Here is a 57,671-nt window from a genome sequence, read left to right on the forward strand (position 1 = left end):
CGCCGCCGAGGTTCCCGTCGAGGCCGCGCCGGTCGCCGCGCCCGCCGCCGCTCCGGTCGAGGAGGCCGCCGAGGCCGCCGCGCGCACCCGCCGCCGCGCCACCCGCAGGGTCACCTCGCCCGAGGCCACCCCCGAGACGGCCGCCGAGCCCGCCGCCACCGGCGAGTCGCTGCCGCAGGCCGCCGTCGCGCAGATCGCCGCCGACGAGGCCGAGGTCGCCGCCGCCGAGACCGCCGCCACCCGCGGCCGCGGCCGCCGCCGCGCCACCTCGCCGCAGTTCACCTCCGAGCCGGTCACGAAGCCGGAGACGTCCCGCGCCCGCCGCGCCGAGCGTCCCGCCGTCGCCGTCTTCCAGGCCCCGGTCTTCTCCGAGCCGATGTTCCAGACCCCCGAGACGGCCGCCATGGCCGCCGCCGAGGTCGTGGAGCCGGAGGAGCTGGAGGAGGAGGAGCTCGACGAGACCGTCGAGGCCGTCGAGGCCGAGGTCGTCGAGACGGCCGGGCCCATCGAGATCCCGGAGGCCACGGAGCGGGCCGAGGCCGGCTCCCGCCGTCGCCGTCGCCGCCGCGGCGAGCCCGTCGCCGTCGCCGTCGAGCCCGTCCCCGCCACCGTCGCCGACGAGCCCGAGGTCGAGGCCGCCGCCGACGAGCTCGACGAGGCCGAGGAGACCGAGGAGACGGACGAGTACGGGGACCGCCCGTCCCGCCGTCGCCGCCGTGGCGGCCGTCGCCGTCGCCGCGGTGAGCTCACCGAGGTCGACGAGGCCGAGGAGACCGACGAGCTTCAGGCCGAGGAGGACACCGAGGAGGGCGAGGACGAGCAGGACGAGTCCGAGGCGTACGCCGGCGGCTCCAGCAGCTCCCGTCGCCGTCGCCGTCGCCGCCGTCGCAGCGGGGACGCCTCCGCCGACGTCGAGGGCGCCGACGAGGAAGGCGTCCGTACGGTCGTCAAGGTCCGCGAGCCCCGCCCGGCCCGCGAGAAGGCCGAGCCCGGCACGGGCGCCGACGAGGTCCAGTCCATCAAGGGCTCGACCCGTCTGGAGGCCAAGAAGCAGCGCCGCCGCGAGGGCCGCGAGCAGGGCCGCCGCCGCGTCCCGATCATCACCGAGGCCGAGTTCCTGGCCCGCCGCGAGGCCGTCGAGCGCGTCATGGTCGTCCGCCAGAGCGGCGAGCGCACCCAGATCGGCGTCCTCGAAGACAACGTGCTCGTCGAGCACTACGTCAACAAGGAGCAGGCCACCTCGTACGTCGGCAACGTCTACCTGGGCAAGGTCCAGAACGTCCTGCCGTCGATGGAGGCCGCCTTCGTCGACATCGGCAAGGGCCGCAACGCCGTCCTCTACGCCGGTGAGGTCAACTTCGAGGCGCTCGGCATGGGCCACGGCCCGCGCCGCATCGAGACCGCCCTCAAGTCGGGCCAGTCGGTCCTCGTCCAGGTGACGAAGGACCCGATCGGCCACAAGGGTGCCCGTCTGACCAGCCAGGTCTCGCTGCCCGGCCGCTACCTCGTGTACGTGCCCGAGGGCTCGATGACCGGCATCAGCCGCAAGCTCCCGGACACCGAGCGCGCCCGCCTGAAGACCATCCTCAAGAAGATCGTCCCCGAGGACGCGGGCGTCATCGTGCGCACCGCCGCCGAGGGCGCGAGCGAGGACGAGCTGCGCCGCGACGTCGAGCGACTGCAGGCGCAGTGGGAGGACATCCAGAAGAAGGCGAAGCAGATCTCGACGAGCGCGCCGAGCCTGCTGTACGGCGAGCCGGACATGACCGTCCGGGTCGTCCGCGACATCTTCAACGAGGACTTCTCCAAGGTCATCGTCAGCGGCGACGAGGCGTGGGAGACCATCCACGGATACGTCTCGCACGTCGCCCCGGACCTGGCCGACCGCCTGTCCAAGTGGACGAGCGAGGTCGACGTCTTCGCGACGTACCGGATCGACGAGCAGCTCATGAAGGCGCTGGACCGCAAGGTCTGGCTGCCGTCCGGCGGCTCGCTGGTGATCGACAAGACCGAGGCGATGATCGTCGTCGACGTCAACACCGGCAAGTTCACCGGCCAGGGCGGCAACCTCGAAGAGACCGTGACGAGGAACAACCTCGAAGCGGCCGAGGAGATCGTGCGCCAGCTGCGCCTGCGCGACCTCGGCGGCATCGTCGTCATCGACTTCATCGACATGGTCCTGGAGTCCAACCGCGACCTGGTGCTGCGCCGCCTCCTGGAGTGCCTGGGCCGGGACCGGACCAAGCACCAGGTGGCCGAGGTCACCTCGCTCGGCCTGGTCCAGATGACCCGCAAGCGGGTCGGCCAGGGCCTCCTGGAGTCCTTCTCCGAGACCTGCGTCCACTGCAACGGCCGCGGTGTCATCGTCCACATGGAGCAGCCGACCGCTGTCGGCGGCGGTGGCGGCAAGCGGGCGAAGAAGCGCGGCCGCGGCGGCGCCGAGCACGTCCACGAGCACGAGCACGACACCGTCGAGTCCGGCGACGGCACCGAGGCCGAGACCGAGGCCGAGGTCGCGGCGGAGCTGGCCGCGCCGGTGGCCCTGCCCGAGCCCATCGCCCCGGACGAGGAGCTGTACGGCAGCATCGCCGAGGCCGAGGCCGCCGCCACGCGCGGTCGTGGCCGTCGCCGCGCCACCCGCAGGGTGTCCGCGCCGGCCGCCCCGGCCCGCGTCGTGGAGACCGAGACCTACGAGGTGGAGCCGGAGCCCGTCGCGGCGCCCGCCCCCGCCGTCGAGGTCGAAGCGGTCGTCGAGCCGGTGGCGGAGCCCGTCGCCGAGCCGGTGGTCGAGGAGACCGCCGCCCCGGCACCGCGCGGCCGCCGTCGCGCCACGCGCCGCGTGACGTCCCCGGTCGTGTCGACGACGGAGGCCGCCGCGCCGGTCGCCGAGGTGGTCGTCGAGGCCGCCCCGGAGCCGGAGCCCGTCGTGGAGACCGCGCCCGAGCCCGTCGTCGAGGAGGCCCCCGTGGCCGCCCCGCCGCGCGCCCGCCGCCGGGTCGTCCGCAAGGCCACCGCTCCCGCCGGAGCGCCCGCGGGCGCCGAGGAAGCGGCCGTCCTCGTGGTCGCCACGGCCCCCGCCGAGGCCGAGCCGGCCGCGGCGGAGCCCGAGACCGAGGCCGCGCCGGCCAAGAAGACGGCCGCGCGCAAGACCGCGAAGAAGGCCACCACCACCGCCAAGAAGGCCGCCACCAAGAAGACGGCGGCGACCAAGAAGACGGCGGCGAAGAAGACCACCGCCAAGAAGGCCCCGGCCAAGAAGGCGGCGGAGAAGACCGCGGCTCCGGCCCAGGACTGATCCACCGGGCGCGGGCCGTCCCCTTCAGGACGGCCCGCACCCGCTCGGGCGAATTTGACCCTCTGTGGCAAGCGCCCGTAACCTAGACCGTCGGCGTGTCTGACTGGACGCGTCGCGCCTCTGAGCAACTCCCTCCCGCTCGTCGGGAGAGGCCGCTCGTCCGATTCCGGAACGCCGCGGGCCCCTGGGCCCGTGTGAGCGGCTGGCTTCAGAGGTTTTCGATCCCGAGTGAGAGAGAGATCCGCGTGTACGCCATCGTGCGCAGCGGTGGTCGCCAGCACAAGGTTGCTGTCGGCGACATCGTTGAGGTTGACAAGATTTCCACTGCCAAGGTTGGCGACACGGTCGAGCTCTCGACCCTGCTCGTTGTCGACGGCGACGCCGTGACCAGCGACCCGTGGGTCCTGGCCGGCATCAAGGTCACGGCCGAGGTCGTGGACCACCACAAGGGCGCCAAGATCGACATCCTGCGCTACAAGAACAAGACCGGCTACCGCCGTCGCCAGGGTCACCGCCAGCAGTACACGGCGATCAAGGTCACCGGTATCCCCGCGGCTGCGAAGTAAGAGGGACTGAGACATGGCACACAAGAAGGGCGCATCGTCCACCCGGAACGGGCGCGATTCCAACGCTCAGCGGCTCGGCGTGAAGCGCTTCGGCGGTCAGGTCGTTTCCGCTGGTGAGATCCTCGTCCGCCAGCGCGGCACCCACTTCCACCCGGGCTCCGGCGTCGGCCGTGGCGGCGACGACACGCTGTTCGCCCTGCTGCCCGGTTCGGTGCAGTTCGGCACCCACCGTGGCCGCAAGGTCGTGAACATCGTTCCGGTCGCCTGATCGGATCTTTGCGGAGGCGGACCTCACTTCCCGTACGGGAAGCGGGTCCGCCTTTCGCGTGTTACTAGATAGACATTCCGTACTCCCCCGCCCTTCGGCCGGGGGTACCCCCAAACTGGAGGCACAACCATGACCACCTTCGTGGACCGCGTCGAGCTGCATGTCGCCGCGGGTAACGGAGGCCACGGCTGCGCCTCCGTTCACCGGGAGAAGTTCAAGCCGCTCGGCGGACCCGACGGCGGCAACGGTGGCCGCGGCGGCGACGTGACCCTGGTCGTCGACCAGTCGGTCACCACGCTCCTCGAGTACCACCACTCGCCGCACCGCAAGGCCACCAACGGTCAGCCCGGCGCCGGCGACAACCGCTCCGGCAAGGAGGGCCAGGACCTCGTCCTGACCGTCCCCGACGGCACCGTCGTCCTCGACAAGCAGGGCAACGTGCTCGCCGACCTCGTCGGCGAGGGCACCACCTTCGTCGCGGGCCAGGGCGGCCGCGGCGGCCTCGGCAACGCCGCGCTGGCCTCCGCCCGCCGCAAGGCCCCCGGCTTCGCCCTCCTCGGCGAGCCCGGCGAGTCGCGGGACATCGTCCTGGAGCTCAAGACCGTCGCCGACGTGGCCCTCGTCGGCTACCCGAGCGCGGGCAAGTCCTCGCTCATCTCCGTCCTGTCGGCCGCCAAGCCGAAGATCGCGGACTACCCCTTCACGACGCTCGTCCCGAACCTGGGCGTGGTCACGGCCGGCTCGACCGTCTACACGATCGCCGACGTGCCGGGCCTGATCCCGGGCGCGAGCCAGGGCCGCGGCCTGGGCCTGGAGTTCCTGCGGCACGTGGAGCGCTGCTCCGTCCTCGTGCACGTCCTGGACACGGCGACGCTGGAGTCCGACCGCGACCCGGTCTCCGACCTCGACATCATCGAGGAGGAGCTGCGGCAGTACGGCGGCCTGGAGGACCGGCCCCGGATCGTCGTCCTCAACAAGATCGACATCCCGGACGGCCAGGACCTCGCGGACATGATCCGCCCGGACCTGGAGGCCCGCGGCTACCAGGTGTACGAGGCCTCCGCCGTGGCCCGTACGGGTCTGAAGGAGCTCTCCTTCGCCCTCGCCGGCATCGTCGCGGAATCGCGCGCGGCCAAGCCGAAGGAGGAGGCGACCCGGATCGTCATCACCCCGAAGGCCGTCGACGACGCGGGCTTCACCGTCGTGTACGACGAGGCCGAGGACGTGTACCGGGTGCGCGGCGACAAGCCGGAGCGCTGGGTCCGCCAGACCGACTTCAACAACGACGAGGCCGTCGGCTACCTCGCCGACCGCCTCAACCGCCTCGGCGTCGAGGACCGTCTGATGAAGGCGGGCGCCCGCGCGGGCGACGGTGTCGCGATCGGCGCCGACGACAACTCGGTCGTCTTCGACTGGGAGCCGTCGATGATGGCGGGCGCCGAGATGCTCGGCCGCCGTGGCGAGGACCACCGCCTGGAGGCCCCGCGCCCGGCGGCGCAGCGCCGCCGCGACCGCGACGCCCAGCGGGACGACGCACAGCGCGAGTACGACGACTTCGACCCCTTCTAGCGGGGCCGAGCCTGTTCCGGATCGGGTCTGACCCCTTCGGGAACGGGTCTGTCGAGGAGAGGGTCGCCGATGCGTTCGGCGGCCCTCTCTTTTCCGCTTCCCGTCTTACGCTCCGTGTGCGTCCCGCTACGATGCGCGGATGATTCAGCCCACCGAGTCACAGGACGCGGCACGGGTCAGTGTCGTCGTCATCGCGTACAACGACGCCGAGCGCGTCGGCGACGCGATCCGTTCCGCGCTCGCGCAGGGCGAGGGCGTCGGGGAGGTCCTCGTCGTCGACGACGCCTCCGAGGACGCGACGCCCGACGTGCTCGCCGGATTCGCCGACGAGCCGCGCGTACGGCCGCTGCGCCGCGAGGTCAACAGCGGCGGCTGCGGCACCCCCCGCAACGACGGCATCGCCGCCGCCGTCCACCCGTACGTCGTGTTCCTCGACAGCGACGACGTGCTGATCCCCGGCGCCGTCGACGCGCTCCTCGCCGTCGCGGTCCGGGAGCGCGCGGACGTCGTCACCGGCCTCTGCCTGCGGCGCGAGCTCCCCGGGGGCCGCGAGACCGTCTGGGCGGCCCGGCTGTACGACGTCTCCCGGGGCGCCACCCTCCCCGGCACCGTCCTCGACGGCGTCGAAGGACACCCCGAGCTGGTCCTCGACACCCTCTCCGTCAACAAGCTGTACCGCCGCGCCTTCCTGAACGGGCATGCGATCCGCTTCCCCGAAGGCGCCTTCCACTACGAGGACTTCGTCTTCGGCGCCCGCGTCCAGGCCGCCGCCCCCCGGCTCGCCGTCACCGACGTGCCCCTGTACGTCTGGCACGTGCGGCGCCAGGCCGCGAACCTGTCGATCTCGCTGCGCCAGGCCTCCCTCGCGAACTGGGAGCACCGGGTCGCCGCGCACCGCGCCGTCGTCGAGGTGTTCCGCAAGGCCGGGAGCCCCGTGCTCGCCGCCGCCGCGCAGACGAAGTTCCTCGACTACGACCTCCCCATGTACCTCCGCGAGCTGCCGCGACGGACCGCCGCCTACCGCGCCGACTGGTGGACCGTCACCCGCGACCACCTCGCCGGCTTCGACGCCGACGCGGTCGCCGCCGCCCCGGCGCCGAACCGCTGGCTGTACGCCGGGCTCATGGCCCTCGCCGCCGTACCCGAGGGGCGCGGGCTCACCCGGTTCGTCGAGCTCGCCGCCGGCCGGCCGCGGCTCGCCCCTCCGTACCCCCGGGCCGAGGACGGCGCCCCGGTGCTGGCCGCCGCCCCCTGCGACGTACCGCTGGACGGTCTCGCCGAGCTGGCCCCGGCCGGGCTGCCGGTCGCCGTGGACGGCGCCGTCTCCGTCGGCGGGACCACCCGGGTGACCCTCACCGTGCACGAGCTGTACGGGCGGGTCGGCGCGCTGCACCCCGTCTCCGTCCGGGTCGGGTTCGCCGAACGCGCGTCGGCCGCGGACCTCTCCGCCGAGGCCCCGCTGCTCCCCGCCGACGCCGGCTGGACCGCCACCGTGCGGGTCCCCACCGCGCAGCTGCTCCGCTCCGGCCGGCTCGCCTCCTGGTCGTTCCGCGCCGAGCTGCGGTACGCGGACGGCTCGACCGGATGCGCCGAGGTCAGGGCACCGGACGGGTTCGGCGGCCGGCGCGGCGTGGTCCTCGGCCGGCTCGGCCGCGTCCTCCTCGTCCAGGTCATGGCCACGGCGCGCCGCGGCCTGGTCCTCCGGCTCACGGGGGGTGGGGCGGGCGCCCGCCAGGTGGTGTCCGGACGGATGAGGAGGCTGCTGGCGAGGCGGTGAACACCACCCGATGCGCGGGGGAGGAGTTTCGGAACAATTTCCCGCCGGGTCGTGACTTGGCGGTCGCCGGGGGCGTTCATCAATCAACTGTGAGCGCGCCCGTACCACCGCATGCCTGTGTGAGAGGACTTGGATGCCGACTAGCGACGTCCCCGATGTGAGCGTCGTCGTCATCGTCTACAACGATGAGGAACGGCTCCCACGAGCGGTTCGGTCCGTACTCGACCAGACCCTGAACAACCTCGAAGTGATCATCGCCGACGACTGTTCGACCGATGGCACCGAGCGCGTCGCGCGGGCCCTGGAGGCCTCCGACCCGCGCGTGCGCTACGCGCGCCTGGAGCAGAACAGCGGCGGCTGCAGCGCCCCCCGCAACCGCGGCATCGCGGTCGCGCGCGCCCCGTACGTCATGTTCCTCGACAGCGACGACGAACTGCCCCGGCACGCCTGCAAGAGCATGCTGCTGGTCGCCGAGGAGACCGGCGTCGACTTCGTGACCGGTGAGGTGACCCGGCTCTACGAGGCGTCCGATTCCACGGGCCTGTGGTACCCGCACCTCTTCACCGAACAGCGGGTCGTGGAGGGCATCGCCGAGCGGCCCGAGTACTTCTTCGACCACCTGTCGACGAACAAGCTCTACCGCACCGCCTTCATCCGGGACAACGGGCTCGCCTTCCCCGAGGGCATCCACTACGAGGACCAGCTGTTCTCCGCGCAGGCGTACACGCTCGCGGAGACCTTCGCCGTCGTCCCGTGGTCGGTCTACACCTGGCGTCTCGCGCCGGAGAGCGTCTCCATCTCGTCGAGCCGCCACAAGATCCAGAACGTCCGCGACCGCATCGGCGTGGCGCGGCTGATCGACGCCTGGCTGGAGGAGCGCGGCGACACCGGGCTCCGCGCGGAGAAGGACCACAAGTTCCTCCGCCACGACTTCCGCCTGTACCTGGGCGACCTGCCGTTCCGCGACGCCGACTGGATCGCGGAGTTCGCCGCCGAGGTCACCCCGTACCTCGACGAGATCGCCGACGAGACCTACGAGCGGCTCTCGCGCGAGGAGCGCGTCTGCGTCCATCTGCTGCGCACCGGCAGACTGGAGGAGGCCGCCGTGGCCGCCCGCCAGTTCGGCCGGCCGCAGCTCGCGCCCCGCGCCGTGACCGAGGTGGACGGGATCCCCTACTGGGGCGACGTCGCCCCCGCCGACGACGCGAGCCGCGGCGAGCTGGACCTCGGCGAGTGGCACCTGCGCGACCAGGTCCTCGGCAGCGGGCGCCTGCGGCACGAGCTGACCTCCGTGTCGATGCTCGGCCCGGTCCTGCGCCTGGAGATCCGTACGTACGATCCGGTCGGCCTGATCACCGAGGACACGAAGGCCTCGGCCAAGCTCGCCGCCCACAAGACGCCGCTGACGGTGCCGCTCACGCTCGTCCCGGACGGCGCGGGGCAGTACGTCTCCCGGGCCGAGCTGGACCTGCGGAAGGTCCCGGTCGGCAAGGTCGGCGTGGCGACCCGCCGCCACCCGGTGATCGCCCTGGAGCAGGACGGCGCGCGGCGTACGGACATCCTGCTGGCCCAGCACGACCAGCCCGACTTCCGCGCCACCCTCAGGTACCACACGTTCGGCATCCACCATGTGCGCGTCCAGGCCGAGCAGAAGGGCGCGGGGCGGCTCGAGGTGACCTGGCAGCGCTCCGGCGTCCTGAAGTCCCTCGAACCCCTCGGCCCCTACGCCCGCAAGACCAAGGCCAAGGTCGGCAAGGTCAAGAAGATCCTCGTCGGCAACGAGGGCAAGGCGACGGCCTACGACGCCGTCGCCAAGTTCCCCCGAAAGCGCGGCCTGGCCGTCTTCGAGGCGGTGGAGGGCCGCGGCTACGCGGACAACCCCCGCTACGTCTACGAGGAGCTCAAGCGCCGCAACCTCCCGATCGACGTGGTCTGGGCGTACTCCGGCAGCCGGGACTCCTTCCCCGACGACGTCACGCTCGTGAAGCGCGGCAGCTTCGCCTACGGCCGCGCGCTGGCCCGGGCCACGTACTGGGTCGACTCGCACAACCTGCCGTACCTCTACGCGAAGCCCAAGGGCACCCGGTACCTGCAGACCTGGCACGGCCAGACCTTCAAGGCGATGGGCTTCGACGTCCCGTCGCTGCGCGGCGCCTCGGAGATCGAGAAGGGACGGTTCCGCGCCGCCGTGGGCCGCTGGGACGCGCTCGTCTGCCCGAGCGCCGAGTTCGAGCGGACCTTCGTCCCGGCCTTCGAGGTCCAGGCCGATCTCATCCGCTCCGGCTACCCGCGCAACGACGTGCTCGTGCGCTGGGCCGAGCCGGAGCAGCGGGCCAGGGCGGCCGCCACCCGCGAGGCCCTGGACATCCCGGCCGACCGCAAGGTGCTGCTCTACGCCCCGACCTTCCGCGACGCGGCCCGCCGCACCGGACAGTCGATCCGGGTGGACTTCGGGGAGCTGGCCCCGTACCTCTCCGACGAGTGGATCGTCGTCGTGCGGGCCCACCCGTACGACCGGTTCACGATCGATCCCGAACTCGGTCACTTCCTCCGCGACGGCTCCGCGTTCGCCGACGTCAACGACCTGATGCTGGCCTCGGACGCGGTCCTCACGGACTACTCGTCCCTGATGTTCGACTACGCCAACACCGGCCGCCCGATACTGCTGTACACGGACGACTACGAGGACTACAAGGGCGGCGACCGGGGCACGTACTACGACCTCGAGGACATCGCCCCGGGGCCGATGCTGACGACCACCGAGGACCTCGCCGCCGCCGTGCGGGACCTGGAGGGCGTGCGGGAGCGGCACGCCCGGCGCTACGCGCGCTTCCAGGAGATGTTCTGCTCGTACGAGACCGGCCACGCGAGCAAGCTGGTGGTCGACGCTTTTTTCGAAGGCGGCACCCATGACTGAGGCCTCCCGCGCCCGCAACGTGTTCTTCGTCGGTGTCGACGTCGACTCGATGGGCGGATCCCAGCGGGTGTTGCACACCCTCGCCCAGGGCATGGGCGAGCGGGGTCACCGCGTCGAGCTGATCGGCATCCGGCCGAGCCCCGAGCCCTTCCCGTACAACGCCACGCGCGCGTACCGCCACGCGACGCTCTACCCGCCGGCCGCGGATCCCAAGCCGCCGGTGCGGACGGTCGGCGACCGGCTCAGCCTGGTGCGGCGCGCCGACGCCCGGCGGGCGCGGGCCGCCCGCGAGCACGCGCGGGCGGAGATGCAGCGGAGGCTGTCGGCGGTCGAGGACGGCTACATCGTCTTCGGTTCGCCGTGGGCGGTGGACTGGGTCATGCCGCTGGACTGGCATCATCTCAAGGGCGTCGGGCAGTACCACGAGTCCTTCGCGCAGGCCAGGCGCAGCGCCAACCTGGGGCTGATCCGGCGTCACTACCCGGCTCTGGAGCAGACCCTGGTCCTCTCCGAGGGGGACGCGGTCGAGTTCGTCAACCAGCGCGTGCCCAACGTACGGGTGATGCCGAACCCGCTGCCGTTCTACCCGGACGAGCGGGCCCCGCTCGACACCCACAGGATCGGCGCGGTCGGCCGGCTGGACCCGATCAAGCGGTACGACCGCATGATCGAGGCCTTCGCGCGGGCGCGCGCGGGCGAGGGGCATGAGGGCGCGGGGCACGGACGCACGGGTCGCGAGGGCGCGGGTCGCGGAGGCGCGGGTCGCGAGGGCTGGGAACTGCATCTCTTCGGCGACGGACCGCTGGAGAACGAGCTGCGGATGAAGGCCGAGGACCTCGGCGTCGCCGACCAGGTCGTCTTCCGCGGCACGGTCGAGGACATGGCAGCCGCCTACCGCGAGCTGTCCGTCGTCGCGATCAGCAGCGAGCGCGAGGGCCGCCCGATGGCGCTGGCGGAGGCCGCGGCGTGCGGGGTGCCGTGCGTGAGCTTCGACGTCTCGGGCGGTGTCCGGGAGCTCGTCGAGGACGGCGTCACGGGCACCCTCGTCCCGCCGGCCGACGTGCCCGGGCTCGCCGCCGCGTTCGGCGAGCTCATGGACGACGCCGCGCTGCGGAAGCGGTACGGCGCGGCGGGACGGGAGCACGTCGCGCGCCTGGCGCTGCCGAGCGTCCTCGACCGGTGGGACGCCGCGTTCGCGGAGATCGAGCGCTAGGGGTGTCTTGGGAGGGGCTCGCGGGGCCGCCTTCGGACCCCTGTGCGAGTCCGCCGGGCGGCCCCGGGCCTGTGGCTAAACTGTCGGAATGACCTGGCTCATCACCGGCGGCGCCGGATACATCGGTTCCCATGTCGTCAAAGCAATGACCGAGGCCGGCGAGCGTGTCGTCGTGGTCGACGACCTCAGCACGGGCAACCCGGCGCGCGTCCCCGAGGGCGTCGTGATCGAGAAGGGCTCGGTCCTGGACCGCGACTTCCTCGACGGGGTGCTGCGCGAGCACGCGGTCAAGGGCATCGTCCACCTGGCCGCCAAGAAGCAGGTCGGCGAGTCGGTCGAGCAGCCGCTGTTCTACTACCGCGAGAACGTGACGGGTCTGCAGACCGTCCTGGAGGCCGCCGCCGGCGCCGGGGTGAAGAGCTTCCTCTTCTCCTCCTCCGCCTCCGTCTACGGCATGCCCGACGTGGACCTCGTCACCGAGGACACCGAGTGCCTGCCGCTCAGCCCGTACGGCGAGACCAAGCTCGTCGGCGAGTGGATGGCGCGTGCGGTCGGCCAGGCCCACGGCATCTCCACCGCCTGCCTGCGGTACTTCAACGTGGCGGGCGCCGCGGCCCCCGAGCTCGCCGACACCGGTGTGTTCAACCTGGTGCCGATGGTCTTCGAGCGGCTCGACGCCGGTGAGTCCCCGCGCATCTTCGGTGACGACTACCCGACCCCGGACGGCACCTGCATCCGCGACTACATCCACGTCGCCGACATCGCGGACGCCCACCTCGCGGCGGCCCGCGCGCTCGCCGCGGCGGGCGAGGCCGGCGAGACGGCCGCGCTGACCCTGAACATCGGGCGCGGCGAGGGCGTGTCGGTGCGCGAGATGGTCGACCTGATCAACGAGATCACCGGTCACAGCGTCGAACCCCTGGTCACCCCGCGCCGCCCGGGCGACCCGGCCCGCGTCGTCGCCTCCGCGGAGCGCATCGAGTCGGAGCTCGGCTGGAAGGCGCGTCACGACGTCCGCGCCATGATCAGCTCCGCCTGGGAGGGCTGGGGCGCGAACCGCGCGTCCCGCACGACCGGCTGACGTCCGAGGACGTGAGGGAGTGGGGTGCCCCGGCTTCGGCCAGGGGCGCCCCACTCCGTCGTTTCGCGGGGAGTACGGGAGTACGGGAGTACGGGGAGTACGGAGAGTACGGAGAGGGCGTGCTTCAGGGGCGGTGGATGCGGTCCACGCCGTAGTACGTGGCCGTGCACTGCGCCGCCCAGTCCCGCTCGTACGTGCGGGCGAACAGCGGCTCGGTCAGCCCGCCGATGAGGAGCGGTCGGTACGCGACCTCCCGGGCGCCCGCCGCGACCTCCGCCTTGATCCGCGCGTTCTGCCGGTCCCAGGCGGTCGCGCGTACCACGGTGCTCGTGGTCAGCTCGTACACCGGCCGCACCAGGGCGGCCGTGCTCCCGACGGCGATCGCCCCCACCGCGACCAGCGCCGCGGCGCGGGCGGCGGGCCGGCCGGCCCGCCGGAGCAGCAGCCCCAGCCGGTACCCGCCCCACGTCCCGTACGCGCAGAGGGCGAGCAGCAGCGGGAAGAGGAAGCTCGTCCAGGTGCGCCCGTACGTCCAGCCCACGGCTCCGTAGCCGGTGCGCAGCCCGTAGGTCACGGCCAGGCTCGCGAGGGCGATCAGCGGCAGCGGCAGGAGCACCGCGATCCGGAACAGCCGGCGCGGGGGGAGCCCGGCGGTGGAGGTCCGGCCGCCGGTCGAGGGTGCCTGGCCGGGCGTGCTGCCCGGGGTGTGGGCGGTGCTGCCGGGGGTGTGGGCGGTGCTGCCGGCCGGGGCGAGGGTCAGGCCCAGGGCGAGGCCCAGGAGCGCGCCGACGGCGGCGGCGCCCGCGTACGCCCCCTGGCCCGCGATCGTCTCCCACACGCGCCACCAGTCACGGAACGTTTCTCCCACCAGCGCGGCCGACAGCGGCTCCTGCGGGTGCTGGGCGCGCCGCCACCGGGCACCGGGTGACGTGGTGAGCAGGACGAGGCCCGCGACGAGCCCGAGGCACAGGGACGCGCACCAGGTCGGCACGTACCGGTCCTTCGTCCAGCCGAGCCGGGGCAGGCAGAGGAGCGCGGCGGTGCCCGCGAGCAGCCCGGCCACCATGGCGAAGGGTTCGCTGAGCATGCCGAGGGCCATCCCCGTCGGGAACGCCGAGACCACCGCCACCGTCCGGGCCCACCGGTGGCCGCCGCGCGCGGCCCGGACGGCGCCGAGCACCGCCCAGAGGCCGATCACGCTCGGCAGGGTGTGGGAGACGGTCGCCGGTGCCCAGAGCAGCACCTGGTACGAGCGGGTGCCGGCGAAGAACAGCAGCGCCGACAGGAGCGCCGCGGCCGCGGCCAGCAGGACGGGGGGAGGCGCGGGCAGGCGCAGGGCACGCAGCGCCGCGCGGGCGAGGAGGAAGAGCCCGGCGCCGAGCGTGACGACGAGGAGGGCGGGCAGCAGTTTCGGCCCCCGCATGTCGTCGGAGTAGATGATCCCGGTGAGGAAGGCGTTCGTGACGCGCCCGTTCTGGGTGCGGTAGAAGTCCGCGGTGATGCCCAGGACGCCCATGTCGCGGGCCTTCCACAGGGCGCACCAGTCGTCCGACGTGGGGCGTACGTAGAGCCCGAGGAAGGCGCCGACCGAGAGGAGCGCCCCGGCTCCGGCGGAGACGACCAGCGCGATCCAGGACAGCGCCCGCCGGAGGCCGGCCGTGTCCTTGTCCCCGTCGCTGTCCTTCTCCTTGCCGCTCTCCCTGTGCTGACGGCTGTCCCCGTCGGCTTCTCCGGCCGCGAGCCCCGCATCACCGTGCTCCGGGGTGGTCGTCCTACTCACCGGTCATCGCTCCAGGTGGTCAAGGTCCGTGGCACGGCATCCCTACGGGTGATAAATGGGCAGGAATGCCCTGTATATGAATATCTTCCCCGCATGCTTTGCTGCATGGACGACATGCCGACCGGGAGAGGTCACCCGGGCGATGCCCGGCGGTCACCGCCCCTCAGTACCGTGGCCGCGCTGCTCGAAGGAGAGTTCGGTGGCGGTCCCTCAGAACGTACTCTCGCTCATCCCTCTGGAGTGACCGTTCCATGACCAGGCTTTCCGTCGTCGTCCCCTGCTTCAACGAAGAGGACGTCGTCGAACGGTTCGACGCGCGCATGCGCCAGGTGCTCGACGGACTCCCGGTCGGCTACGAGATCGTTTACGTGGACGACGGCAGCTCCGACGGCACCCTCGGCAAACTGCGCGCCATCGCCGCCCGGCACCCGCACCGTACCCAGTACGCCTCCTTCAGCCGCAACTTCGGCAAGGAGGCCGCCATGCTCGCCGGCCTGCGCAAGTCCACCGGCGACGCCGTGGTGATCATGGACGCCGACCTCCAGCACCCGCCCGAGCTCCTCGCGCGCATGCTGGACCTCTTCCACCAGGGCCACGACCAGGTCATGGCGCGGCGGACCCGCGAGGGGGACAAGAAGCTCCGCTCGGCGCTCAGCCGCTTCTACTACCGGGCCGTCAACCGCTGGGTCGACGTGGAACTCACCGACGGCGTCGGGGACTTCCGCCTGCTGTCCCGCCCCGCCGTCGACGCCCTGCTCTCGCTGCCCGAGTACAACCGCTTCTCCAAGGGGCTGTTCTCCTGGATCGGCTTCGACACCGTCACCTTCGACTACCAGAACGCCGCGCGCGAAGGCGGTGAGACGAAGTGGAAGTTCAGCTCCCTGCTCAACTACGGCATGGACGGGCTGATCTCCTTCAACAACCGCCCGCTGCGCATCGCGCTGTGGCTGGGAATGATGCTCAGCGGCCTCGCCGTCCTGTACGCGGTCTGGGTGGCCGTCGCGGCGATCACCCAGGGCGTCACCGCACCCGGATACGTCACCCTCGTCGCGATCATCGTGGGGCTCGGGGGAGTGCAGATGGTGATGCTGGGGCTGATCGGCGAGTACATCGGCCGGATCTACTACGAGACGAAACGGCGGCCGCACTTCCTCGTGAAGGAGACCCACCGTTCCTTCGGGCGCGGGGCGGCCGAGCGTGCCGCCGCCGAGCGCATCCGTGTCGTGGCCACCGACCGGGAGAGCTGATGACGACCGGCGAGGGCAGCACGCAGGGCACACAGGGCACACAGGGCACACGGAGTACACAGAGCACGCGGAGCACACAGAGCGCACGGCGGGCGCGATTGGCCGAGATCTTTCGGTTCGCGCTGGTCGGCGGCGTCAACACCGGCACGTTCTTCGGGTGTTACCTGCTCCTCCACCCCTGGATGCCGTACTTCGCCGCGTACTCCCTCGCCTTCCTCCTCAGCATGGTCGGCTCCTTCTTCCTCAACACCTACTTCACCTACCGCACCCGGCCGACCTGGAAGAAGTTCGCCCTCTTCCCCCTCACCAACGTCACCAACTACCTCGTGCAGAGCGTCGGCCTGTACGCGCTCGTCACCTGGGCCGGCATGGACGACAGGATCGCGCCCCTCGTCGCGGCCGTCGTGGCGATCCCGTTCACCTATCTGCTCTCCCAGCGGATCCTGGTTCCCCGGAAGACTCCAGACGGTCCGGGGGGCCCGGAGGGGTCCGGTCCAGAGAACGGAATGGGCGAGCGGCAGCCGTCCCGGCTCGCGTAGATTGCCTCGCAGCCGCGGCGGGGCACGCGCGGCGCGTGGGACATCCGAGTGAGGACGACGCAGGTGACGACGCAGGTGACGGGACAGACGGACGTGGCAAGGCAGTACGTGACGGAGGCCCGCAGGATCGTCGTCAAGGTCGGCTCCTCCTCGCTCACCACCGCTTCCGGGGGCCTCGACGCCGACCGCGTCGACGCCCTCGTGGACGTCCTCGCCAAGGTCCGCAGCGGCGGCGAGAAGGAGATCGTCCTCGTCTCCTCCGGCGCCATCGCGGCAGGCCTCGCCCCGCTCGGCCTCACCCGCCGCCCCAAGGACCTCGCCCGCCAGCAGGCCGCCGCCAGCGTCGGCCAGGGCCTCCTCGTCGCCCGCTACACCGCCTCCTTCGCCCGCTACGGCGTGCGCGTCGGCCAGGTCCTCCTCACCACGGACGACACCAGCCGTCGCGCCCACTACCGCAACGCCTACCGGACGCTCGACCAGCTCCTCGCCATGGGCGCGCTGCCCGTCGTCAACGAGAACGACACCGTCGCCACGGACGAGATCCGCTTCGGCGACAACGACCGGCTCGCCGCCCTCGTCGCCCACCTCGTCCGGGCGGACCTGCTCGTCCTGCTCTCCGACGTCGACGGGCTCTACGACGGCGACCCGGCCAAGCCCGGCACGTCGAGGATCGCGCAGGTCACCGGCCCCCAGGACATCGCCCACGTCGAGATCGGCGCGGCCGGCAAGGCGGGCGTCGGCACCGGCGGCATGGTCACCAAGGTCGAGGCGGCCCGGATCGCCGCCGCCGCCGGCACCCCCGTGGTCCTCACCTCCGCGAGCCGCGCCGCCGACGCCCTCGCGGGCCGGGACACCGGCACGTACTTCCACCCCACCGGCCGCCGCTCCGCCGACCGGCTCCTCTGGCTCGCCCACGCCTCCACCCCGCAGGGCTCCCTGACCCTCGACGCCGGAGCCGTACGCGCGGTCGTCGAGGGCAAGAAGTCCCTGCTCGCGGCCGGTATCGCGGGCGTCGAAGGCGACTTCGTGGCCGGTGACCCCGTCGAGCTCCGCGACACGGAGGGACGAGCCGTCGCCCGCGGCCTCGTCAACTTCGACGCCAAGGAGATCCCCCAGCTGCTCGGCCGGTCCACGCCCGAGCTCGCGCGGGAACTCGGCCCTGAGTACGAGCGCGAGGTCGTCCACCGTGACGACCTGGTCGTCATCCGCTGAAACGGCTGAAAGTACGGCCATCCGGAAGGGACCTTTACCAAAACCGCCCCATCTGCCGCCTCGGGCTGGTCAACTTTGTCTCGGGGGTAAGAGCAAGGCGGGGTACAGCACCACACGCATCACACAGGAGGCCGCCGGTGAGACGAGCGCGCCCTGGGGCACCGCCCCGCGGGACTGCCGAACGCGCCCTGACCAGTGTCGAGGCCGGAGCCGACTTCGACGAGGCACGGGACAGGTCCACGGACACGAAGACCGAGACCACCACCGAGACACGGGAATCACGCGCCGAGGAGCGGCCCGTGTCCAAACTCTGGCACATCACCCTCAGCGTCTCCGGAGCGGAGTCGCCGCTGAAGGAGGTGCGGCGCGGGCTCGAACAGCTGGCCCACGACCACCCCTTCCTGCTGACCAGCCGCTACGCCAACGACCACGCCGAGATCCGGTACTGGGAGGAGGCCCGCGACCTCCACGACGCCGCGGCCGTCGCCCTGCGCCTGTGGGGCGAGCACCGGCAGACGGCCAAGCTGCCGCCCTGGGAGATCGTCGGTCTCGAGGTCATCGACCGCGAGACCTACCACCTGCGGATCGCGGAGGGCTACGGCCCGCCACCGGCCGCGCCGGTCGGCGTCCACCCCTACTGAGGGGTGTCTCGGAGTGCGGGATACGTGAGGGATGTCCGCAGGGGTGCCAGTACCCTGCGGGCATGACCTCGCTCACGCCCCTCGACAACCTCTCCCCGGTCACCCGGGCCGCCTACCGGGCCCGTGGCGCCGCCGCCGAAATCGCGCCACTCCCGCGCGCGGCCAAGGACGACGCCCTGCTGGCGATCGCGGACGCCCTCGAAGTCCGCACCGCCGAGATCGTCGAGGCCAACGCCGAGGACATCGCCAAGGCCCGTGCGGCCGGCACCGACGAGGGCATCATCGACCGGCTCACCCTCACCCCGGAGCGCGTCCGGGCCATCGCCGCCGACGTCCGTCACGTCGCCGCGCTGCCCGACCCCGTCGGCGAGGTCGTCCGCGGCTCGACCCTCCCCAACGGCATCGACCTCCGTCAGGTCCGCGTCCCCCTCGGCGTCGTCGGCATCATCTACGAGGCCCGCCCCAACGTCACCGTCGACGCCGCCGCCCTCTGCCTCAAGTCCGGCAACGCCGTCCTCCTCCGCGGCTCGTCCTCCGCGTACGCCTCCAACACCGCCCTGGTGAAGGTCCTGCGCGACGCCGTCGGCGGCGCCGGACTGCCCGCCGACGCCGTCCAGCTCGTCCCCGGCGAGTCCCGCGAGTCGGTCCGCGAGCTGATGCGCGCCCGCGGCCTCGTCGACGTCCTCATCCCGCGCGGCGGCGCCTCCCTCATCCGCACCGTCGTCGAGGAGTCCACCGTCCCGGTCATCGAGACCGGCACCGGCAACTGCCACGTCTACGTCGATGCCCACGCCGACCTCGACATGGCCGTCGACATCCTGATCAACTCCAAGGCCCAGCGGCCCAGCGTCTGCAACTCCGCCGAGACCCTCCTCGTCCACCAGGACATCGCCGAGGCCTTCCTGCCCCGGGCCCTCGACGCCCTCGCCGAGGCCGGCGTCACCGTCCACGCCGACGAGCGGGTCCTCGCCCACGCCCCGGCGTCCAAGGCCACCGTCGTACCGGCCACGCCCGAGGACTGGGAGACCGAGTACCTCTCGTACGACATCGCCGCCGCCGTCGTCGACTCCCTCGACAAGGCCGTGGAGCACATCCGCATGTGGTCCTCCGGCCACACCGAGGCGATCGTCACCACCTCGCAGGCCGCCGCGCGCCGTTTCACCCAGCTGGTCGACTCCACCACGGTGGCCGTGAACGCCTCCACCCGGTTCACGGACGGCGGGCAGTTCGGTTTCGGCGCCGAGATCGGCATCTCCACGCAGAAGCTCCACGCCCGGGGCCCCATGGGGCTTCCCGAACTGACCTCGACCAAGTACATCGTCACCGGCGACGGCCACGTTCGATAACCGCCTCCTTCCGGGACGGGCGGGGAGGGTTCGCGCTCTCCCTGCCCAAAACCGGCTCCCGGGTCTACTCTGAATCCGTGCCGGACGACGTGGGGGGCACGCCGTTCCCGGACGGCGGCGACCCTGAGGACTCTGTCGACCGCGGAGGCGCCGACGAGGACTACGCCACCGTGGTCTTCGACGAGGCCTTCGTGCGGGCCGCCACGGTGCACGAGCCCACCGCGGTCGAGCGACTCCTCGCCGCCGCCCAGGCCCGAGCCGAGGCCGAATCCGCCCGGGCCCGCGCCGGCGGCGGATCCATCGACGACGACCCGTACCCGGACGGCTACGACCCCACGGGCCTCACCTACGAGCCCGACGACATCGGGGACGACGCCAGCCCCTACGGCCGCCACGGCGGCGCCCTGCGCCCCTACCGGGGGCGCGCCCGCTGGCACCGGCCCGTCGCCTGGCTCCTGGCCCTCCTCATGGGCATCGGCATGGTCGCCCTCGCCTTCAGCGCCGTCTACCGCGGCGCCGTCGCCAACCGCCAGGACCGGATCCCGGCGCCGGCCACCACCGGCGTGGACACCCCGAACCCGGCCCCGGCCCCGCCCGCGGCCCACGGTTCCCCGGTCCCCGCGGCCCCTCGTACACCCTGACGGCGGAACTCTTCAGAAGTTGTCGCACACCTGGGCGTTTACCGGAGCCTCCGCGGACCTACCCTGAAGGTATGGCAGGGCGTGGCGACCCGCCTGAGGGGACACCCGAGGGTCTCCCCGGCGGTGGTGAGGACGAATACCGATCCGTCGTCTTCGACGAGGCGTTCGTCCGTGCTGCCCGCCTCCAGGAGTTCTCCGCCCAGGAGCGGATGGGGGAGTACGCCCAGGCCGTCAGGTCCCGGGCCTCCAGAGAGGGCCGAACCGGCTCCCGCCAGGCCGTCCTGCTGGTCCTGCTGATCCTCCTCGCCTTCGGCACCGCCATCTACCTGGGCGTCCGCAACCCGTACCAGCCCCCCGTCGACCAGCGGGCCGAACCGCTGCGGACCACCGTGGTCCCGCTCGCCCCGCAGGGCACCGTCCCGGGCGGCCGGCCGGATCAGCTCTTCTCCCACAGCCCGGCCGCCGAGTACCGCACGGGAGCCGCCGGCATCAATCTGCCCGTCGTCGGACGCACCTCCCACTTCGCCGAGAGCCAGGTCGTCGCCGCCCTCAGCATCGCCAAGGACTACCTCGTCGCCTCCTCCCTGGCGCCCGACACCCTCTCCGGGACGACCGTGCGGCCCGTCCGGCTGCTGCTCGACCCGGATCAGCTGGAGCAGTTCGACCGGAGCGTCGAGTCGCCGGCCGACGACGGACAGCACGCCCTCGCCGGCTGGCTCGTCCGCTTCGACCCGCGACAGGTCGCGCTCGCCGACCCCGGCACCCGCGTGCAGGGCACGCTCCGCTTCGAGGAGTCCGGTCCTGACACGCTGGACGTCACCGCCGACCACACGTACACCTACGCCCTGCGTCCGGCGACCGGGGGTGTGGGACCGGTCACCGCGGCCTCGCTCTTCACCGTCCATCGCGTCGTGCACTTCCGCTTCGACCGCGAGGACCTGCGCATGCACCGGGCCGAGCTGCTGGCCAGCACGGTGGAGGCCGGACCGCAGGCGTGCGGCCCCGGCTCCACCGGCACCCTGAAGCCGCTCCTGGCCGGCGCGCGGGCCCCGGAGGCGGGCGGGCCGGCGGTCACCGACCCGTACGCCACGGCCAGGCCCGCGGCCCCGTCCCTGTGCGGAGCGCTGGCGCCGAGCGCTCAGCCCTCGCCCTGACCGTCCCCGGTCCCGCCGTCGCTCTTGCCGTCGGCCTTGCCGTCCGCGGCCCCGGTCCCCGGCTTGCCGTCGGTGTCCTTGGCGCTCTGGCCGCCGCTGAAGCGGTTGCGCAGTCGCCCGCCCAGGTCGCCCGCGAGGTCACCGGCGCCACCGGCTATGTCCCCGACCAGCTTGATCAGCGGATCCTTGCTGGTCCGCACCGTCTCCGCGTAGTGGTTGGCCGACTCGCGGAAGGAGTCCGTGACCGAGGTGTCCTTGTCCTCGGAGCGCCGCGGGTAGTGCCCGTCCATGATCCGCTGGTGATCGCGGCTCTCCGACCACTTCTTCAGCTCGGCGGCCCGGACGGTGGTGAAGGGGTGCGAGCGGGGCAGCACGTTGAGGATCTTCAGGACCGAGTCCCTCAGGTCGCCGGCCTTCTCGTACTCGTCGGCCTGGGCGAGGAACGCGTCCACGTTCATCTCGTGGAGGTGGTTGCCGCCGGCGATCTTCATCAGGCCGCGCATCGAGGCCTGCACGTCCTGTCCGACGAGGAGCCCGGCCCGGTCGGCGGAGAGCTCCGACTTGCGGAACCACTCGCGCAGCGCCGTCACGATGGCCGTGATCGCCACGGTCCCCAGCGGCACCCAGGCGATCTTGAGCGCGAGGCTGGTGAGGAACAGCAGGATCGTGCGGTACACGGCGTGGCCGGAGAGCGCGTGCCCCACCTCGTGGCCGATGACCGCCCGCATCTCCTCCTCGTCGAGCAGCTCCACCAGGCCGGTGGTGACCACGATGATCGGCTCGTCCATGCCGATGCACATCGCGTTGGGCTTGGGGTCCTGCGTGACGTACATCGACGGGACCTTCTCCAGGTCCAGGATGTAACAGGCGTCCCTCAGCATGTCGTTGAGCTGACTGAACTGCGCGTCGCTCACCCGGACGGAGTCGGAGAGGAAGAGCAGTCTCAGGCTGCGCTCGGGGAGGAGTCCGCTGAGTGCCTTGAAGGCCGTGTCGAAGCCGCTGAGCTTCCGCAGCGCGACCAGCGCCGAGCGGTCGGCCGGATGTTCGTAGGCCCGCGAGGAGATGCCGGGGAACCGCTTTCGCTGCCTGCTCGGCACGTTCCCCTGGTGGTTCTCGGTCATGGATGCCCCCTGTTCGTACGAGTCGGTGCTCGTCCCCCTGACGGAACCCAGCCTAGGCGGTGGCGCTACCGTGTGCCGGGGCCTGTGGATAACTCGGGCACCGTGGACCAGCGAGGAGCACGACCGACATGCCGGACACCATCGACGCCGCCGCGGCCCTGCTCGCGGCCGCCGAACCCGTGGGCCTGGGGAACACCCTCCGGATCGTGCTCGTCGCCTCGATCGTGGGCGGCGCCCTGCTCGCCTGGTTCCTGCTGCGCGGCTACCGCTCCGACGACACCGGTACGCCCGCCGAAGCCGACACCGGCGCCGACATCAGCACTGACGACGCCAACGCCTGAGTCGGCGTGAGACTGTCCGGACGGCCCGCATACGATGTGCGCGAAGTCTCCGCTCCCATTCCCGATCGATAGGTCCTGTTGACGATGAGCCTCCACAGCACCGCCGCCAACCTGGTCACGCTCGCCGAGGGCGCTGCCGAGCACGGTGGCAACCACGACAGCCTCAACCCGTACCTCACCGGCTTCGGCGCCTTCGGCGCGCTGCTCCTGCTGCTGTGGATCACCACGCGCTTCAACCGCGACCGCTGATCCGACGACCGCCGATCCGGCGTCAGCCGCGGTGCCAGTAGGCTCTGCACGCATGGGAGAGCAGGAAGTGTCTACCGGCGGCCGCGGCAAACGCCGACTCGGCGTGATGGGCGGAACGTTCGACCCGATTCACCACGGTCACCTGGTGGCCGCCAGTGAGGTGGCCGCCCTGTTCCACCTCGACGAGGTGGTGTTCGTGCCGACCGGGCAGCCGTGGCAGAAGGGCCACAAGGCCGTGTCGGCGGCGGAGGACCGCTACCTGATGACGGTCATCGCCACCGCGTCCAACCCGCAGTTCTCGGTCAGCCGGATCGACATCGACCGACCCGGCGCGACCTACACGATCGACACGCTGAGGGACCTGCGCTCTCTCAACAGCGACTCGGACCTCTTCTTCATCACCGGGGCCGACGCGCTGTCGCAGATCCTCACCTGGCGCGACGCCGAGGAGCTCTTCTCGCTCGCGCACTTCATCGGCGTCACCCGGCCGGGCCACGACCTCACCGACGACGGACTGCCCAAGGGCGGGGTCTCGCTGGTCGAGGTTCCCGCGCTCGCGATCTCGTCCACCGACTGCCGGGCGCGGGTCGCGCAGGGCGATCCCGTCTGGTATCTCGTCCCGGACGGTGTGGTGCGCTACATCGACAAGCGCCAGTTGTACCGCGGCGAGTGAGCTTCGGGGAGGGCCACCGGTGAACGACCAGCAGAATCCGTACGACCCGTACTATCCGCAGCCGCAGATCATCGGCTACGACGCGTACGGGCAGCCGGTGTACCAGCAGCCGCAGCCACCGCAGCAGCCCGGTCAGCAGTATGACGACCCGTACGGCGGTCAGCAGCAGGCGCAGCAGCAACAGCAGGCGTACGGCTACGACCCCTACGCCCAGCAGCAGCCCGTCCAGCCCGCCCAGCAGCCGCCGTACGACCCGTACGGGCAGCAGGGCTACGCCTACCCCTCGTACGACACCGGGCAGCAGTGGGCCGCGCAGGCCGAGCCCGCCCCCGTACAGGCCACGCAGGCGATGCCGACGACCCAGGCCATGCCGACCGCCCAGGCGGTGCAGGCCGCACCGTCGGCTCCGGTGGCTCCGGCCGGTGTTCCCGGGCAGCGCCCCGCGTCCGAGCGGCCCGGCCCGGCGCGGCAGGGCGACGACGACCGGGAGTACCGCACCGAGCAGTTCTCGTTCATCGAGGAGCCCGACGAGGACTCCGAGGACGTCATCGACTGGCTGAAGTTCACCGAGAGCCGCTCGGAGCGGCGCGAGGAGGCCAGGCGGCGCGGCCGCAACCGGATCGTCGCGCTCGTCGTCGTCCTCGTGCTCGCCGCCGCGGGCGGTGTCGGCTACCTCTGGTCCGCGGGGATGCTCCCCGGCAGCTCCGCCCCGGAGCAGCAGCAGGGCACGGCGACCGGCCCGCAGAAGCGCGACACGATCGTCGTCCACCTCCACGACACGAGGGGCGGCGGGACCTCCACCGCCCTGCTCGTGGACAACACCACCACCAAGCAGGGCACCACCGTCCTGCTCCCCAACTCGCTCGCCGTCGCCGACGGCGAGGGTTCCGCGACCACCCTCGGCAAGTCCGTCGAGGACGACGGTTCGGGCGGCACCCGCGAGGCGATCGGCAACCTCCTCGGCGCGAAGATCACCGGTACCTGGCGGCTGGACACCCCGTTCCTGGAGAACCTGGTCGAGCTGGTCAGCAGCATCGAGGTCGACACGGACACGGCCGTCCCCGACACGAAGAAGGGCGCGCCGCCGCTCGTCGAGAAGGGCGAGAAGCAGACCCTGAACGGCCGCGCGGCCGTCGCCTACGCCACCTACCGCGCGCCCGGCGAGGCCGAGGCCAAGCAGCTCCAGCGCTTCGGCCAGGTCATGAACGGGGTGCTGCGGAAGATCTCCGACGACCCCAAGGCCGCCACGGTCACCGTCGAGTCCCTGGTCCAGATCCTCGACCCGTCGCTCCCCGAGAAGGACCTCGGCGCCTCCCTCGCCAAGCTCGCCGAGCACGCCAAGAGCGGCGCCTACAAGACGGCCCTGCTGCCGGTCGAGCAGGACGGCACGCTGGCCGAGGGCGCGAGCGACAGCGTCGTGAAGGACATCCTCGGCGGCAAGGTCTCCGCCCCCGAGGCGGGCGACGTGCCGCGGGTCTCCGTGCGGGACGGCTCCGGCAAGGAGGCGACCGAGTCGGCCCGGATCGTCCTGATCAACGGCGGGTACGCCTTCATCGGCGGCACCGACGCGGAAACCCAGGAGAAGTCGCAGGTCGTCTACGGTGACGAGGCCCAGAAGGTGACGGCCGCCGAGGTGGCCAAGACCCTGGGGCTGCCGGCCGGCTCGGTCCAGAAGGGCAAGCCCACGGGAACCGCCGCCGTGACCGTGGTCCTGGGCCAGGACTACAAGGTCCCGAAGGCCCGGTAGAGCCCCCCGGATAAACGTTGGCGGGGTCGTCGGCGGTCCGTGAGACCCTGGAGGGGTACTGGACCGCCGACGAAAGCCTGCTTGTGACCGCTACGGATCGCTCCATCGAGCTCGTCAACGCCGCCGCTCTGGCGGCCGCCGACCGGCTCGCTCACGACATCATCGCGTACGACGTCAGCGATGTGCTGTCGATCACCGACGCCTTCCTGCTCGCCTCCGCGCCCAACGACCGCCAGGTCAAGTCGATCGTCGACGAGATCGAGGAGCGGCTGAACAAGGACCTCGGCGCCAAGCCCGTGCGCCGCGAGGGCGACCGCGACGCCCGCTGGATCCTCCTGGACTACGTCGACATCGTCGTCCACGTCCAGCACAGCGAGGAGCGTGTCTTCTACGCCCTCGAGCGCCTGTGGAAGGACTGCCCCGAGCTCCCGCTGCCCGAGGAAGCCCTGAAGACGCGCGGCAAGGCCGCCGAGCACGCCGCCCTGACCGGCGCCGACATCGACGCCGGGTCCGGCCTGCCCGAGGGACCGGACGGTGAGCTGAGCTGAGCACCACCAAGGGCGGCATCGGCCGCCGCATCGTCCTCTGGCGTCACGGCCAGACCTCCTGGAACCTCGAGCGCAGGTTCCAGGGGTCGACGGACATCGAGCTGACGGAGGCCGGTGTCGCCCAGGCGCGCCGGGCCGCCCGGCTGCTCGCCGCGCTGAAGCCGGACGCCATCGTGGCCTCCGACCTGAAGCGGGCGTCGGCCACCGCCGCCGAGCTCGCCGCGCTCACCGGCCACACCGTCGACCACGACTCCGCCCTGCGCGAGACGTACGCGGGGGAGTGGCAGGGGCTGACCCACGACGAGATCGTCGGCCGGTACGGCGACCAGTACGCCGCGTGGAAGCGCGGCGAGCCTGTGCGCCGGGGCGGCGGCGAACTGGAGACCGAGGTGGCCGACCGGGCCGCTCCGGTGGTCCTGGAGCACGCCGACAAGCTCCCCGAGGACGGCACGCTCGTCGTCGTGAGCCACGGCGGCACGATCCGCACCACCATCGGCCGGCTCCTCGGCCTGGAGGCCCAGCACTGGGAGAGCCTGGGTGGGCTCTCCAACTGCTGCTGGTCCGTCCTCGGCGAGGGCGCTCGTGGCTGGCGCCTGATGGAGCACAACGCCGGCACGCTGCCCGAGCCGGTCCTCGGCGACGACGACTGAGGCACGTGAGCGGCCTGCCGGACCCGGATTTCGCTTTCCGGCAGGTCACAGGCTAAAGTTCTTCTTGTTCGCAGCGCAGAGCGCGAAGAACACGAGGGGCTATAGCTCAGTTGGTAGAGCGCCTGCATGGCATGCAGGAGGTCAGGAGTTCAATTCTCCTTAGCTCCACAGTCACCGAATCCCGTCCCCAACAGGGGGCGGGATTCGTCGTTTCAGCCCAGCGCGCGGATCGCGCGGCGGCTCTCCTCGTCGTTGGGCGTGTACGTCACGATCCGGCACTCCGGCATCCCGTTGACGGACAGGGAGACCGAGGTCATCCGCATCTCGCCGACCGCGTCGTGACGGAAGGTCTTCACCCGGGTCCCGGGCGGGACGACGTCGCCGCTCCTCCAGAGCCGCGCGAAGAGAGGGCTGGCCTCCGCCAGACGCCGTACGAACGCCTCCCAGGAGGGCTCGCCCACGTGCCGTCCGTACGCGCCCCGCAGCTGGGCCACCATCAGCGGCAGCTCCTGCTCGCGGTCGACCAGGGGACATATCGGCTCCGGCGCGGTGAACAGCGCCCACAGCACGTTGCGTAAACCGAACGGGCCCGTGTCCAGGGTGCTTCCGTCCCACAGGAAGAGCCGCTCGTACGTGGTGTTCGTCGCCAGCACGTCGTACCGCGCGTTGTAGAGCACCGCCGGGTGCGGGTCCAGGGCGTCGAGGATCCCCTGGATCTCGGGGCTGACGACCTCGACGTCAGGGGCCGTGCGCTCCGGGGCGTACGGCACCTCGGCGAGGTGGTAGAGATGCTCGCGCTCGGGCCGGTCGAGGCGGAGCGTGCGGGCGACGGCGTCGAGCACCTGCGCGGAGGCGTTGATCGGACGGCCCTGTTCGAGCCAGGTGTACCAGGTCACCCCGACGCCGGAGAGCTGGGCGACCTCCTCGCGGCGCAGCCCCGGTGTGCGGCGCCGGAATCCCGGCGGCATGCCGACGTCCTCCGGTGTCACCCGGGCTCTGCGGCTGCGCAGGAACGCGGCCAGCTCAGGCCGTCGGCGCGGCTGGGTCGGTACAGCTGCCAAAGTCGTCACACCCCCATGGTCGAGTCCCCGTGCCGCCGTTGCCAGGTGGTGTCAGTACCAGCATCAGCGGGCTCTCGTTACCCGTATCGGACCGAGGTCACTCTCGTCGTATGCCCTCGACCACAACACGTCCCACACCCAGTAAAGACCGTGCCACCGACAATCGCCCCGGACCGCTGCTCGGAGTGGTGCTGGCCGCCCAGTTCATGGCGCTCCTCGACGTCTTCATCGTCAACGTCGCCGCCCCCACCATCCGCACCGAACTCTCCGCGTCCGGAGCCGGACTTCAGCTCGTCGTCGCCGGATACACCATCACCTACGCGGTGCTGCTCATCACCGGGGCCCGGCTCGGGGACCTGCTCGGCCACCGCCGGATGTACCTCGGCGGCCTCGCCCTCTTCACCGCGGCCTCCCTGGCCTGCGGACTCGCCGCCGGAACCGGCCAGTTGATCGCCTTCCGGCTCGTCCAGGGCGCCGGCTCCGCCCTGATGCTCCCGCAGGTGCTCAGCCTCATCCAGCGGAACTTCACCGGCGAGAGCCGGGTCCGGGCGCTCGGCGCGTACTCCGCGGTCCTGGCCACCGGCGCCGCCGCCGGCCAGGTCGTCGGCGGCATCCTCGTCAGCGCCGACCTGTTCGGCACGGGCTGGCGGCCGGTCTTCCTCGTCAACGTCCCGATCGGGATCGCCCTGCTCGTCCTCGGCGCCCGGATCCTCCCCCGCGACGCCCGTACCGGGCCCGAGCGGACCCGTGGCCTCGACCTGCCGGGGCTGCTGCTCCTCGCGGCCGCCGTGTCCCTGCTGACCGTCCCCCTGGTCCTCGGGGAGGAGCAGGGCTGGCCGCTGTGGTCGTGGGTCTCGCTCGGCGGCTCCGCGGTGCTCCTCGCCGTGTTCGGCGCGTACGAGTCGGGGCTGGCCCGGCGCGGCGGCGCGCCCCTCATCGCCCCGCGCGTCCTGCGCGTGCCCGGCATGGGGCGGGCCGTCGTCCGGATCGCCGTGGCGATGGGCGTCAACGCCGGGTTCCTGTTCACCCTCACCCTGCACTTGCAGGGTGGGCTCGGCCACAGCGCCCTGCGCGCCGGACTCACCTTCGGTCCCGCCGCCGTCGCGTTCGGCGTCGTCGGACTGACCTGGCGGCGCTGGCCGGCCCGGACGCAACGCATGCTTATCCCGGGCGGATTCCTGCTCGCGGCCGTCGCCCTGCTCGCCCTCGGACTGTCCCTCGGGGACGGCGGCTCGGGTGGCTGGATGCTCTATCCGGCCCTGTGCGGCGTGGGCGTGGGCATCGCGCTGGCCTTCAGCCCCGCCCTGACCGGCGCGCTGGCCACCGTACGGCCCGAGGACGCGGCGGACGCCAGTGGACTGCTCGCGACCGTCACCCAGCTCGGCCAGCTCATCGGAGTCGCGGCCTTCGGCGCCCTCTTCCTGGGCCGGGTGACGGTTCCCGGAGCGCAGGCCTCCGCCGACGCGCTGTGGGCGACCACCCTGGCCCTGGCCGCCGCGGCGGTCGTGGGCGCCGTGGCGGGGCTGCCCAGGCGAGCGCGCTGACCCCCTTGCGGGGCCATGGCAGAATCGGACGGCCGGAGGGGGACGAGGATCCGGACGGGAGGGTGACCCAAGTGCTCGGCGACAACGGCAGGGTGTCCTATGGGTGCACGGCCTGCGGCCACAGCTGGAGCTGACTGATGGGTGCACACAGGCGGAAGTGCGACTGGTGCGGCAGCGGTACGCCCATCGTGCGCGACATGGACCCCGTCAACCCCGAGTTCCAGTACTGGTGCGAGGAGTGCGCGCGGGCGCTGATCATAAAAGGCGACCCCATCGAGACGTACCGCGAGCTGGAGGGGGAGCCGATCTACGGCCGGCTCCTCGACGAGCACTGCACCCTCAAGAGGTTCTACTCCTTCGCCAGAGCCTGAAGCGGCGCCTCGGCCGGAGCTCGAGCCGGGGCCCCGGCCTGAGCCTGGGGCGGCGCCTGACGCCGCAGGGTCAGCACGTACCCCACGAGCAGCGCCGTCGCGGTGAGCGGATAGACGGCGGAGAGCAGCATCTGTCCCGCGTTCTGGTCCAGTTCGGGACGGCCCGGGTCGTGCGGCACCCACCACAGCGCGAACGACGCGAAGGCCACGGCCACCACACCGGTCACCGGCCACGCGCGCGTGGCGCGGTCCGCGAGCAGGATCAGCAGCGGCACGCACCAGACCCAGTGGTGGGACCACGAGATCGGGCTGATCATCAGCGCCGTGAACGCGCAGATGACCACGGCCACCGCCTTGTCGCCGCGGACGGCGGCCCGTACCGCGAGGACCATCGCCGCACCGCCCATGACGGCGGCGGTCAGTACCCACCAGATGCCCGGGGAGTCCGTGTGCATCAGCCGGGCCAGGACACCGCTGATGGACTGGTTGGCGGTCTCCTCGGCGAAGCCGACCCGACCGGTCGCGAAGAGCGTCTCCGTCCAGAACTTCTTCGAGTCCGCCGGCAGGGCCAGCGCCACGGCCAGCGTCGTCGCCAGGAACACCCCGGTCGCCGTCGCCCCCGTGCGCAGCCACTGGTTCCAGGCCCGGTCCCGGCGCCACAGCAGCAGACCGGCGGCGAGCAGCAGGACCACGAAGAGTCCCGGTGTGAGCTTCACCGCTGTCGCGAGGCCGATGCCCAGACCGGCCCAGCGGCTGCCCTGGCGGCGGGTGAGGTCCCAGAGGACCGCCACCGCTATGAGCAGGTTGATCTGGCCGTACCGCAGCGTCGTCCACACCGGCTCGCACCAGACCACGGCCGCGGCGACCCACAGCGTCGTACGCCACAGGTCCGTCCGGGACAGCGCCGGACGGACCAGCTGGAGCGACAGCTGGACCAGGGCGATCACCAGGAGCAGGTTCCCCGCGGTCGCGAGCGTCCGCATCACCGGGACGCTCACCAGGGTCAGCGGGACGAACAGCAGGGCCGCGAAGGGCGGATACGTCATGGCGAGGTTCGCCGAGGTGGCGCGCATCGCGTAGAGGTCGCCGCCGGCCCGCACCGTCTCGCCCTCGGCCCGGTAGACCATCACGTCGAGCATGTTCACGTGGGCGAGGCGTTGCGCCACCCAGAAGGCCGCGAACGAGAGCAGACAGACCGCCGCGGCGGTGACCAGGGGCCACGGCCGGGCGCGGGTTTTGGAGAGCACGGAGACGGACACAGTCGGCGACCCTACCCGGCAGGTCGGAGGGGGTCGGAGAATCGATTTGGAGTTCTGCCGGGGAGCCGGTTAATGTTCTGTCTGTCGCCGCGAGGGAAACCGAAACGGAGACGGAAAACAGCAAGGGGCTATAGCTCAGTTGGTAGAGCGCCTGCATGGCATGCAGGAGGTCAGGAGTTCAATTCTCCTTAGCTCCACAGAAAAGGAAGCGGGTCACCCGGATCGGGTGGCCCGCTTCTTCGTGTGTCCACGCGTGGAACGCCGGTGCGGCTCGCGCGGGCGCTGCGGTACCCTGGCGCCATGCGTGCCGTACGCCTCCTGCTTACCGAGCCGCGCTGATCAGTCCCGGCGCATGACTGTCGTCCCGTCGACCGTCATCCCGCCGGAGTCGGCGCGGCGTCCCCTCCTGTGCGAGGGGATTTTTCGTTTAACGGCAGTTCGTGGCAGTGGGCAGAGACGATCGATGGAGCTTCAAGGACCATGACCGAGATCAATACGACCGCCGAGACGGCGGCCCCGCATCGCTACACGGCAGCCATGGCCGCCGACATCGAGGCACGCTGGCAGGACTTCTGGGACGCCGAGGGCACCTACGAGGCGCCGAACCCCTCCGGTGACCTGGCGGGCGACCCCGAGGTCGCCGCCCAGCCCAAGAAGTTCATCATGGACATGTTCCCGTACCCCTCGGGTGCGGGCCTGCACGTCGGTCACCCGCTGGGCTACATCGCCACGGACGTCTACGCCCGCCACGCGCGCATGACCGGCCACAACGTGCTGCACACCCTGGGCTTCGACGCCTTCGGCCTGCCGGCCGAGCAGTACGCCGTGCAGACGGGCACGCACCCGCGCGTGTCCACCGAGGCCAACATGGAGAACATGAAGGTCCAGCTGCGCCGGCTGGGCCTGGGCCACGACAAGCGCCGGTCGTTCGCCACGATCGACCCCGGGTACTACAAGTGGACCCAGTGGATCTTCCTGCAGATCTTCAACTCCTGGTACGACGACGAGGCCGGCAAGGCCCGTCCGATCGCCGAGCTGATCGAGCAGTTCGAGAACGGCACGCGTGAGGCCCCCGGCACGCGCGCGTGGAGCGAGCTGAGCGCCGCCGAGCGCTCCGACGTCCTGAGCGAGTACCGCCTGGCGTACGCCTCCGACGCGCCCGTCAACTGGTGTCCCGGCCTGGGCACGGTCCTGGCCAACGAGGAGGTCACCGCCGACGGCCGCTCCGAGCGCGGCAACTTCCCCGTCTTCAAGTCCAAGCTGCGCCAGTGGAACATGCGGATCACCGCCTACGCGGACCGCCTGCTGGACGACCTGGACGCGCTGGACTGGCCCGAGGCCATCAAGCTGCAGCAGCGGAACTGGATCGGCCGCTCCGAGGGCGCCCGCGTCGACTTCCAGGTCGGCGACACCGGTGCGATCACGGTCTTCACCACCCGCCAGGACACCCTGTTCGGCGCCACCTACATGGTCCTGGCGCCCGAGCACGATCTGGTCGAGAAGATCGTCCCGGCCGTCTGGCCCGAGGGCACCCACGACGTGTGGACCGGCGGGCACGCAACGCCGTCCGAGGCCGTCGACGCCTACCGCAAGCAGGCCGCTTCCAAGTCCGACGTCGAGCGGCAGGCCGAGGCCAAGGACAAGACCGGTGTCTTCACCGGCGCGTACGCGACCAACCCGGTCAGCGGCGAGCGGGTCCCGGTCTTCATCGCCGACTACGTCCTGATGGGCTACGGCACCGGCGCCATCATGGCCGTCCCGGCGCACGACACCCGCGACTTCGCCTTCGCGCGCGCCTTCGAGCTGCCGATGCGCTGCGTCGTCGAGCCGTCGGACGACCGCGGCACGGACCCGTCGGTCTGGGACGACGCCTTCGCCTCCTACGAGGCGAAGCTGGTCAACTCCGCCAACGGTGAGATCTCGCTGGACGGCCTGGGCGTCGTCGACGCCAAGGCGAAGATCACCTCCTGGCTGGCCGACCGCGGCATCGGCGAGGGCACCGTCAACTTCCGGCTGCGCGACTGGCTGTTCAGCCGCCAGCGCTACTGGGGCGAGCCCTTCCCGATCGTCTACGACGAGGACGGCGTCGCGCACTCGCTGCCCGAGTCGATGCTGCCGCTGGAGCTGCCGGAGGTCGAGGACTACTCGCCGCGGACCTTCGACCCGGACGACGCGAACACCCAGCCGGAGACCCCGCTGTCCCGCAACGAGGACTGGGTCAACGTCACCCTGGACCTGGGCGACGGCGCCGGTCCGCGGAGTTACCGCCGCGAGACCAACACCATGCCCAACTGGGCCGGCTCCTGCTGGTACGAGCTGCGCTACCTGGACCCGCACAACTCCGAGAAGCTGGTCGACCCCGCCGTCGAGCAGTACTGGATGGGCCCGCGCGAGGGCATGCCGACCGGTGGTGTCGACCTGTACGTCGGCGGCGCCGAGCACGCCGTGCTGCACCTGCTGTATGCGCGCTTCTGGTCCAAGATGCTGTTCGACCTGGGCCACATCTCCTCGGCCGAGCCGTTCCACAAGCTCTACAACCAGGGCATGATCCAGGCCTTCGTCTACCGGGACGCCCGCGGCATCGCCGTGCCGGCGGCCGAGGTCGAGGAGCGGGACGGCGCCTTCTGGTACGAGGGCGAGAAGGTCAGCCGCGTCCTGGGCAAGATGGGCAAGTCCCTGAAGAACGCGGTGACGCCGGACGAGATCTGCTCCGAGTACGGCGCCGACACCCTGCGCCTGTACGAGATGGCGATGGGTCCGCTGGACGTCTCGCGTCCCTGGGACACGCGCGCCGTGGTCGGCCAGTACCGGCTGCTGCAGCGCCTGTGGCGCAACATCGTCGACGAGTCGACCGGTGAGGTCACCGTCGTCGACACCGCCGCCGACGAGGACACGCTGCGTGCCCTGCACAAGGCGATCGACGGTGTCGCGCAGGACATGGCGGCCATGCGCTTCAACACCGCCATCGCCAAGGTCACCGAGCTGAACAACCACCTGACGAAGACCGGTGGCGCGCTGTCCCGGCCGGTCGCCGAGCAGCTGGTGCTGCTGGTCGCCCCGCTGGCCCCGCACATCGCCGAGGAGCTGTGGCGCAGGCTGGGTCACACCGAATCGGTCGTCCACCAGGACTTCCCGGTCGCCGACCCGGCGTACGTCGTCGACGAGACCGTGACCTGCGTCGTGCAGATCAAGGGCAAGGTCAGGGCCCGCCTGGAGGTCTCCCCGTCGATCACGGACGCGGAGCTGGAGGCGCTGGCGCTGGCCGACCCGCACGTGGTCGCGGCGCTGGGCGGCGCGGAGATCCGCAAGGTGATCGTGCGCGCGCCGAAGCTGGTCAACATCGTCGCCTGACGGCACATAGGGGTTTTCCCTAGGGGCAGGTTGGGGGTTCCGATGGAACCCCTGGCCTGCCCTTTCCGTTTACGGTGGAGAGACCACAGTCGTGGGGACTCGACGGATGCCGGAGGGGCGGACATGGAAGCCGCGATTATCACGATCATGGCGCTGCTCTTCTTCGCCTTCGTGGCGCTCGGGGTGTACGCCACCGTGAAGGTGGCCAAGGCCGCCAAGCGCGGGGTGGACCGCACCCTGGACCAGGCCCGGCGCACCGTGGAGGACACCACGCTGCGGGCCAAGAGCTTCGGCCAGGCCGGGGTCGCGGGCGAGCTGGCCAAGCTGCGGCTCTCCCTGCGCACCTCGATGCGGGCCACGCAGGAGGCACTCCAGGCGGGCGTCGGCGAGGACGCCTCGCTGAAGGAGTCGCTCGACCTGTTCCACCGGCTCAGCGCGCACGGGCTCGAACTGGACGACGACCTGAAGCGCATGGAGCGCGAGCCCGACAAGGCGTGGGTGGCCGGACAGCTTCCCGAGCTCACGCGGCGGACGGAGCAGATCGCGGGGTCGGCCGACGCCCTGCGCCGGGCCGCCCGGGACCGGGCCCTGAAGTTCTCCGAGGACGACCTGTCGTCGCTGAGCGCCCAGATCGACGTCGAGGCGGGCGCCCTGCGCCACTGGGACACCCCGGAGGCGGCGCCGGAGACGCGTGCGGCGGAAGGGTGGGGGAGCCCCGCCGGGGCGGCCGGCTCTGCGACCGGTCCTGCTGCCCGTCCTGCGTCCGGACCTGGGGCAGGTTCTGCGGCCGGGGGCGAGCCGCCCGCGATCACGGCGCGTGATCCCCGGCGGACCGCCTACCCGTGGGAGAAGTCGGCGCGCCCGGAGACGACCACCTGACCGACGGCGCGGCGCGTCGTGTCGCCGTGCTTCGTCGTGCCCGTGCCTGGTGGCGCTGTGCCTGTGGTGCCGTAGGAGACGCCGGGGGCGTCCGGCGGGGGGCCGGGCTGCCGCGCCGCGGCTCCGGCGGGTAACCTCCCGCTCATGTCCCGGCATGTCGCGATCGTCACCGATTCCACGGCCTACCTGCCACCCCAGACGAGGGATCGGCACGCCATCACGACGGTCCCGCTGACCGTCGTCATCGGCGACCGCGCGCTGGAGGAGGGCACCGAGATCTCGGCCCGGTCCCTCGCCGAGGCTCTGCAGAAGCGGCGGCCCGTCACCACCTCGCGACCGAGCCCCGAGACCTTCGCCGCGGCCTACCGCGAGGCGGCGGAGGCGGGGGCGCGGGGAGTCGTCTCGCTCCATCTGTCCGCCGAGGTCTCCGGGACGTACGACGCCGCCGTGCTCGCGGCGAAGGACGCTCCCGTGCCGGTGCGCGTGGTGGACACCCGCATGGTCGGCATGGCGCTGGGCTTCTGTGCCCTGGCCGCGGCGGAGGTCGCGGAGGCGGACGGCTCGCTCGACGAGGTCGTCGCTGCGGCCGAGAAGCGCGTCGCGGGAACCTCCGCCTACTTCTACGTCGACACGCTCGACTATCTGCGCCGGGGCGGGCGCATCGGCACCGCGCAGGCGCTGCTCGGCTCCGCGCTCGCGGTGAAGCCGCTCCTCGAACTCGACGGCGGGCGGATCGAGCTGCGCGAGAAGGTGCGGACGGCCTCGAAGGCCATCGCCCGCCTGGAGGAGATCGCCGTGGAGCGGGCCGGATCCGGCGCCGTCGACATCGCCGTGCACCACCTCTCCGCGCCGGAACGGGCCGCCGTGTTGGCCGACCGGCTCAGGGAGCGGATCCCGGGCATCGAGGAACTCCACGTCAGCGAGGTGGGGGCCGTCATCGGCGCGCACACGGGACCGGGGCTTCTCGCGGTCGTCGTCTCGCCGCGCTGAGCGCGTCCGTCCCCCACGGGAGTGACGGAGATATCCACAACCGGAGGCTTGTCCACGGGACTTGAGTGAGTCCCGCACAGGGCGGTCGTGCTCTCTACCGTCACGAGCATGGCTCTTCGTACACGTATCGCATCGATCACCACCACCCGAGTCGCGGACAGGCCGGGAGCTCCGACGAGCGGGCCCGGCAGGGCGCCGGGTTCGGACGGGCGCAGCCGCCCGGGAGGGCGCGGCGTGCCTCCTGGGCGGGCCCGGGGGCGCGCCCGGGTGCGCCGGGTCGCCGAGGTGCCCGGGTCCGTCGTGCGGCGGCGGGGGGACGCCCTGTTCCCACCGGTGGCACGGCCGGCGCCGTCGGTACCGTCGGCGCCGTCGGTCGGGTCCGAGACGCCGGAGGCGCCGGAGCGTGGTTCTCCGGTACGGCCCCGGGGGCGGCTGGCTGCGGCGGTGCGGGAGCGGACTCCGGTGTGGGTGCAGACGCGGTGCGGTCTCGAACCGAGGGCTCTGGCCGCGCTGACCGTGATTCTGCTCGTGGCCGCGGGCCTCGCGGGCGGGTACTTCTGGACGGGGCGGCCGGAGCCGGTGCGGGCCCCCGAGGTCGTCCGTGCCGCCCCCGCGGCGGCCACGCCCGCCGCGCCCGTGTCCGGGGGGCAGGCGCGGCCGGGTAGCGAGCAGGGGCCGCCGCCTGGAGTGGGTGGGGCAGGCGGGGCGAAGGTGGTCGTCGACGTCGGCGGCACGGTGCGCAGGCCCGGAGTGCTGACCCTGCCCGCGGGCTCGCGGGTGGCGGATGCCCTGCGGGCCGCGGGCGGGGCGAAACCCGGGGCCGATCTCACCGGGATCAACCGGGCCCGCGTCCTCATGGACGGCGAGCAGGTCCTCGTCGGGCTGCCGGGGGTGGCCGTCGGCGGTGCCGGTGCCGGGGCCGGGGCCGGTGGGCCGGGGGCGCCGCTGAGTCTCAACGCGGCCACCGTGGAGCAGCTCGACACCCTGCCCGGGGTCGGTCCCGTCCTCGCACGGCACATCGTCGACCATCGCGCGGAGCACGGCGGCTTCCGGTCGGTGGCCGAGCTGCGGGAGGTCAACGGCATCGGGGAGCGCCGGTTCGCCGACCTCGAAACGCTGGTCCGGCCGTGAACCGGGCCGGGGCGGAGGGGCCGGCCGATCTGCGGCTCGTTCCCCTCGCGGTGGCGGCCTGGGCGGCCGCGGCCTGTGCCGTGGGCGTCACCGGGTGGTGGGCGGTGGTCGGTGTCACGGTCTGCCTGGTGGGCGCTGTCCTCCTGCTGGTTCCGGCCCTGGCCCGGCGGCTGGGCGGCGCGGGAAGGGAGCCGGACGGGCCGGGGACGTCCCCGGCGGCGCCCGGGTGGAGGTTGCGGGCGACCGCGTGCGCGGGGGTCCTGCTCTGTGCGGCGGCCGGGGCGGCCTCGGCGGGGCTGCACGCGGCGGATCTGCGGCGGGGTCCCGTGCCGGCTCTGGCGCGGGAGTACGCCCGGGCGGAGGTGGAGGTCACCGTCACCGCCGATCCACGGCTCACCCGGCCCCGGGTGCGGGGCAACGCGATGGCGCCGGTCTCGGTCGTCCTCGACGGCGAGGTGACCCGCGTCGAGCGGTCGGACGGTGCGGTGCACCGGACGCGCGCGCCGGTGCTGCTGATCGTGCCGCCGGGGGAGGGGCGGGAGGAGTGGCTGCGGCTCCTTCCCTCGACCCGGCTGCGGGTCGGAGCTCGGCTGGCGCCGCCGTTGCGTTCCGGTGATCCGTTCGCCGCGGTGCTGAAGGTCGACGGGGCGGGTCCGCCCCGGATCGTGGGGCCGCCGAGCGCGCCGCAGCGCACGGCGGGCGAGTTGCGAGCCGGGCTGCGGAGGGCGACCGAGGGGCTCGCTCCGGATGCGAGGGCCCTGTTGCCGGGCCTTGTCGTCGGGGACACGTCCAGGATCGGGCCGGACCTGCGGGACGCCTTCGAGGCCACCGACCTCACGCATCTCCTCGCCGTCTCAGGTAGCAATCTCTCCGTCGTCCTGCTCCTGCTCATCGGGCGTCCCGGGAGGGCGCACCAGGTGGAGAGGGGCGGGCTCGCTCCCCGGATCGGGCTCTCGCTGCGGGCGACCGCGGTGGCCGGGGGAGCGCTGACGCTGGCCTTCGTGGTGGTCTGCCGGCCCGATCCGAGCGTGTTGCGGGCGGCGGCCTGCGGGCTCGTCGTGCTCCTGGCGATCGGCACCGGGCGCCGGAGATCGCTGATCCCCGCGCTGGCCGCCGCCGTCCTGCTCCTGGTGCTCTACGACCCCTGGCTGGCGCGGAGTTACGGGTTCCTGCTCTCGGTGCTGGCCACCGGGTCGCTGCTGACGGTCGCCCCGCGGTGGAGCGAGGCGCTGCGGCGGCGCCGGGTGCCGGGGCGGCTCGCGGAGGCGCTGGCGGCGGCGCTCGCGGCGCAGGCGGTGTGTGCGCCGGTGGTGGTGGTCTTCGCCGCCCGGGTGAGTCTGGTGGCGATCCCGGCGAACCTCTTCGCCGAACTGGCGGTCGCGCCCGCGACGGTGCTCGGCTTCGCCGCGCTCGCCCTCGCGCAGGTGTGGGAGCCGGCCGCGGTGGGGGCGGCGTGGGCGGCGGGGTGGCCGGCCGGGTGGATCGCGGGCGTGGCCCGTGCGGGCGGGGAGCTGCCGGGGGCCCAGTTGGCCTGGCCGGGCGGGTGGTGGGGCGGGCTGGCCCTGGCGCTGCTCACGGTGCTCGTCCTGCTCGGAGCGCGCAGACTGCCGCACCGGGGGTGGATCGCCGGGCTCGTCGCCGCGCTGCTCCTCCTCGTCGTGGTGCGGCCGGTGCCGTTGGCGAGGTGGGCCACCGGGTGGCCGCCGCCGGGCTGGGTGTTCGCGATGTGCCAGGTGGGGCAGGGGGACGCGACGGTGCTGGCGGCGGGTGGTGACGCGGCCGTCGTGGTGGACGCGGGACCCGATCCCGTACCGGTGGACCGTTGTCTGCGGGAGCTCGGGGTGCGGCGGGTTCCGTTGCTGGTGCTCACGCACTTCCACGCCGACCATGTGGCCGGGCTGCCGGGGGTGCTGCGGGGGCGGTCGGTGGGGGCGATCCAGACCACGGGGCTCGAAGAGCCGCCCGCCCAGGCCGCGTTCGTGCGGCGGACGGCGGCCGCCGCGCGGGTGCCGTTGGTCCGTGCGCAGCCGGGGGAGCATCGGAGGGCCGGGGCCCTGGAATGGTGGGTCCTGTGGCCGCCGGCGGGTTCCGGCGGGCCGGTCGACGGGTCGGCCGGCGGGGCGAACGACGCCAGTGTCACCCTCCTCGTCCGGGCCGCCGGAGGGCTGAGTCTGCTGCTCCTGGGCGACCTCGAACCACCGGCTCAGCGCGCGCTGCTGAGGAGCAGTCCGGGGCTGGGGCCGGTGGACGTGCTCAAGGTCGCCCACCACGGGTCCGCGCACCAGGATCCGGGGCTGATACGGGCGGCGCGGCCTCGTCTCGCGCTGGTTCCGGTGGGAAACGACAACCCGTATGGGCATCCTTCACCCCGGACGCTGGAGGCCCTGCGGGCCGGCGGGGCGCGGGTGCTGCGGACCGACCGGGACGGGGCGATCGCCGTGGTGGGGGCGGGGCGCGGGCTCGTGGCCGTACCGAGGGGAGCGTGAGTCGTCGGGGCGGAGGGTGAGCCATCGGAGTGAGAGGGCGAGCTTCATGTAAAGAAACGCTTGTAAAGAAGTCTTTCTAAAGATACCTTTCCATCATGCCGGAGATCAGCGAACCGCGACCCGAGGGCGAGCAGCCCCGCAGCATCCGCCTCACCGACCCGCGCGCCCTGCGGGCCTACGCCCACCCCCTGCGGATGTCCCTGGTGGGACTGCTGCGCAGCAGCGGACCCTTCACCGCCACCAAGGCCGCCGAGCTGACCGGTGAGTCCGTGGCCAGCTGCTCCTATCACCTGCGGATACTCGCCAAATACGGCCTCGTGGAGGAGGCGCCGGGGGGTCGGGGGCGGGAGAAGCCCTGGCGGGCCACCGCGCGGTACACCGAGTGGCCCGAGTACAGCGAGGACGCCACGGTCACGGAGGCCGCCGACGCGCTCATGGGCGCCGTCGCCGAGCGCTACTTCGAGCGGGTCACCCGGGCCATGGAGCGCCGGCACACGCTGCCCAAGGAGTGGCGCGAGGCCGAGCGGTTCAGCGACTCGCTGCTCTACCTCACCCCCGAGGAGCTGACCGGCCTGGGAGAGCGGATGAGCGCACTGCTCCGGCCCTACGAGGGGCGCGAGTCCGACCCGTCCCTCAGGCCCGAGGCCGCCCGGGCCGTCAGCATCCTGCACATCGCCTACCTGGAGCAGGACCTCCCCCACCGCCGAGAACAAGAAGAGGAGTGAGCGAGATGGCCCTCGTGGAACGCATACCGGCACTGCTGCGCGAGCGGACCTTCCGCCGCTACTGGACCGGACAGACCGTCTCGCTCGTCGGGGACCAGATCTCGCTCATCGCCCTCCCGCTCGCCGCCGTCCTGATCCTGGGCGCCGACGCCGCCGAGATGGGCTGGCTCAAGACCGCCGAACTCCTCCCCGCCCTCCTGCTCAACCTGCCGCTCGGTGCCTGGGCCGACCGGCAGGCCCGCCGCAGGCGCGCCATGATCGCGGCGGACCTCGGGCGGGCGGCGCTCGTGCTGACCCTCCCCGTGGCGTACGCGCTCGACGCGTTGACGCTCGGTCAGCTGTACGCGGTGGCCTTCGGGATCGGTGCCCTCACCGTCCTCTTCGAGGTCTGCAACGCCACGCTCCTCGTGGCACTCGTGCCCACCGACCGGTACGTACAGGCGAACGCTCTGGTCAACGGCAGCCGTTCGATGTCCTGGCTCGCGGGACCCGGCATCGGGGGCGTCCTCGTGCAGGTCCTCACCGCGCCCTTCGCCCTGGTCGCCGACGCCCTCACCTACGTGGTGTCGGCCGGATACCTGGCCCGGATCAAGGCGGTCGAACCCCCGCCTGCCCCCGTGGTCAAGGGGCACTTCACCGAAGGACTGCGCTGGGTGCTCAAGAACCCGTCGATGCGCGCGCTGTTCGCCTCCTCCGGCACGGTCCAGTTCTTCAACTACATGTTCCACACCCTCTTCGTGCTCTACGCGACCGCCGAACTCGGCATCGGCGCCGGACTGCTCGGCCTGATCCTCGGAGCCGGAGCGGTGGGCGGACTCATCGGAGCCGCGTGCAGCGGGGCGGTCGTCCGGCGGATCGGCATCGGTGCCTCGCTCGTCGTCGGCTTCCTCGGGTTCACGCTGCCCCTGCTCCTGATACCCCTGGCCGACGGGCCGCTTCCGCTGGTGGTGGCGGTGCTGTTCGTGGCCGAGTTCCTCTCCTGCGTCGCCGTGATGATCGTGGACATCGCCGCGGGGTCGTTCCAGATGGCGGTGATTCCCGACGCCGTACGAGCCCGGGTCATGGGCGCGTACCGCACGCTCAACCACGGCTTCCGGCCCCTCGGCGCGCTCGTCGGAGGCCTGCTCGGCACCGCGATCGGGCTGCGCCCGACGCTGTGGATCGCCACCGGCGGAGCCGTGCTCGCCGTGCTCTGGCTGCTGCCTTCGCCGCTGGCACGGATGCGTGAACTGCCCGTGACCGAGCAGGAGTCGACGCCCGTCGGGGCCGCGTGAGCATGCGGGAGGAGCGAGACTGTCGGTATGACCACTGAACCGGACGCCCCCACCCCGACGGCGCCTGCCCACTCGGACGCCGACGCCTACCTGGCGCGGATCGGTGCCCGGCGGCCCGCCCGTGCGGACGGCGCCGCCCTGCGCGAGCTGCACGTGCGGCACCTGCTGAGCGTGCCCTTCGAGAACCTCTCGATCCACCTCGGCGAGGACATCGTCCTGGACGAGAAGGCACTGGTCGACAAGGTGGTCGCCGGCCGCAGGGGCGGCTTCTGCTACGAGATCAACACCACGTTCGCCGTCCTGCTGCGGGAGCTCGGTTACCGGGTCTCGCTGCTCCAGGCGCGCGTCATCGACGGGGAGGGGAAGCTCGGGATCCCGTACGACCACATGGCGCTGCTCGTGGAGACGGCGGACGGGGAGCGATGGCTGGCCGACGTCGGCTTCGGTGACCACAGCCACCACCCGCTGGCCTTCGACGAGCGCGGGGACCAGGCGGACCCGGGTGGGGTGTTCCGTATCCAGGAGGCCGCCGGTGGCGATGTCGGCGATCTGGATGTGTTGCGGGACGGGAAGCCGCAGTACCGGCTGGAGGTGCGGCCCCGCGAGCTCGCGGACTTCACGGCCGGCGCCTGGTACCACCGGACCTCGCCGGACTCGCACTTTCCGCGGTCCCTCGTCTGCTCCCTGCTCACGGAGGAGGGCCGGATCACCCTCAGCGGCCGCAAGCTGATCACCCGTGCCCACGGGGAGCGCGTCGAGCGGGTGCTCGACGGGGACGAGGAGGTGCGGGGCGCGTACCGGGACCTGTTCGGCATCGTGCTCGGCGAGCTGCCGGTCGTCGAGAAGCGGAATGCCTAATTCGGACCCTCGGTAACACTTGGCTCGTTTGCCTCGAACGCCTCAACGGTGATCGAATGCGACTTCGTTGCATAGTGAACGAGTCATGCGGGGGTGCGTGAAGAATGTTCGATCGTCTCTTCGGGAAGCGGGCGGCGGGGGCGGCGCGGGGCGGCCCGCTCGCCGGTCTCGCGGTGCCCGCCTCGGCGGGCGTGCTGACCTGCCGGGTCATCGACCCGGTACACGAACCGGTCCGGCAGGCCGAGTTCGTCCTCAGTGACGGCGCGGGCCGCAAGGTGCTGGGCGGGGAGACCGACCCGTACGGCACGGCGCTCGCGACCGTACCGGCGGGCGAGTACCGGCTCGCGGTCACCGCCGAGGGCTACACGCCGTACCACGGCAGCGCCGTCGTCACCGAGGGCGGACACACGGGCGTCGGCGACGTCCTGCTCCAGGTCGCGCCGCAGCCGCAGCTCCCGGAGCCGGGTGACTGGGAGATCGACCCGACGCACTCGCAGATCGGCTTCACCGCCCGCCACATCGGCCTCGCGCGGATCCACGGCCGGTTCAACAGCTTCGCCGGCGCGGTGCGGATCGCCGACCGCATGGAGCAGTCGGCGATGCACGTCGTCATCGACGCGGCCTCCATCGACACCGGGGTGCAGATGCGCGACGACCATCTGCGCTCGGGCGACTTCCTCGACGTCGGCGTGTACCCGACGCTGGAGTTCTACAGCGAGCGCTTCGTCCACCGGGGCGGTAACCGCTGGGCCGTCACCGGGGCGCTCACCCTTCACGGAGTGAGTCGCACGGTGACGCTCGACACCCGGTACCTGGGCCTCGGGAACGGCCTTGAGGGCGAGACGCGGGGGGCCTGCCGGGCCACCACCGAGCTGCACCGGGAGGACTTCACCCTCACGTGGCAGACGCTGCTCGCGCGCGGGATCGCGGCCGTCGGGTCCAGCATCAGCATCGACCTCGACATCCAGATCGTGCCCAAGACCGCGTAGAAGGCCGCGCCAGGGGTTACGGGGCTTCCAGCCAGCCCTCGTACTCGGCGGCGAGGTCGTCGAGCGCCGCCGCGTCGAGCCGGCCGTCCGGGTCCTCGACGACCACCAGCCACTGGGCGTCCTCGGCGTCGTCCTCGCCGGCCAGGGCGTCGCGGACGAGCTGCGGGGCCTCGGCCACGCCGAAGCGGTCGGGGAGTTCCTGGGCGACCTCCTCGGCGGAGTCGCGGTCGGGGAGTACCAGTACGTGTCGTCGTTCGCTCACCGCGCCATTCTCGGGCATGGCCGGAGGACGCCGGCGTCGGGCATGGCTGTCAGTGGCCCGTGGGATGCTGGATCGCGATGGCCACCAGAAAGACTTCCCCCGACGACCTCCTCGGCCCCGTGACGCTCGCCGTGGGGCAGGAGGACCTGCTCCTCGACCGCGTCGTCCAGGAGGTGGTGGCGGCCGCCCGGGCCGCCGACGCCGACACGGACGTGCGCGACCTCACCTCCGACCAGCTCCAGCCCGGGTCGCTGGCCGAGCTGACCAGCCCGTCGCTCTTCGCCGAGCGCAAGGTCCTCGTCGTGCGGAACGCGCAGGACCTCTCCGCCGACACGATCAAGGACGTCAAGGCCTACCTCGACGACCCGGTCGAGGACATCTCGCTCGTCCTGCTCCACGCCGGCGGAGCGAAGGGCAAGGGCCTGCTCGACGCCGCGCGCAAGGCGGGGGCGCGGGAGGTGGCCTGCCCGAAGACGACGAAGCCGGCGGAGCGGCTGACGTTCGTCCGGCAGGAGTTCCGCGCGCTCGGGCGCGCGGCGACGCCGGAGGCGTGCCAGGCGCTGGTGGACTCCATCGGCAGCGACCTGAGGGAGCTGGCGTCCGCGTGCGCGCAGCTGACGTCGGACGTCGACGGGACGATCGACGAGGCGGTCGTCGGGCGGTACTACACCGGCCGCGCGGAGGCCTCGTCGTTCAACGTGGCCGACCGGGCCGTGGAGGGGCGGGCGGCGGAGGCCCTGGAGGCGCTGCGCTGGTCGCTGTCCACCGGGGTGGCGCCGGTGCTCATCACCAGCGCGCTGGCGCAGGGCGTACGGGCGATCGGCAAGCTCTCGTCGGCGCGGGGTGGGCGGCCGGCGGATCTGGCACGTGAGCTGGGCATGCCGCCCTGGAAGATCGACCGCGTGCGGCAGCAGATGCGGGGGTGGACCCCGGACGGGGTGTCCCTCGCGCTGCGGGCGATCGCGGAGGCGGACGCGGGGGTGAAGGGCGGAGGCGACGACCCGGAGTACGCCCTGGAGAAGGCGGTTGTGGCGGTGGCGCGGGCGGCGCGGTTGCGGCGGGAGTAGGGGGCTGCGCCTGTGCCCGGCCCTGCTGGGCCGGGCTGAACTGGGCGGGCCTGTGCCTGTGCCTGGCCCTGCTGGGCCGGACTGAGCTGGGCGGGCCTGTGCCGGGCCGGGCTGAGCTGGGCGGGGCTGAGCTGGGCCGGGGTTGTGGGGCGGTGCGGGGTGGTTCGTGGCTGGTGTCGGAGCGGGTTCCCCCACCCCACCCCTTCCCGAAACCCTGCCGGGGGCTGGTGGGGGATGAGGTGAGTTTCCCGGGGGCTCCGCCCCCGGACCCCCCGGGGAGACAGCGGCAGCGGCGCGCCGCGGGTCCTGGAAGTTCGCCCCCAGCGAGGTCAGCGGCAGCTTCGCGCCGCAGTGGCGTCAGTGGGGCAGCGGCTGCTTCGTACCGTGGGGCCTTGGGGCGTCGCCCCCCGCCGCAGGTCAGCGGGGGCTTCGGTCCGCAGGCGCCGGTGGGGGCAGTGGCCGTTTTGACCGTGTGTCCCCGGTGCTGGACGCGCCGAAGGCCCCGGGCGCTCCTGGGGAGGAGCGGCCGGGGCCTTCGGGGTAAGACTGGTGGGCTCGCACCCGCGTGGCGAACGCGTCCGCGTGCGAGTCCTGGTGGTCGGGCGGGAGCGGGAGAGAGGGCCCGCTGGGTCCCGTACGACCGGTTACATCAGAGCTCAGCCCTGGAGGGAGGAAACCTTGATCGCCAGCGCCGACTTCTTGTTGGCGGCGGCGTTCTTGTGGATGACACCCTTCGAGACAGCCTTGTCGAGCTGACGCGAGGCGGCGCGAGTGGCAACGGTGGCCTTCTCGAGGTCGCCGGCGGCGACAGCCTCACGGGCCTTGCGGATCGCGGTCTTGAGCGACGACTTGACGGCCTTGTTACGCAGGCGCGCCTTCTCGTTGGTCTTGTTCCGCTTGATCTGGGACTTGATGTTCGCCACGAAAAGAGCCTTTACAGGTTCGATGTTCCTTCTGGAGTGTGACTCGCAGCTGAGAGGGCACACGAGACACAGCTGTCCACAGTACCAGTCACCCTCGGGGCCGCCCAAACCGGGCACAGGGCGGCGGGCATGGGACCATGGAGCCTACGTATCGATCCGACATCGCCCCGAGACGAGACCCTGCGTGCCCGCGACTCCTACCAACGTGCCCGAGCCGAGCCGTACCGACCCGGCTCTGATCCGCAACTTCTGCATCATCGCGCACATCGACCACGGCAAGTCCACGCTCGCCGACCGGATGCTCCAGCTCACCGGTGTGGTCGACCAGCGGCAGATGCGTGCCCAGTATCTCGACCGGATGGACATCGAGCGGGAGCGCGGCATCACGATCAAGTCCCAGGCGGTCCGACTGCCGTGGGCCCCGACCGACGGGCAGGGTGAGGGTCGTACGCACATCCTGAACATGATCGACACGCCCGGGCACGTCGACTTCACCTACGAGGTCTCGCGTTCGCTCGCGGCCTGTGAGGGCACGGTCCTGCTGGTCGACGCGGCCCAGGGCATCGAGGCGCAGACCCTGGCCAACCTGTACCTGGCGATGGAGAACGACCTCACCATCGTTCCCGTGCTGAACAAGATCGACCTGCCGGCCGCCCAGCCGGAGAAGTTCTCCGAGGAGCTGGCCAACCTCATCGGCTGCCAGCCGGAGGACGTCCTCAAGGTCTCCGCGAAGACCGGTGTCGGTGTCGACGCGCTGCTCGACCGGGTCGTTCGCGACGTTCCCGCCCCGGTCGGCGTCGCCGACGCCCCCGCCCGCGCGATGATCTTCGACTCCGTGTACGACTCGTACCGGGGTGTCGTGACGTACGTGCGAGTCATCGACGGGCAGCTCAACAAGCGCGAGCGCATCAAGATGATGTCGACCGGCGCCACCCACGAGCTGCTGGAGATCGGTGTCTCGTCTCCGGAGATGACGCCGTCCGACGGTCTCGGCGTCGGTGAGGTCGGCTACCTCATCACCGGTGTGAAGGACGTCCGCCAGTCCAAGGTCGGTGACACGATCACCTCCCTGCACAAGGGCGCGACCGAGGCCCTCGGCGGCTACAAGGACCCGAAGCCGATGGTGTTCTCGGGCCTCTACCCGCTGGACGGCTCGGAGTACCCGGACCTCCGCGAGGCCCTCGACAAGCTCCAGCTCAACGACGCCGCGCTCGTCTACGAGCCGGAGACCTCCGCCGCGCTCGGCTTCGGCTTCCGCGTCGGCTTCCTGGGCCTCCTGCACCTCGACGTGATCCGTGAGCGGCTGGAGCGCGAGTTCGGTCTCGACCTCATCGCCACCGCCCCCAACGTGGTCTACCGCGTGGTCATGGAGGACGGCAGCGAGCACACGGTCACCAACCCGAGCGAGTTCCCCGAGGGCAAGATCGATGACGTGTTCGAGCCGGTCGTGCGCGCCACGATCCTGGCCCCGAGCGAGTTCATCGGCGCGATCATGGAGCTGTGCCAGACCCGTCGCGGCACGCTGATCGGCATGGACTACCTCTCCGAGGACCGGGTCGAGATCCGCTACACCCTGCCCCTCGCCGAGATCGTCTTCGACTTCTTCGACCAGCTGAAGTCCAAGACGCGCGGTTACGCCTCCCTCGACTACGAGCCCACGGGTGAGCAGGCCTCCAGCCTGGTCAAGGTCGACATCCTGCTGCACGGCGACAAGGTCGACGCCTTCTCCGCCGTCACCCACAAGGACGCCGCGTACGCCTACGGTGTGCGGCTCGTCGCCAAGCTGCGCGAGCTCATCCCGCGGCAGGCCTTCGAGGTGCCGATCCAGGCCGCGATCGGCTCCCGGGTCATCGCCCGAGAGACCATCCGCGCCATCCGCAAGGACGTCCTCGCCAAGTGCTACGGCGGTGACATCTCCCGTAAGCGGAAGCTGCTGGAGAAGCAGAAGGAAGGCAAGAAGCGCATGAAGATGGTCGGCTCGGTGGAGGTGCCGCAGGAGGCCTTCATCGCCGTCCTGTCGAGCGACGAGTCCTCCGGCAAGAAGAAGTAGCCGACGGGTCGGCGAGGAGCGGCGGCGAGTAGCTGCTCTGTGCATCTAACGGGTCCATGTGCCGACGGCGCATGGACCCGTTCGTTATGAAGCGGCGCCTTGCAAGCCCTTACGCGCCGGTCCCCGGCCCTTTACTCTGATCCCGAATCGAAGGTTACTCGCCAGTTAGTTACGTAGGCAGTCACGTAGACGGTTACGTAGTTACGCACCGCCAGCAGGCACCGCCGCCGCCCGGAGGACGTCGTGAGCGACACACAGACCCTGATCGAGAACCGGCCGCCCTCCGTGGCGACCCTCTTCCTTGAGCGCGTCGAACGGACTCCCGACGCGGAGGCGTACCGGTACCCGGTGCCCGCCGCCTCCGGTACCGGTCCCGACGACTGGAAGTCGCTCAGTTGGGGGCAGGCCGCCGATCGGGTCTACGCGATCGCCGCCGGCCTCGTCGACCTCGGCGTCCAGCCCGAGGAGCGCGTCGCGCTCGCCTCCTCCACCCGGGTGGAGTGGGTCCTCGCCGACCTCGGCGTGATGTGCGCGGGCGCCGCGACCACCACGGTCTACCCGTCGACCAACGCCGAGGAGTCGGCGTTCATCCTCTCCGACTCCGAGTCCAGGGTCCTCATCGCCGAGGACGCGGCCCAGCTCGCCAAGGCCGTCGAGCGCCGCGCCGACCTGCCGGACCTCCGGCACGTGGTCGTCATCGACGCCGAGGGCGTGGAGACCGACGGCGACTGGGTCCTCTCCCTCGCCGACCTGGAGACGCGCGGTCGCGCCTACCTGGAGAAGCACCCCGAGTCCGTCAAGGAGCGGGTCGCCGCGATCACCTCCACGCAGCTCGCGACCCTCATCTACACCTCGGGCACCACGGGCCGCCCCAAGGGCGTCCGCCTCCCGCACGACAACTGGTCGTACATGGCCAAGGCCATCGCCGCCACCGGCCTCGTCACCCAGGACGACGTCCAGTACCTGTGGCTGCCGCTCGCCCACGTCTTCGGCAAGGTCCTCACCTCGGGTCAGATCGAGGTCGGGCACGTCACCGCCCTCGACGGCCGGGTGGAGAAGATCATCGAGAACCTGCCGGTGGTCCAGCCGACCTACATGGCGGCCGTGCCCCGCATCTTCGAGAAGGTCTACAACGGGGTCGCCGCCAAGGCCCGCGCCGCCGGCGGCGCCAAGTACAAGATCTTCCTGTGGGCCGCCGACGTCGCCCGCGAGTACGCCAAGGCCACCCAGGACAACTTCCGCCGCACGGGCACCGCCTCCGCGCCCTTCGGCCTCACCGCCAAGCACAAGGTCGCCGACGTCCTCGTCTACAGCAAGATCCGCGAGGCCTTCGGCGGCAACCTGCGCGCCTGCATCTCCGGCTCCGCCGCGCTCGCCCCCGACATCGGCTACTTCTTCGCCGGCGCCGGCATCCACATCCTGGAGGGCTACGGCCTCACGGAGACCTCCGCCGCCTCCTTCGTCAACCCGGGCGAGGCCTACCGCACCGGCACCGTCGGCAAGCCGCTCCCCGGCACCGAGGTCCGGATCGCCGACGACGGCGAGATCCTGCTGCGCGGCCCCGGCGTCATGGAGGGCTACCACGGCCTGCCGGAGAAGACGGTCGAGGTCCTGGAGTCCGACGGCTGGTTCCACACCGGCGACATCGGCGAGCTCTCGGCCGACGGCTACCTCCGGATCACCGACCGCAAGAAGGACCTGATCAAGACGTCCGGCGGCAAGTACATCGCGCCGGCCGAGGTCGAGGGTCAGTTCAAGGCCGTCTGCCCGTTCGTCTCGAACATCCTGGTCCACGGCGCCGACCGGAACTTCTGCACCGCCCTGATCTCCCTCGACGAGCCCTCCATCCTCGGTTGGGCCGCCGACCACGAGCTCGCGGGCAGGACGTACGCCGAGGTCGTCGCCGCCCCGCAGACCCAGAAGCTCATCCAGGGCTACGTCGACCGCCTCAACGAAGGCCTCCAGCGCTGGCAGACGATCAAGAAGTTCCGCCTGCTGCCGCGCGACCTCGACATCGAGCACGGCGAGCTGACGCCGTCGCTGAAGCTGAAGCGGCCGGTCGTGGAGCGGGAGTACAAGGGGCTCATCGAGGAGATGTACGCGGGCTCGCGCGAGTCCTGAATCCTCTCCCGGCCGCGGTCCTGACCTGCGCGGACCTTGGTTGTCCACAGGTCGGTCGGTTTCCTCGGGCAGTACGGGACAATGGGCTCATGCCTTCCGTACTGCCCGATGGTGAGTCCGTTCCCGACGACGGGGCGCTGCCCCCGCACGCCCTCGAAGGGGCGGGGGAGCGGCCGCTCGGGTTCTATCTGCACGTGCCGTACTGCGCGACGCGGTGCGGCTACTGCGACTTCAACACGTACACGGCGAGCGAGCTGCGCGGTACGGGCGGGGTGCTCGCCTCCCGGGACAACTACGCCGAGCAGGTCGTCGAGGAGATCCGGCTCGCCCGGAAGGTCCTCGGCGACGACCCCCGGCCGGTGCGGACCGTCTTCGTCGGCGGCGGCACGCCGACGCTGCTCGCCGCCGGGGACCTCGTACGGATGCTGGGGGCGATCCGTGACGAGTTCGGGCTCGCGGACGACGCCGAGGTGACGACGGAGGCCAATCCGGAGTCCGTGAACCCGGCGTACCTCGCCGAGCTGCGGGAGGGCGGCTTCAACCGGATCTCCTTCGGCATGCAGAGCGCGAAGCAGCACGTCCTGAAGATCCTCGACCGTACGCACACCCCCGGGCGCCCCGAGGCGTGCGTCGCCGAGGCGCGGGCCGCCGGCTTCGACCACGTCAACCTGGACCTCATCTACGGCACGCCCGGGGAGACCGACGACGACTGGCGGGCGTCGCTCGACGCGGCGATCGGCGCGGGGCCCGACCACGTCAGCGCGTACGCGCTGATCGTCGAGGAAGGCACGCAGCTCGCGCGTCGCATCCGGCGCGGGGAGGTGCCGATGACCGACGACGACGTGCACGCCGACCGGTACCTGATCGCCGAGGAGGCCTTCGAGAAGGCGGGCTTCTCCTGGTACGAGGTGTCCAACTGGGCCACCTCGGAGGCCGGGCGCTGCCTCCACAACGAGCTGTACTGGCGCGGCGCCGACTGGTGGGGCGCGGGGCCCGGGGCGCACTCGCACGTCGGGGGCGTCCGCTGGTGGAACGTGAAGCACCCCGGGACGTACGCGGCGGCCCTGGCCGCCGGGAAGTCGCCGGGCGCGGGGCGGGAGATCCTCGCGGAGGAGGACCGGCGCGTGGAGCGGATCCTGCTGGAGCTGCGGCTCCGGGACGGCGTCGAGCTGTCGATCCTCAAGCCGGCGGGGCTTGCGGCGGCCGCGCGGGCGCTGGAGGACGGGCGACTCGACCCCGCGTCGTACGAGGCCGGGCGGGCCGTTCTGACGCTGCGGGGTCGGCTGCTCGCGGACGCGGTCGTGCGGGACCTGGTGGACTAGGGCGCCGTCACGAAGTCGATCAGTTCCTCCACGCGGCCCAGCAGTTCCGGCTCCAGGTCCTTGTAGGAGTTCACGCGCTTGAGGATCGCCTGCCATACCGCGCCGGTGTTGTCCGAGGGCCAGCCCAGGGCGTGGCAGACGCCCGTCTTCCAGTCCTGGCCGTGCGGGACTCTCGGCCAGGCCCTGATGCCCACCGAGGACGGCTTCACGGCCTCCCAGATGTCGATGTACGGGTGGCCGACCACCAGGACGTCCGGGGACGTCACCTGCGCGGCGATCCTCGACTCCTTCGAGCCCGGGACCAGGTGGTCCACCAGGACGCCCAGGCGGGCGTCCGGGGCCGGGCCGAACTCGGCCACGATCGACGGCAGGTCGTCGACGCCCTCCAGGTACTCCACGACCACGCCCTCGATGCGGAGGTCGTCGCCCCAGACCCGTTCGACGAGTTCGGCGTCGTGCCGGCCCTCGACGTAGATGCGGCCCGCCCGGGCGACCCGGGCCCGCGCGCCCGGCACCGCGACCGAGCCGGACGCCGTACGGGTGGGGCGTACCGGGGCGGCGGCGGACGGGCGGACCAGGGTGACCACCCGGCCCTCCAGGAGGAAGCCGCGCGGCTCCATCGGGAAGACCCGGTGCTTGCCGAAGCGGTCCTCCAGGGTCACCGTGCCCGCCTCGCAGCGGATCACCGCCCCGCAGAAGCCCGTGGAGACTTCCTCGACGACGAGGTCGTGGTCCGCCGGGACCTCCGGGACGGGGGCCGACCGCTTCCAAGCAGGTGTCAGGTCCGGGTCGTAGCTGCGCATTTGGGCGAGGTTATGACACGGCGAAGCGGCGTGCCAGTTCCTCGCGCTGTGTCCGGACGAACGTGGCGTCGACCGTCGCCCCGTGGCCCGGTACGTACACCGCGTCCTCGCCGCCCAGCGACAGCAGCCGGTCCAGCGCGTCCGGCCAGCGGGACGGGATCGCGTCCGGGCCCGCCTGCGGCTCGCCCGACTCCTCCACCAGATCCCCGCAGAAGACGACCTCGCGCTCCCCGGGGACGAAGAGCGCCAGATCGTGGCCCGTGTGGCCCGGGCCGACGTTCGCCAGGAGCACCTGCCGGCCGCCCAGGTCGAGCGTCCACTCCCCGGAGACCACGTGCCGCGGGCTCACCAGGACGTCGGCGGCCTCCGTCGCCGCCCGCTCGTCGACCCCCTGCGCCATCGCGTCCTTGCGCAGGTCCTCCCGGTCCCGCTCCCGGCTCAGCAGCTCGTCCACCCCCACCGCGCCGAAGACCTCCGCGCCCGCGAACGCCGCCGTGCCGAAGACGTGGTCGAAGTGCGGGTGGCTCAGTGCGATGTGCGTCACTCTTCGGCCGTCCGTCAACGCCGCGATCTGGCCGCGCAGCTCGGCGCCCTCCGCGAGCGTCGAGCCCGTGTCGTACAGCAGCAGCCCCTTCGCGCCCACGACCAGGCCCACCGTGGCGTCCCAGCCGGGCAGCCGGCGTCGGCCCACTCCGTCCCCCAGCCGCTCCCAGCCGTACGCTTCCCAATCGATGTCCATGGGGCGACGCTAACCGGTGCGCCCCCGCCTCCTTGCCAGGAGCGTTGCCCGCCGCCGTACACTGGCCGGGGGATTGCTGGCACTCGGGCAGGGTGAGTGCCAAAACCGGAGCAACCGGAGCATCCGGAACGACGAGGACAGCTGGAGGTGCGCACGATGCTCAGCGAACGCAGACTCGAGGTGCTGCGCGCCATCGTCCAGGACTACGTCGGGACGGAGGAGCCGGTCGGCTCGAAGGCGCTCACCGAGCGCCACAAGCTCGGCGTCTCGCCCGCCACGGTCCGCAACGACATGGCCGTGCTGGAGGAGGAGGGCTACATCGCCCAGCCTCACACCAGCGCCGGGCGCATCCCGACCGACAAGGGCTACCGGCTCTTCGTCGACCGGCTGGCCGGCGTCAAGCCGCTGTCGACGCCCGAGCGGCGCGCCATCCACAACTTCCTGGACGGGGCCGTCGACCTCGACGACGTCGTCGGGCGGACGGTCCGGCTGCTCGCCCAGCTGACCCGGCAGGTCGCCGTCGTCCAGTACCCCTCGCTGACCCGCTCGACCGTCCGGCACGTGGAGCTGCTGGCGCTGGCCCCGGCCCGCCTGATGCTCGTGCTCATCACGGACACCGGCCGCGTCGAGCAGCGCGTCATCGACTGTCCCGCGCCCTTCGGCGAGACCTCCCTCGCCGACCTGCGGGCCAGGCTCAACAGCCGGGTCGTCGGCCGCCGGTTCGCCGACGTGCCGCAGCTGGTGCAGGACCTCCCCGAGTCCTTCGAGGAGCTCGAGGACCGCGCCACGGTCTCGACCGTGCTCGCGACCCTCCTCGAAACGCTCGTGGAGGAGCACGAGGAGCGGCTGATGATCGGCGGCACCGCCAATCTCACCCGCTTCGGACCCGACTTCCCCCTGATGATCAGGCCCGTCCTGGAAGCTCTGGAGGAGCAGGTCGTGCTCCTCAAGCTGCTCGGCGAGGCCAAGGAATCGGGCATGACCGTACGCATCGGGCACGAGAACGCCCACGAGGGGCTGAGCTCCACGTCCGTCGTCTCGGTCGGCTACGGTTCGGGCGGCGAAGCAGTCGCCAAACTCGGCGTGGTCGGACCGACCCGCATGGACTACCCCGGAACGATGGGAGCGGTACGCGCAGTGGCACGTTACGTCGGACAGATCCTGGCGGAGTCGTAAGTGGCCACGGACTACTACGCCGTACTCGGCGTGCGCCGCGACGCTTCCCAGGACGAGATCAAGAAGGCCTTCCGGAGGCTCGCGCGCGAGCTGCACCCGGATGTGAATCCCGATCCGAAGACGCAGGAACGCTTCAAGGAGATCAACGCCGCCTACGAGGTCCTCTCGGACCCGCAGAAGAAGCAGGTCTACGACCTCGGCGGCGACCCGCTCTCGGCCTCCGGCGGGGGCGGCGCGGGCGGCTTCGGCGCGGGTGGCTTCGGCAACTTCTCCGACATCATGGACGCGTTCTTCGGCACGGCCTCGCAGCGCGGCCCGCGCTCGCGGACCCGCCGCGGCCAGGACGCCATGATCCGTCTGGAGATCGACCTCAACGAGGCGGCCTTCGGCACCACCAAGGACATCCAGGTCGACACGGCCGTCGTCTGCACCACCTGTTCGGGTGAGGGTGCCGCGCCCGGCACCTCCGCCCAGACCTGTGACATGTGCCGCGGTCGCGGCGAGGTCTCCCAGGTCACCCGGTCCTTCCTGGGCCAGGTCATGACCTCCCGGCCCTGCCCGCAGTGCCAGGGCTTCGGCACCGTCGTCCCGACCCCGTGCCCCGAGTGCGCGGGCGACGGCCGGGTCCGGTCCCGTCGCACCCTCACCGTCAAGATCCCGGCCGGTGTCGACAACGGCACCCGGATCCAGCTCGCCGGCGAGGGCGAGGTCGGCCCCGGCGGCGGCCCGGCCGGTGACCTGTACGTCGAGATCCACGAGATCCCGCACGACACGTTCCAGCGGCGCGGCGACGACCTGCACTGCACGGTGACCATCCCGATGACGGCGGGCGCGCTCGGCACGAAGGTGCCGCTGCAGACCCTCGACGGCATCGAGGAGATCGACATCCGTCCGGGCACGCAGTCCGGCCAGTCGGTCCCGCTGCACGGCCGCGGCGTCACGCACCTGCGGGGCAACGGCCGGGGCGACCTGATCGTGCACGTCGAGGTGCAGACCCCGGGCAAGCTCGACGCGGAGCAGGAGCGGCTCCTGCGCGAGCTGGCCAAGCTGCGCGGCGAGGAGCGGCCCACCGGGCAGTTCCAGCCGGGTCAGCAGGGCTTGTTCTCGCGCCTGAAGGACGCCTTCAACGGGCGGACCTGACCGGACGGCATCGTGAGGGAAGGGGCGGGGCGGCGATGGGCCGTTCCGCCCCTTCCCGTTCTGCCCCCTCCGTCTCCGGAGGGCCGCCTTCCGTGACCTGACGTACCGATTCGGCCCGCCGCGGCCGTCATGAAACGATGCCCGTATGTCCACCACCGCACTGAACGATCTCTTTCGGTATCCGATCGTGCAGGCCCCCATGGCGGGTGGCGCTTCCTGTCCCGAGCTCGTCGGGGCCGTCTGCGAGGCCGGTGCGCTCGGTTTCCTGGCCGGCGGGTACAAGACGGCCGGAGGCCTGTACCAGGAGATCAAGCAGGTACGCGGGCTCACCGCGCGCCCCTTCGGCGTCAACCTCTTCGTGCCGCAGGGCGGCCCGCACGCCGACCCGGCCGCCGTCGAGGTCTACCGGCACCAGCTCGCGGGCGAGGCGACCTGGTACGAGACCTCCCTCGGCGAGGCCGACGACTGCCGCGACGACGACGGCTACGACGCCAAGCTGGCGATCCTCCTGGACGACCCGGTCCGCGTCGTGTCCTTCACCTTCGGTTGTCCCGCTCCCGAGACGCTCGCCGCCTTCGCCCGCGCCGGAACGTTCACGCTCGTCACCGTCACCTCGGCCGAGGACGCCCTCGCCGCCGAGCGGGCCGGTGCCGACGCCGTCTGCGTCCAGGGCGCCGAGGCCGGCGGCCACCAGAGCACGTACCGCGACGACCCGGCCGACGACGGCACCCCGGGGACCGGGCTCCTCGCCCTCCTCACCCAGGTCCGCGAGAGCGTCGCGCTGCCGGTCGTCGCCACCGGCGGGATCATGCGCGGCGCGCAGATCGCCGCCGTCCTCGCCGCCGGCGCCGACGCCGCCATGCTCGGCACCGCCTTCCTCGGCTGCCCCGAGTCCGGCGCGCATCCGCTGCACAAGCGGGCCCTGACCGATCCGCTCTTCACCCGGACCGCCTTCACCCGGGCCTTCTCCGGGCGTCCCGCGCGCGGGCTCGTCAACCGCTTCATGCGCGAGCACGGGCCGTACGCCCCCGCCGCCTACCCCGAGGTCCACCACCTCACCGCCCCGCTCCGCAAGGCCGCCGCCACCTCCGGCGACTCCCAGGGCATGGCCCTGTGGGCCGGGCAGGGCCACCGGCTCGCCCGCGAACTCCCCGCAGGGCAGCTCGTCGAGGTCCTGGCCGCCGAACTCGACACCGCCCTCTCCGACCTGGCCCACAGGAGCGCCTCATGACCGCACCCGTCTTCGTCGTCGACACCGTTCCCGGCCCCGGGAGCTTCCTCCTGGACGGGTCCGAGGGCCGGCACGCCGTCTCCGTGAAGCGGCTGCGCGAGGGCGAGGAGCTCGTCCTCGCCGACGGCCGGGGCCGCTGGGCCGAGTGCGTGGTGCTCGCCGCCGAGGGCAAGGACCAGCTGACCGTGCGGGTCGCCGAGGTGCACGAGGACGCCGAGGAGTCGCCGCGGATCACGGTCGTCCAGGCGTTGCCCAAGGGCGACCGGGGCGAACTCGCCGTGGAGACCATGACGGAGACCGGGGTCGACGCGATCGTCCCCTGGGCTGCCTCCCGCTGCATCACCCAGTGGAAGGGCGACCGGGGCCTCAAGGCGCTCGCCAAGTGGCGTGCCACCGCCCGCGAGGCGGGCAAGCAGTCGCGCCGCACGCGCTTCCCCGAGGTCGCCGACCTGATGACGACCAAGCAGCTCGCCGCCCTCCTCGCGGCCGCCGACTTCGCCGCCGTCCTCCACGAGGACCGCGCGCATCCGTCCGGCGCGCTGGCCACCGCCGAACTGCCCGCGAAGGGCTCGATCGTGCTGATCGTCGGACCCGAGGGCGGCGTCTCCCCGGACGAGCTCGCGGCCTTCGAGGCGGCCGGCGCGAAGCCGTACCGGCTGGGCCGCAGTGTCCTGCGCACCTCCACAGCGGGTACGGCGGCGACGGCCCTCGTCCTGGGGCGCACCGGCCGCTGGAGCTGAAGGATTTAGTCGGAACCCGGTGGACGGGTGCCACCGGGTTCTTCATAGGGTGGCCGCATGGCCGACGAGTCCCCTCTGATCCGCAGTCTGCGCGCCGCCGTTGCCGCCGCCCCCGGTGACGTACCCCTGCGCCTCCACTTCGCCGAGCTGCTCCTTTCCGAGGGGCGCAACGAGGAGGCCGTCGCGGAGGCGGCCGTCGCCCTCCAGCACGCGCCCGGCGACGCGGACGCCCGCGCGCTGATGATGCGGGCGATGGGCATGCCTCCCGCGACGCCTCCCGTGACGCCTCCCGCGGCGGCACCCGCGGCACCTCCTGCGGCGGCACCCGTGACGCCTCCCGCCGTCGAGCAGCCCGCGCCGCCCGCGCCCGCGCCCGCTCCCGAGGCCCCCGCGACGCCCGCCCCCGCCCCGGCCCCCGCCTTCGACTGGGACGCCGCCGAGCAGCAGGTCCAGGACCTCGTCGGGCCTCGCTTCCTGGACGAGCCGCAGGCCGCCGACGGCGAGGGCGCCGCCGGGGACGCCGCCGCCTGGGACGTGGACGCCCCCGGTGCCGTGCGGCTCGCCGACGTCGGCGGCATGGAGGAGGTCAAGGACCGCCTGGAGG

The 57,671-nt window shown here is 72.1% G+C and carries 49 protein-coding genes and 2 tRNA genes (1 of these 51 only partly in view); 43 read left to right on the plus strand and 8 right to left on the minus strand.

From position 1 onward, the window contains the following. From ACFC0G_RS22510 to galE, 8 genes are all read left to right on the plus strand, one after another. On the plus strand, positions 1–3,295 hold a 3,295-nt coding region (locus tag ACFC0G_RS22510; protein WP_376405930.1), incomplete at its 5' end, for a ribonuclease E/G. 245 nt (positions 3,296–3,540) lie between these two features. Further along, positions 3,541–3,861, plus strand: a complete 321-nt coding sequence (rplU, locus tag ACFC0G_RS22515) for a 50S ribosomal protein L21 (protein WP_015033583.1) — start codon at positions 3,541–3,543, stop codon at positions 3,859–3,861. A gap of 13 nt (positions 3,862–3,874) precedes the next feature. Beyond that, entirely contained in the window at positions 3,875–4,129 is a 255-nt protein-coding gene (gene rpmA, locus ACFC0G_RS22520) for a 50S ribosomal protein L27 (RefSeq protein WP_056640498.1), read from the plus strand. 129 nt (positions 4,130–4,258) lie between these two features. Beyond that, positions 4,259–5,698, plus strand: a complete 1,440-nt coding sequence (obgE, locus tag ACFC0G_RS22525) for a GTPase ObgE (protein ID WP_376405933.1) — start codon at positions 4,259–4,261, stop codon at positions 5,696–5,698. Between the two features lie 139 nt (positions 5,699–5,837). Further along, complete coding sequence (locus ACFC0G_RS22530; RefSeq protein WP_376405935.1) at positions 5,838–7,475, plus strand: glycosyltransferase; 1,638 nt, start codon at positions 5,838–5,840, stop codon at positions 7,473–7,475. Positions 7,476–7,608: 133 nt separating this feature from the next. After that, on the plus strand, positions 7,609–10,392 hold the full coding sequence (locus tag ACFC0G_RS22535; protein WP_376405937.1) for a CDP-glycerol:glycerophosphate glycerophosphotransferase: 2,784 nt from the start codon (positions 7,609–7,611) through the stop codon (positions 10,390–10,392). Then, positions 10,385–11,605, plus strand: coding sequence for a glycosyltransferase (locus ACFC0G_RS22540; RefSeq protein WP_376405939.1), 1,221 nt, complete (start codon positions 10,385–10,387; stop codon positions 11,603–11,605). The genes ACFC0G_RS22535 and ACFC0G_RS22540 overlap by 8 nt, the downstream gene beginning before the upstream one ends. Positions 11,606–11,693: 88 nt before the next feature. After that, positions 11,694–12,686 (plus strand): UDP-glucose 4-epimerase GalE, encoded by a 993-nt coding sequence (gene galE / locus ACFC0G_RS22545; RefSeq protein ID WP_376405941.1) that lies wholly within the window; start codon positions 11,694–11,696, stop codon positions 12,684–12,686. A 124-nt stretch (positions 12,687–12,810) separates the two neighbouring features. Here the strand turns inward: galE and ACFC0G_RS22550 are convergent, their stop codons facing one another. Then, positions 12,811–14,466: a hypothetical protein gene (locus tag ACFC0G_RS22550; RefSeq protein WP_376405943.1), complete on the minus strand. Its 1,656-nt coding sequence runs from the start codon at positions 14,464–14,466 to the stop codon at positions 12,811–12,813. Positions 14,467–14,717: 251 nt separating this feature from the next. On the opposite strand from ACFC0G_RS22550, the gene ACFC0G_RS22555 reads away from it, so the two are divergent. The 7 genes from ACFC0G_RS22555 (at position 14,718) to ACFC0G_RS22585 (ending at position 21,246) form a co-directional block, all read left to right on the plus strand. Beyond that, complete coding sequence (locus tag ACFC0G_RS22555) at positions 14,718–15,713, plus strand: glycosyltransferase family 2 protein (RefSeq protein ID WP_376405945.1); 996 nt, start codon at positions 14,718–14,720, stop codon at positions 15,711–15,713. Positions 15,714–15,811: 98 nt separating this feature from the next. Then, complete coding sequence (locus ACFC0G_RS22560; protein ID WP_376405947.1) at positions 15,812–16,252, plus strand: GtrA family protein; 441 nt, start codon at positions 15,812–15,814, stop codon at positions 16,250–16,252. Between the two features lie 108 nt (positions 16,253–16,360). Further along, entirely contained in the window at positions 16,361–17,464 is a 1,104-nt protein-coding gene (gene proB / locus ACFC0G_RS22565; protein WP_376406245.1) for a glutamate 5-kinase, read from the plus strand. Positions 17,465–17,601: 137 nt separating this feature from the next. Continuing rightward, a complete protein-coding gene (locus ACFC0G_RS22570; protein WP_376405949.1) occupies positions 17,602–18,105 on the plus strand; it encodes a hypothetical protein in 504 nt (167 codons plus the stop codon). Positions 18,106–18,167: 62 nt separating this feature from the next. Further along, complete coding sequence (locus ACFC0G_RS22575; protein ID WP_376405951.1) at positions 18,168–19,451, plus strand: glutamate-5-semialdehyde dehydrogenase; 1,284 nt, start codon at positions 18,168–18,170, stop codon at positions 19,449–19,451. Between the two features lie 77 nt (positions 19,452–19,528). Further along, entirely contained in the window at positions 19,529–20,092 is a 564-nt protein-coding gene (locus ACFC0G_RS22580; RefSeq protein ID WP_376405953.1) for a hypothetical protein, read from the plus strand. 71 nt (positions 20,093–20,163) lie between these two features. Continuing rightward, a complete protein-coding gene (locus ACFC0G_RS22585; protein WP_376405955.1) occupies positions 20,164–21,246 on the plus strand; it encodes a hypothetical protein in 1,083 nt (360 codons plus the stop codon). Here ACFC0G_RS22585 and ACFC0G_RS22590 read toward each other — a convergent pair. Beyond that, a complete protein-coding gene (locus tag ACFC0G_RS22590) occupies positions 21,231–22,367 on the minus strand; it encodes a M48 family metallopeptidase (protein ID WP_376405957.1) in 1,137 nt (378 codons plus the stop codon). The genes ACFC0G_RS22585 and ACFC0G_RS22590 overlap by 16 nt on opposite strands. Before the next feature lie 128 nt (positions 22,368–22,495). On the opposite strand from ACFC0G_RS22590, the gene ACFC0G_RS22595 reads away from it, so the two are divergent. From ACFC0G_RS22595 to ACFC0G_RS22625, 7 genes are all read left to right on the plus strand, one after another. Next, a complete protein-coding gene (locus tag ACFC0G_RS22595; protein WP_376406264.1) occupies positions 22,496–22,708 on the plus strand; it encodes a hypothetical protein in 213 nt (70 codons plus the stop codon). A gap of 84 nt (positions 22,709–22,792) precedes the next feature. After that, on the plus strand, positions 22,793–22,957 hold the full coding sequence (locus ACFC0G_RS22600; protein WP_099054282.1) for a hypothetical protein: 165 nt from the start codon (positions 22,793–22,795) through the stop codon (positions 22,955–22,957). Between the two features lie 52 nt (positions 22,958–23,009). Further along, complete coding sequence (nadD, locus tag ACFC0G_RS22605; RefSeq protein WP_024756717.1) at positions 23,010–23,630, plus strand: nicotinate-nucleotide adenylyltransferase; 621 nt, start codon at positions 23,010–23,012, stop codon at positions 23,628–23,630. A 19-nt stretch (positions 23,631–23,649) separates the two neighbouring features. Continuing rightward, positions 23,650–25,377: an LCP family protein gene (locus ACFC0G_RS22610; protein ID WP_376405960.1), complete on the plus strand. Its 1,728-nt coding sequence runs from the start codon at positions 23,650–23,652 to the stop codon at positions 25,375–25,377. Positions 25,378–25,460: 83 nt separating this feature from the next. Then, the gene (gene rsfS / locus ACFC0G_RS22615; protein WP_024756719.1) at positions 25,461–25,925 is read left to right on the plus strand and encodes a ribosome silencing factor; all 465 of its coding nucleotides are present in this window, start codon (positions 25,461–25,463) and stop codon (positions 25,923–25,925) included. Then, positions 25,922–26,575 carry a histidine phosphatase family protein gene (locus ACFC0G_RS22620; protein WP_376406247.1) on the plus strand — a complete coding sequence of 218 codons (654 nt, stop codon included), beginning with the start codon at positions 25,922–25,924 and terminating at the stop codon, positions 26,573–26,575. The genes rsfS and ACFC0G_RS22620 overlap by 4 nt, the downstream gene beginning before the upstream one ends. A 95-nt stretch (positions 26,576–26,670) precedes the next feature. Then, positions 26,671–26,743, plus strand: a tRNA-Ala gene (locus ACFC0G_RS22625). Positions 26,744–26,787: 44 nt separating this feature from the next. Here the strand turns inward: ACFC0G_RS22625 and ACFC0G_RS22630 are convergent. Then, on the minus strand, positions 26,788–27,645 hold the full coding sequence (locus tag ACFC0G_RS22630) for a helix-turn-helix transcriptional regulator (RefSeq protein ID WP_376405962.1): 858 nt from the start codon (positions 27,643–27,645) through the stop codon (positions 26,788–26,790). Between the two features lie 179 nt (positions 27,646–27,824). On the opposite strand from ACFC0G_RS22630, the gene ACFC0G_RS22635 reads away from it, so the two are divergent. Further along, positions 27,825–29,180, plus strand: a complete 1,356-nt coding sequence (locus ACFC0G_RS22635; RefSeq protein WP_376405964.1) for an MFS transporter — start codon at positions 27,825–27,827, stop codon at positions 29,178–29,180. 137 nt (positions 29,181–29,317) lie between these two features. Continuing rightward, positions 29,318–29,551 (plus strand): hypothetical protein, encoded by a 234-nt coding sequence (locus ACFC0G_RS22640; RefSeq protein ID WP_024756723.1) that lies wholly within the window; start codon positions 29,318–29,320, stop codon positions 29,549–29,551. On the opposite strand, the gene ACFC0G_RS22645 is transcribed toward ACFC0G_RS22640, so the two are convergent. After that, positions 29,530–30,810: a glycosyltransferase 87 family protein gene (locus tag ACFC0G_RS22645; RefSeq protein WP_376405966.1), complete on the minus strand. Its 1,281-nt coding sequence runs from the start codon at positions 30,808–30,810 to the stop codon at positions 29,530–29,532. The two genes, ACFC0G_RS22640 and ACFC0G_RS22645, sit on opposite strands and share 22 nt — an antisense overlap. A 124-nt stretch (positions 30,811–30,934) precedes the next feature. On the opposite strand from ACFC0G_RS22645, the gene ACFC0G_RS22650 reads away from it, so the two are divergent. The 10 genes from ACFC0G_RS22650 (at position 30,935) to ACFC0G_RS22695 (ending at position 43,493) form a co-directional block, all read left to right on the plus strand. Then, a tRNA-Ala gene (locus ACFC0G_RS22650) sits at positions 30,935–31,007 on the plus strand. A 283-nt stretch (positions 31,008–31,290) separates the two neighbouring features. Then, on the plus strand, positions 31,291–34,161 hold the full coding sequence (gene leuS, locus ACFC0G_RS22655; protein ID WP_376405968.1) for a leucine--tRNA ligase: 2,871 nt from the start codon (positions 31,291–31,293) through the stop codon (positions 34,159–34,161). A 123-nt stretch (positions 34,162–34,284) separates the two neighbouring features. After that, entirely contained in the window at positions 34,285–35,040 is a 756-nt protein-coding gene (locus ACFC0G_RS22660; protein ID WP_376405970.1) for a hypothetical protein, read from the plus strand. A gap of 144 nt (positions 35,041–35,184) precedes the next feature. Continuing rightward, positions 35,185–36,030, plus strand: coding sequence for a DegV family protein (locus tag ACFC0G_RS22665; RefSeq protein ID WP_376405972.1), 846 nt, complete (start codon positions 35,185–35,187; stop codon positions 36,028–36,030). Positions 36,031–36,492: 462 nt separating this feature from the next. Beyond that, on the plus strand, positions 36,493–37,161 hold the full coding sequence (locus ACFC0G_RS22670; RefSeq protein ID WP_376405974.1) for a helix-hairpin-helix domain-containing protein: 669 nt from the start codon (positions 36,493–36,495) through the stop codon (positions 37,159–37,161). Next, positions 37,158–39,647 (plus strand): ComEC/Rec2 family competence protein, encoded by a 2,490-nt coding sequence (locus tag ACFC0G_RS22675; RefSeq protein WP_376405976.1) that lies wholly within the window; start codon positions 37,158–37,160, stop codon positions 39,645–39,647. Before ACFC0G_RS22670 ends, ACFC0G_RS22675 begins: the two co-directional genes overlap by 4 nt. A gap of 95 nt (positions 39,648–39,742) precedes the next feature. Further along, positions 39,743–40,372, plus strand: a complete 630-nt coding sequence (locus tag ACFC0G_RS22680; RefSeq protein WP_376405978.1) for a winged helix-turn-helix domain-containing protein — start codon at positions 39,743–39,745, stop codon at positions 40,370–40,372. Positions 40,373–40,377: 5 nt separating this feature from the next. After that, positions 40,378–41,646 (plus strand): MFS transporter, encoded by a 1,269-nt coding sequence (locus ACFC0G_RS22685; protein WP_376405980.1) that lies wholly within the window; start codon positions 40,378–40,380, stop codon positions 41,644–41,646. A 27-nt stretch (positions 41,647–41,673) separates the two neighbouring features. Further along, the gene (locus ACFC0G_RS22690) at positions 41,674–42,504 is read left to right on the plus strand and encodes an arylamine N-acetyltransferase (RefSeq protein ID WP_376405982.1); all 831 of its coding nucleotides are present in this window, start codon (positions 41,674–41,676) and stop codon (positions 42,502–42,504) included. A gap of 104 nt (positions 42,505–42,608) precedes the next feature. Further along, complete coding sequence (locus ACFC0G_RS22695; protein WP_376405984.1) at positions 42,609–43,493, plus strand: YceI family protein; 885 nt, start codon at positions 42,609–42,611, stop codon at positions 43,491–43,493. A gap of 16 nt (positions 43,494–43,509) precedes the next feature. Here the strand turns inward: ACFC0G_RS22695 and ACFC0G_RS22700 are convergent, their stop codons facing one another. Then, complete coding sequence (locus tag ACFC0G_RS22700) at positions 43,510–43,773, minus strand: hypothetical protein (protein ID WP_376405986.1); 264 nt, start codon at positions 43,771–43,773, stop codon at positions 43,510–43,512. 59 nt (positions 43,774–43,832) lie between these two features. Here ACFC0G_RS22700 and holA point away from each other — a divergent pair, with 59 nt between their 5' ends. Further along, entirely contained in the window at positions 43,833–44,822 is a 990-nt protein-coding gene (gene holA, locus ACFC0G_RS22705) for a DNA polymerase III subunit delta (protein ID WP_376405988.1), read from the plus strand. 656 nt (positions 44,823–45,478) lie between these two features. Here holA and rpsT read toward each other — a convergent pair. Beyond that, positions 45,479–45,745, minus strand: coding sequence for a 30S ribosomal protein S20 (gene rpsT, locus ACFC0G_RS22710; protein ID WP_317595090.1), 267 nt, complete (start codon positions 45,743–45,745; stop codon positions 45,479–45,481). A 184-nt stretch (positions 45,746–45,929) separates the two neighbouring features. On the opposite strand from rpsT, the gene lepA reads away from it, so the two are divergent. The 3 genes from lepA to hemW all read left to right on the plus strand — a co-directional run bounded on the left by lepA (position 45,930) and on the right by hemW (position 51,238). Then, a complete protein-coding gene (gene lepA, locus ACFC0G_RS22715) occupies positions 45,930–47,795 on the plus strand; it encodes a translation elongation factor 4 (protein ID WP_329623511.1) in 1,866 nt (621 codons plus the stop codon). Positions 47,796–48,038: 243 nt separating this feature from the next. Next, positions 48,039–49,916 carry an AMP-dependent synthetase/ligase gene (locus ACFC0G_RS22720; protein WP_376405992.1) on the plus strand — a complete coding sequence of 626 codons (1,878 nt, stop codon included), beginning with the start codon at positions 48,039–48,041 and terminating at the stop codon, positions 49,914–49,916. Positions 49,917–50,005: 89 nt separating this feature from the next. Next, complete coding sequence (gene hemW, locus ACFC0G_RS22725; protein ID WP_376405994.1) at positions 50,006–51,238, plus strand: radical SAM family heme chaperone HemW; 1,233 nt, start codon at positions 50,006–50,008, stop codon at positions 51,236–51,238. On the opposite strand, the gene ACFC0G_RS22730 is transcribed toward hemW, so the two are convergent. Beyond that, positions 51,235–52,041: a DUF3097 domain-containing protein gene (locus ACFC0G_RS22730; protein WP_376405996.1), complete on the minus strand. Its 807-nt coding sequence runs from the start codon at positions 52,039–52,041 to the stop codon at positions 51,235–51,237. The two genes, hemW and ACFC0G_RS22730, sit on opposite strands and share 4 nt — an antisense overlap. Positions 52,042–52,051: 10 nt before the next feature. Beyond that, positions 52,052–52,780 (minus strand): MBL fold metallo-hydrolase, encoded by a 729-nt coding sequence (locus ACFC0G_RS22735; protein WP_376405998.1) that lies wholly within the window; start codon positions 52,778–52,780, stop codon positions 52,052–52,054. 156 nt (positions 52,781–52,936) lie between these two features. Between ACFC0G_RS22735 and hrcA the strand changes: the two genes are divergently transcribed. The 5 genes from hrcA to ACFC0G_RS22760 form a co-directional block, all read left to right on the plus strand. Continuing rightward, on the plus strand, positions 52,937–53,956 hold the full coding sequence (gene hrcA / locus ACFC0G_RS22740; RefSeq protein WP_376406249.1) for a heat-inducible transcriptional repressor HrcA: 1,020 nt from the start codon (positions 52,937–52,939) through the stop codon (positions 53,954–53,956). Beyond that, positions 53,957–55,096, plus strand: coding sequence for a molecular chaperone DnaJ (gene dnaJ / locus ACFC0G_RS22745; protein ID WP_376406000.1), 1,140 nt, complete (start codon positions 53,957–53,959; stop codon positions 55,094–55,096). Positions 55,097–55,241: 145 nt separating this feature from the next. Then, positions 55,242–56,327 (plus strand): nitronate monooxygenase, encoded by a 1,086-nt coding sequence (locus tag ACFC0G_RS22750; RefSeq protein WP_376406002.1) that lies wholly within the window; start codon positions 55,242–55,244, stop codon positions 56,325–56,327. Continuing rightward, entirely contained in the window at positions 56,324–57,067 is a 744-nt protein-coding gene (locus tag ACFC0G_RS22755; RefSeq protein WP_376406004.1) for a 16S rRNA (uracil(1498)-N(3))-methyltransferase, read from the plus strand. The genes ACFC0G_RS22750 and ACFC0G_RS22755 overlap by 4 nt, the downstream gene beginning before the upstream one ends. A gap of 57 nt (positions 57,068–57,124) precedes the next feature. Further along, positions 57,125–57,671, plus strand: partial view of an ATP-binding protein gene (locus ACFC0G_RS22760; RefSeq protein ID WP_376406006.1) — the start only. It continues 809 nt past the right edge of the window; only the first 547 of its 1,356 coding nucleotides appear in the window; its start codon is at positions 57,125–57,127; its stop codon lies beyond the right edge, outside the window.

The sequence above is a fragment of the Streptomyces sp. NPDC056169 genome (genome assembly GCF_042268445.1).
Classification (GTDB): domain Bacteria; phylum Actinomycetota; class Actinomycetes; order Streptomycetales; family Streptomycetaceae; genus Streptomyces.

Excerpts from the sequence above, each read along its gene's own strand:
- rpmA (WP_056640498.1), top strand. The coding sequence starts at position 3,875 with ATGGCACACAAGAAGGGCGCATCGTCCACCCGGAACGGGCGCGATTCC.
- obgE (WP_376405933.1), top strand. The coding sequence starts at position 4,259 with ATGACCACCTTCGTGGACCGCGTCGAGCTGCATGTCGCCGCGGGTAAC.
- ACFC0G_RS22530 (WP_376405935.1), top strand. The coding sequence starts at position 5,838 with ATGATTCAGCCCACCGAGTCACAGGACGCGGCACGGGTCAGTGTCGTC.
- ACFC0G_RS22535 (WP_376405937.1), top strand. The coding sequence starts at position 7,609 with ATGCCGACTAGCGACGTCCCCGATGTGAGCGTCGTCGTCATCGTCTAC.
- ACFC0G_RS22540 (WP_376405939.1), top strand. The coding sequence starts at position 10,385 with ATGACTGAGGCCTCCCGCGCCCGCAACGTGTTCTTCGTCGGTGTCGAC.
- galE (WP_376405941.1), top strand. The coding sequence starts at position 11,694 with ATGACCTGGCTCATCACCGGCGGCGCCGGATACATCGGTTCCCATGTC.
- ACFC0G_RS22555 (WP_376405945.1), top strand. The coding sequence starts at position 14,718 with ATGACCAGGCTTTCCGTCGTCGTCCCCTGCTTCAACGAAGAGGACGTC.
- ACFC0G_RS22575 (WP_376405951.1), top strand. The coding sequence starts at position 18,168 with ATGACCTCGCTCACGCCCCTCGACAACCTCTCCCCGGTCACCCGGGCC.
- ACFC0G_RS22585 (WP_376405955.1), top strand. The coding sequence starts at position 20,164 with ATGGCAGGGCGTGGCGACCCGCCTGAGGGGACACCCGAGGGTCTCCCC.
- ACFC0G_RS22590 (WP_376405957.1), bottom strand. The coding sequence starts at position 22,367 with ATGACCGAGAACCACCAGGGGAACGTGCCGAGCAGGCAGCGAAAGCGG.
- ACFC0G_RS22595 (WP_376406264.1), top strand. The coding sequence starts at position 22,496 with ATGCCGGACACCATCGACGCCGCCGCGGCCCTGCTCGCGGCCGCCGAA.
- ACFC0G_RS22600 (WP_099054282.1), top strand. The coding sequence starts at position 22,793 with ATGAGCCTCCACAGCACCGCCGCCAACCTGGTCACGCTCGCCGAGGGC.
- nadD (WP_024756717.1), top strand. The coding sequence starts at position 23,010 with ATGGGAGAGCAGGAAGTGTCTACCGGCGGCCGCGGCAAACGCCGACTC.
- ACFC0G_RS22640 (WP_024756723.1), top strand. The coding sequence starts at position 29,318 with ATGGGTGCACACAGGCGGAAGTGCGACTGGTGCGGCAGCGGTACGCCC.
- leuS (WP_376405968.1), top strand. The coding sequence starts at position 31,291 with ATGACCGAGATCAATACGACCGCCGAGACGGCGGCCCCGCATCGCTAC.
- ACFC0G_RS22660 (WP_376405970.1), top strand. The coding sequence starts at position 34,285 with ATGGAAGCCGCGATTATCACGATCATGGCGCTGCTCTTCTTCGCCTTC.
- ACFC0G_RS22665 (WP_376405972.1), top strand. The coding sequence starts at position 35,185 with ATGTCCCGGCATGTCGCGATCGTCACCGATTCCACGGCCTACCTGCCA.
- ACFC0G_RS22680 (WP_376405978.1), top strand. The coding sequence starts at position 39,743 with ATGCCGGAGATCAGCGAACCGCGACCCGAGGGCGAGCAGCCCCGCAGC.
- ACFC0G_RS22685 (WP_376405980.1), top strand. The coding sequence starts at position 40,378 with ATGGCCCTCGTGGAACGCATACCGGCACTGCTGCGCGAGCGGACCTTC.
- ACFC0G_RS22690 (WP_376405982.1), top strand. The coding sequence starts at position 41,674 with ATGACCACTGAACCGGACGCCCCCACCCCGACGGCGCCTGCCCACTCG.
- ACFC0G_RS22695 (WP_376405984.1), top strand. The coding sequence starts at position 42,609 with ATGTTCGATCGTCTCTTCGGGAAGCGGGCGGCGGGGGCGGCGCGGGGC.
- ACFC0G_RS22700 (WP_376405986.1), bottom strand. The coding sequence starts at position 43,773 with ATGCCCGAGAATGGCGCGGTGAGCGAACGACGACACGTACTGGTACTC.
- holA (WP_376405988.1), top strand. The coding sequence starts at position 43,833 with ATGGCCACCAGAAAGACTTCCCCCGACGACCTCCTCGGCCCCGTGACG.
- hemW (WP_376405994.1), top strand. The coding sequence starts at position 50,006 with ATGCCTTCCGTACTGCCCGATGGTGAGTCCGTTCCCGACGACGGGGCG.
- ACFC0G_RS22730 (WP_376405996.1), bottom strand. The coding sequence starts at position 52,041 with ATGCGCAGCTACGACCCGGACCTGACACCTGCTTGGAAGCGGTCGGCC.
- ACFC0G_RS22735 (WP_376405998.1), bottom strand. The coding sequence starts at position 52,780 with ATGGACATCGATTGGGAAGCGTACGGCTGGGAGCGGCTGGGGGACGGA.
- hrcA (WP_376406249.1), top strand. The coding sequence starts at position 52,937 with ATGCTCAGCGAACGCAGACTCGAGGTGCTGCGCGCCATCGTCCAGGAC.
- ACFC0G_RS22750 (WP_376406002.1), top strand. The coding sequence starts at position 55,242 with ATGTCCACCACCGCACTGAACGATCTCTTTCGGTATCCGATCGTGCAG.
- ACFC0G_RS22755 (WP_376406004.1), top strand. The coding sequence starts at position 56,324 with ATGACCGCACCCGTCTTCGTCGTCGACACCGTTCCCGGCCCCGGGAGC.